The sequence below is a fragment of the Iodobacter sp. BJB302 genome (assembly GCF_002735645.1).
Lineage (GTDB): Bacteria > Pseudomonadota > Gammaproteobacteria > Burkholderiales > Chitinibacteraceae > Iodobacter.
This window is the reverse complement of the sequence record NZ_PDZG01000041.1, coordinates 1-42365: the sequence shown is the minus strand read 5'-3', so window position 1 is coordinate 42365 and position 42365 is coordinate 1. Positions and strand designations below refer to the sequence as shown.

General features: G+C 47.6%; 33 protein-coding genes. 19 read left to right on the top strand and 14 right to left on the bottom strand.

What is annotated here, in order from left to right:
• Positions 1-92 (top strand): IS3 family transposase (locus CSQ88_RS13845; protein WP_143449393.1); only part of this gene is annotated, 92 nt, incomplete at its 5' end.
• An 80-nt stretch (positions 93-172) separates the two neighbouring features.
• Here CSQ88_RS13845 and CSQ88_RS13840 read toward each other — a convergent pair.
• From CSQ88_RS13840 to CSQ88_RS13830, 3 genes are all read right to left on the bottom strand, one after another.
• Positions 173-1768, bottom strand: a complete 1596-nt coding sequence (locus CSQ88_RS13840) for a methyl-accepting chemotaxis protein (protein ID WP_099398682.1) — start codon at positions 1766-1768, stop codon at positions 173-175.
• A gap of 156 nt (positions 1769-1924) precedes the next feature.
• Positions 1925-3712 (bottom strand): glutamine--fructose-6-phosphate transaminase (isomerizing), encoded by a 1788-nt coding sequence (gene glmS, locus CSQ88_RS13835; RefSeq protein ID WP_099398681.1) that lies wholly within the window; start codon positions 3710-3712, stop codon positions 1925-1927.
• 87 nt (positions 3713-3799) lie between these two features.
• Positions 3800-4654, bottom strand: coding sequence for a beta-1,6-N-acetylglucosaminyltransferase (locus CSQ88_RS13830; RefSeq protein WP_180273661.1), 855 nt, complete (start codon positions 4652-4654; stop codon positions 3800-3802).
• A gap of 362 nt (positions 4655-5016) precedes the next feature.
• Here CSQ88_RS13830 and CSQ88_RS13825 point away from each other — a divergent pair, with 362 nt between their 5' ends.
• The 5 genes from CSQ88_RS13825 to CSQ88_RS13805 all read left to right on the top strand — a co-directional run bounded on the left by CSQ88_RS13825 (position 5017) and on the right by CSQ88_RS13805 (position 10935).
• Complete coding sequence (locus CSQ88_RS13825) at positions 5017-5247, top strand: exodeoxyribonuclease VII small subunit (RefSeq protein ID WP_099398679.1); 231 nt, start codon at positions 5017-5019, stop codon at positions 5245-5247.
• Positions 5248-6141: a polyprenyl synthetase family protein gene (locus tag CSQ88_RS13820; RefSeq protein ID WP_099398678.1), complete on the top strand. Its 894-nt coding sequence runs from the start codon at positions 5248-5250 to the stop codon at positions 6139-6141. It abuts the gene before it with no gap.
• Positions 6141-8003: a 1-deoxy-D-xylulose-5-phosphate synthase gene (gene dxs / locus CSQ88_RS13815; protein WP_257212602.1), complete on the top strand. Its 1863-nt coding sequence runs from the start codon at positions 6141-6143 to the stop codon at positions 8001-8003. The genes CSQ88_RS13820 and dxs overlap by 1 nt, the downstream gene beginning before the upstream one ends.
• Positions 8004-8236: 233 nt before the next feature.
• A complete protein-coding gene (locus CSQ88_RS13810) occupies positions 8237-9532 on the top strand; it encodes an HD-GYP domain-containing protein (RefSeq protein WP_099398676.1) in 1296 nt (431 codons plus the stop codon).
• Between the two features lie 113 nt (positions 9533-9645).
• The gene (locus CSQ88_RS13805) at positions 9646-10935 is read left to right on the top strand and encodes an HD-GYP domain-containing protein (protein ID WP_099398675.1); all 1290 of its coding nucleotides are present in this window, start codon (positions 9646-9648) and stop codon (positions 10933-10935) included.
• On the opposite strand, the gene CSQ88_RS13800 is transcribed toward CSQ88_RS13805, so the two are convergent.
• Complete coding sequence (locus tag CSQ88_RS13800) at positions 10932-12374, bottom strand: PLP-dependent aminotransferase family protein (protein ID WP_099398685.1); 1443 nt, start codon at positions 12372-12374, stop codon at positions 10932-10934. The genes CSQ88_RS13805 and CSQ88_RS13800 overlap by 4 nt on opposite strands.
• A gap of 194 nt (positions 12375-12568) precedes the next feature.
• On the opposite strand from CSQ88_RS13800, the gene CSQ88_RS13795 reads away from it, so the two are divergent.
• From CSQ88_RS13795 to yegQ, 3 genes are all read left to right on the top strand, one after another.
• Complete coding sequence (locus tag CSQ88_RS13795) at positions 12569-12853, top strand: hypothetical protein (RefSeq protein WP_099398674.1); 285 nt, start codon at positions 12569-12571, stop codon at positions 12851-12853.
• Positions 12854-13076: 223 nt separating this feature from the next.
• A complete protein-coding gene (locus tag CSQ88_RS13790) occupies positions 13077-13343 on the top strand; it encodes a DUF2798 domain-containing protein (RefSeq protein WP_099398673.1) in 267 nt (88 codons plus the stop codon).
• 405 nt (positions 13344-13748) lie between these two features.
• On the top strand, positions 13749-15119 hold the full coding sequence (gene yegQ / locus CSQ88_RS13785; protein WP_099398672.1) for a tRNA 5-hydroxyuridine modification protein YegQ: 1371 nt from the start codon (positions 13749-13751) through the stop codon (positions 15117-15119).
• Positions 15120-15152: 33 nt separating this feature from the next.
• Here yegQ and CSQ88_RS13780 read toward each other — a convergent pair whose 3' ends face one another.
• The 5 genes from CSQ88_RS13780 to CSQ88_RS13760 all read right to left on the bottom strand — a co-directional run bounded on the left by CSQ88_RS13780 (position 15153) and on the right by CSQ88_RS13760 (position 22095).
• Positions 15153-15542: a response regulator gene (locus CSQ88_RS13780; RefSeq protein WP_099398671.1), complete on the bottom strand. Its 390-nt coding sequence runs from the start codon at positions 15540-15542 to the stop codon at positions 15153-15155.
• The gene (locus tag CSQ88_RS13775) at positions 15536-18280 is read right to left on the bottom strand and encodes a response regulator (protein WP_143449481.1); all 2745 of its coding nucleotides are present in this window, start codon (positions 18278-18280) and stop codon (positions 15536-15538) included. Before CSQ88_RS13775 ends, CSQ88_RS13780 begins: the two co-directional genes overlap by 7 nt.
• A 398-nt stretch (positions 18281-18678) precedes the next feature.
• The gene (locus CSQ88_RS13770) at positions 18679-19251 is read right to left on the bottom strand and encodes a DNA-3-methyladenine glycosylase I (protein WP_099398669.1); all 573 of its coding nucleotides are present in this window, start codon (positions 19249-19251) and stop codon (positions 18679-18681) included.
• A 164-nt stretch (positions 19252-19415) separates the two neighbouring features.
• On the bottom strand, positions 19416-20456 hold the full coding sequence (locus CSQ88_RS13765) for a TRAP transporter substrate-binding protein (RefSeq protein WP_180273660.1): 1041 nt from the start codon (positions 20454-20456) through the stop codon (positions 19416-19418).
• A gap of 10 nt (positions 20457-20466) precedes the next feature.
• Positions 20467-22095, bottom strand: a complete 1629-nt coding sequence (locus CSQ88_RS13760) for an NAD(P)/FAD-dependent oxidoreductase (protein ID WP_180273659.1) — start codon at positions 22093-22095, stop codon at positions 20467-20469.
• Positions 22096-22301: 206 nt separating this feature from the next.
• Between CSQ88_RS13760 and CSQ88_RS13755 the strand changes: the two genes are divergently transcribed.
• Complete coding sequence (locus CSQ88_RS13755; protein ID WP_099398666.1) at positions 22302-26087, top strand: response regulator; 3786 nt, start codon at positions 22302-22304, stop codon at positions 26085-26087.
• Between the two features lie 70 nt (positions 26088-26157).
• Positions 26158-27063, top strand: a complete 906-nt coding sequence (locus tag CSQ88_RS13750) for a diguanylate cyclase domain-containing protein (RefSeq protein WP_218963092.1) — start codon at positions 26158-26160, stop codon at positions 27061-27063.
• Positions 27064-27100: 37 nt separating this feature from the next.
• Here the strand turns inward: CSQ88_RS13750 and CSQ88_RS13745 are convergent, their stop codons facing one another.
• Complete coding sequence (locus CSQ88_RS13745; RefSeq protein ID WP_099398665.1) at positions 27101-27907, bottom strand: flagellin; 807 nt, start codon at positions 27905-27907, stop codon at positions 27101-27103.
• A gap of 186 nt (positions 27908-28093) precedes the next feature.
• Here CSQ88_RS13745 and CSQ88_RS13740 point away from each other — a divergent pair, with 186 nt between their 5' ends.
• Positions 28094-29407 (top strand): anaerobic C4-dicarboxylate transporter family protein, encoded by a 1314-nt coding sequence (locus CSQ88_RS13740; protein WP_099398664.1) that lies wholly within the window; start codon positions 28094-28096, stop codon positions 29405-29407.
• Positions 29408-29482: 75 nt separating this feature from the next.
• The gene (locus CSQ88_RS13735; RefSeq protein ID WP_099398663.1) at positions 29483-29893 is read left to right on the top strand and encodes a hypothetical protein; all 411 of its coding nucleotides are present in this window, start codon (positions 29483-29485) and stop codon (positions 29891-29893) included.
• Between the two features lie 25 nt (positions 29894-29918).
• Here CSQ88_RS13735 and CSQ88_RS13730 read toward each other — a convergent pair whose 3' ends face one another.
• The 3 genes from CSQ88_RS13730 to CSQ88_RS13720 all read right to left on the bottom strand — a co-directional run bounded on the left by CSQ88_RS13730 (position 29919) and on the right by CSQ88_RS13720 (position 33905).
• Positions 29919-32243, bottom strand: coding sequence for a Tex family protein (locus CSQ88_RS13730; RefSeq protein ID WP_099398662.1), 2325 nt, complete (start codon positions 32241-32243; stop codon positions 29919-29921).
• A gap of 169 nt (positions 32244-32412) precedes the next feature.
• Positions 32413-33183 carry an ABC transporter substrate-binding protein gene (locus tag CSQ88_RS13725; protein ID WP_099398661.1) on the bottom strand — a complete coding sequence of 257 codons (771 nt, stop codon included), beginning with the start codon at positions 33181-33183 and terminating at the stop codon, positions 32413-32415.
• 47 nt (positions 33184-33230) lie between these two features.
• A complete protein-coding gene (locus CSQ88_RS13720) occupies positions 33231-33905 on the bottom strand; it encodes a glycerophosphodiester phosphodiesterase (RefSeq protein WP_099398660.1) in 675 nt (224 codons plus the stop codon).
• A gap of 54 nt (positions 33906-33959) precedes the next feature.
• Here CSQ88_RS13720 and CSQ88_RS13715 point away from each other — a divergent pair, with 54 nt between their 5' ends.
• The 3 genes from CSQ88_RS13715 to apbC all read left to right on the top strand — a co-directional run bounded on the left by CSQ88_RS13715 (position 33960) and on the right by apbC (position 37758).
• Positions 33960-36164 (top strand): patatin-like phospholipase family protein, encoded by a 2205-nt coding sequence (locus tag CSQ88_RS13715; RefSeq protein WP_180273658.1) that lies wholly within the window; start codon positions 33960-33962, stop codon positions 36162-36164.
• Positions 36165-36194: 30 nt separating this feature from the next.
• Positions 36195-36479, top strand: coding sequence for a PsiF family protein (locus CSQ88_RS13710; RefSeq protein ID WP_099398658.1), 285 nt, complete (start codon positions 36195-36197; stop codon positions 36477-36479).
• Between the two features lie 193 nt (positions 36480-36672).
• On the top strand, positions 36673-37758 hold the full coding sequence (apbC, locus tag CSQ88_RS13705) for an iron-sulfur cluster carrier protein ApbC (RefSeq protein WP_099398657.1): 1086 nt from the start codon (positions 36673-36675) through the stop codon (positions 37756-37758).
• Positions 37759-37816: 58 nt separating this feature from the next.
• Here the strand turns inward: apbC and CSQ88_RS13700 are convergent, their stop codons facing one another.
• Positions 37817-38644: a serine hydrolase gene (locus CSQ88_RS13700; protein WP_267896124.1), complete on the bottom strand. Its 828-nt coding sequence runs from the start codon at positions 38642-38644 to the stop codon at positions 37817-37819.
• Between CSQ88_RS13700 and CSQ88_RS23420 the strand changes: the two genes are divergently transcribed.
• The 3 genes from CSQ88_RS23420 to CSQ88_RS13690 all read left to right on the top strand — a co-directional run bounded on the left by CSQ88_RS23420 (position 38589) and on the right by CSQ88_RS13690 (position 42208).
• Positions 38589-38909: a hypothetical protein gene (locus CSQ88_RS23420; RefSeq protein WP_257212604.1), complete on the top strand. Its 321-nt coding sequence runs from the start codon at positions 38589-38591 to the stop codon at positions 38907-38909. The two genes, CSQ88_RS13700 and CSQ88_RS23420, sit on opposite strands and share 56 nt — an antisense overlap.
• 237 nt (positions 38910-39146) lie before the next feature.
• Complete coding sequence (locus CSQ88_RS13695; RefSeq protein ID WP_099398655.1) at positions 39147-40868, top strand: alpha/beta hydrolase; 1722 nt, start codon at positions 39147-39149, stop codon at positions 40866-40868.
• 158 nt (positions 40869-41026) lie between these two features.
• Positions 41027-42208 (top strand): acetyl-CoA C-acetyltransferase, encoded by a 1182-nt coding sequence (locus CSQ88_RS13690; RefSeq protein WP_099398683.1) that lies wholly within the window; start codon positions 41027-41029, stop codon positions 42206-42208.
• Positions 42209-42365 lie beyond the last annotated feature (157 nt).

Below are 42365 nucleotides of genomic sequence, written 5' to 3'. Positions count from 1 at the left end.
ATTACATCCATTACTATAACCACGACCGAATCAAACTGAAGTTAAAAGGGCTGAGTCCTGTGCAATACAGAACCCAGCCCTTGAGCGCCTAGCTTTTAATACTGTCCAACTAATTGGGGTCAGTTCACTGTCCGGCTTTTTTTGCAGGCAAAACGCAATTAACAAGCCGGGTTTAAGCTGCTGTGCCCAGGCGGTTAAATTTAAAGAAGGCCAGCTGGCTGTCCAAATGGTTTGCAGCAAGCGTGAGCTCATTCATTTCACTAAGCATTTGCTCGCTGCGCTGGCTGCTGGCCTGGGCATTGCCGCCAATATCATGCAATCTTTCATTGATCGCTTCACTGGAAGCACTCTGCGCTTCCACAGAGGCCGTAATCGTCATCATCATCTTATTCACGGTGCTGGCGGCCTGGTTTAATTCTTCCAATACTTGGCTGATGGTATGGCTGTCCTGCTGGCATTCACCCACACGGCTGGCCGCCGATTGCATGGCCTCCAGTGTTTCTTGTGTACACGTTTGCGTGTCATTCAGTATCCGGCGGATATCCTTGGTGGATTCGGCCGTAAGTTGCGATAGTTTACGCACTTCATCAGCAACCACAGCAAAGCCCCGGCCATGCTCACCGGCGCGCGCTGCCTCGATGGCGGCATTCAGCGCCAGCAGATTGGTTTGCCCGGCAATATCTTCAATCATGCTGGCTACGTTTACGATTTGCTGGATGGCATTAGTCAGCGCCTGCATCGTGGTTTCTATCTGATTAAAATCGCCAGAGAGGGCTTCCAGCCTGAGTTTTGAGCCCTGTCCTGCTGAATGGGCCGCCTGTACATTACTGAGTGATTGCTGGCTGATGCTGGCGGTGCGGACGGCTTGCTCGCTGATATGGCTGATCGAGTTTTGCAATTGCACGCTGCTGGAGCCTATTTCTAACAAATGATGACTTTGTAAAGTCGCACCGTCATGGTTAGCCTTAGCAAGGTGAGTGACATGTGTGGCTTCTTCACGCGAGAGCTGTGAGGCTTGTCTGGCCTGCTGGAGCGTGTTTTCCAGTTGGCTGATAAAGCGATTTATGCCACGGCCTAATTCACCTAATTCATCCGGCGTTTCTGCAATACGCGAAGTTAAATCTCCCGACTCAAGTTTCGCCGTTTCAGCCGCCATATCGTGCAAGCGGCTTTTGAGCTTGCGCGCAAAATGCAGCTGGCTGAGCACAATTAATAAAGCACTGAGCAAGAGCGGTAAAAGCACGGTCAGCAAAAGCTGATCGATACGCAAGTTAATTGCTTTATTGGCGAGCTGAGACTGGGCCTGTAAGCCTTTTTCAAGCTGGGTCAGAACGCTGAGCGTGGGCTCTAAATCATTTTTATAGATTTGCTCAGGAATGCTGAGTGCATCCTGAGGGCTGTCGCTGGCGATGGTGATGGCACTCTGAAACTGGGTCAGATAGTTTTTCCAGTGCCCGCTGAGCGCGGCTTCCAGCTGTTGCTGCTCTGCATTTGCCAGATGAGGCCTGATGATGGGAATCGCGCTTTGTACCGTCTGCCCGGCCGCGTCCAGCTGCTGTTTTGCGTTTTCAGCTAAAGGATCCAGCCTGGAAATCATCAGCATGGTGCTGCGGGCATGATTTAAGGAGGCGACTGCCGTCTGGCTGTGGTGATGAAATTGAAAATCACGCGTCAGTGCATTGCTTTCCCAAGTCATCCAGCTTGCGAGGGAAACGAGGGCGGCTACGGTAAATCCACTCACCCATTTTAATTGCGTGGCCATTTTCATCGGATTTCATTAACTCAATATAGAAGAAACCGGCGAAGACTATGACTATATTGTTGCATTTGCATGACAAAAAGGAGGGTTTTAAGCCGCTGGTCTAATTAAACGTTGTACGCTTTCTGTAGGCTGTCGTTAGTATTTTTTAGTTCGTATTAATACTTAATTTTTGGTTACAGACTTACTTAGAAATCTGGGTGTATCCACATCATTTTTTTGCAGAATGGCCGTGTTATAGGCCAGTGTTTGTAAGGCGATGCCGTATAAAATGGGGTTCAGATCATGTAAATTATTGGCCATGCAAATTACATGATAGTGCTCGGAAGACGACAGGCCAGCATCAGACAAAATAAATAATTCCCCATCTCTGGCCCTGATTTCTTGCAAGTTAGCGAGTAGTTTTTCGGTTAAGCGATTCCACGGCAGGCATGCAATAACGGGCAAGTCTTTGTTTACTAAAGTCAGTGGCCCGTGGACTAACTCACCCGCCGGAAATCCAAAGGCGTGGATATAGGCCACTTCCTGCATTTTTAAGGCTGCCTCCTGGGCAAGAGGGTAATAGAGATGGCGGCCAACAAAAAAGAGTTGCTTACTGCTAAAGATCTTCTGTGCCCATTCTTGTAATTGTCCGGTAATGGCTGAAAGCTCGGTAGCGGCTCGCGGCAGGCGGCGTAAATCATCAATGGCGGCCGCTTCCGCAGCGGCAGAAAGATGATCGCGTAATTTGGCAAAGCAGAGCGCCAGCCGGTACAGAGTAAGCAGTTGGGTACTGAATGTCTTGGTTGAGGTGATCCCGATTTCTGGCCCGGCCGCTAAAAACAGCTGAAATCGGGCCAATTGCATCAGGCTGCTGGGGGATGCATTTGATATGGCGAGGGTGTGCTCATGCGCCAGGCTTTGTGCATATTTCAGCGCAGCAATGGTATCGGCGGTCTCGCCGGATTGAGAAACAGCAATGATGAGCGTGTTGTGGTGTTGCACTGCATCCCGGTAGCGGTATTCGCTGGCTAATTCTACTGTGCAGGGTAATCCAGCCAGCGATTCAAACCAATAACGGGCCGTTAAAGCTGCGTGGTAGCTGCTGCCGCTGGCCAGCAGCGTAATCCCTTCGATATCGCATAAAATACACGCGGCATCATTATTGAGTAATTGGGCTAAGTTAGCGTCGCAGCCGGTGTCATCTAGAATGTCAGCAAAAATGCCTGCCTGTTCGCTGATTTCTTTTTGCATATAGTGATGAAAACCATGCAGCTTGATTTGGGTCTGCTGAAAGTTTTCGCTGGCTCTGATGCAAGGCTCCCCCAACGGGTTGAGAAGGGTAAATTCATTACTGCTTAATTTGGCGGTGTCCCCAAGCCCCAGCCGGATCATTTCTGGCGCAATGCCTTGTAAAGCCTGAGGCTGGTCTGAAAAAGCAATGCAGCGCACTCCTTTGGCAATAAAAAGGGGTATGTGGCGCGAGGTGCAGATGATCTCGCCAGTGTGTTCTGCAGACATCACGCTGATGGCGTAAACGCCAATGATTTCACTGGCCGCTAAATGGACTGCTTTTAATAAATCGTGCTGGCTGCGGTAATGCCAGTGAATTAAATCAGCCGCCAGCTGTGCTGTATTGGCTGGCTCACTGATATAACCCAGAATGGATAATTTATCCTGCAAGGCTTCACTGTTTTCAATGAGGCCACGGCAACACACAGTAATTGAGTCACGGCTGCTGGCAATACTGCAGTGATGGGGCTGATCCCAATCGAAGCGGATAAGTACACGATGAGCACTTTGTCCGTGCAGATGCAGGTGTAAGGTAAGGGTTGGGCAGGATAAAATTTGTGCTGATGCCTGATCGCTGATTAATGTTGCGCTGCAATGCCCTTGTTCAATCAGAGGGTGAAGCTGCTGACTGATATTTGGCAGTACATTCTCTTGCGAAATCATTCCAAGCAAAGCGCCCATTTTTCTTGCTCCGGTATTGTGTTGCCCCTTTTAATTATCTGATATAAAAATTTTTTTACTTAAGCAATTGAGCTGGCAGCCATTCTTTTATTGTTTTGGGCATAAATAGGGTTTAAGCAGCCCGCTGACTTCTCCGTCTGCAGCAAATTTTCTGGCAAATAATGAGCTGCTGGCCAGCAAACGGGGCAGATCGTCCGGGGTAAATGTGCGGGGCGACCATGCGCCACTTTCCCATTCCAGATCATGTTGTGAATCATTAATAAGCTCTGCTGCCACAGGCGTATGCATCAGAATGGTTTGCACAAACATTTCGTCCGGCACCAGCGTTTGGCGAAAGTAGGCGATCACATCCGGATGATCCAGGCAAAATTTGATCAGTGCGAGGCAGGCCCGTCTGGACAGACACCACCATTGAGACCCGGAATAAATCGTATGGAGTGAAGCGGGCAGCTTGCGCTGAAGTAGCCCGAACCGCAGGAGCGGGCGTTGTATTTTTTGCAATAGCTTGCCAGCGAAGCTGCCTTTCAGTGCTTCAGGGTGATAGCTCTGGTAGCGATAGCTGATATCAAAGTCAGGATCTGGCTGGCGGCGAAATTCAATAAACCCTGTGTGATTGTTCAGCTGGCGGATAATCTCAGCATGCGGTTTAAGCGGGAAATCCTGGGCAGATAACAACACCATATAGTCACAATCATCTTTGATTGCGGCGTCAATCAGCGCAAGCGTTGCCGCTACCAGCGAAAAACCTCCCCAGCGGCAAGGCTGCCTTGCGATAAATTGTGCATCTTCTGGTGTTGCGGCTTGCATAGCGGCAAAATCACTGGCTGCGGTATTGGCATCAACATGAATATAAAGCCGGGTATTTTCAGCAAAAAGCTGCTGACAAAGCCGGCCTAATTGAGCGGGATGAGCGTGGCTCAGGATTAAATAGCCAATACGCATTCGGATTTCCATTTTATAAATGGTTTTAATTTTAACCCGAATCATTTTTAAATAAATGATCTTATGCACAAAGACAAATATTCGGGCGTGATACTGTGAAAGCTATGAAGTGCTGTGAGTGGCGCTGCACAAGCCTTACGGCACATCCGGCTCTTTGGTTCTTTTGCGGGATGGCAAGAGGGACAGGAGATAATTAAACACAGGAAAAGTTGAATTACAGACAGCATGCAGAGCCGGGCAATTAATAATAAGGGCGAAATCGTGCAGATCACCCTGTTATTGCCGGGGTAAATCTCTGATCAATATTGACTGCATAGCCTCAGAGGGCTAAAGTTTGCGGTTTTATTCGGGATATTTAGCGCATGCCGAAAGCAACTAAAAGCCCCGTTAGCTTTGAGGCAGGACTTCAGGAGTTAGAAGGCCTGATTGCTGAAATGGAAGCGGGTAATTTACCGCTGGAAACAGCCCTCACCACTTATAAACGTGGCACCGAACTGTTGCAATTTTGCGAAAGCCGCTTAGCCGATGCAGAGCAACGGATACGTGTGCTTGAAGGTGCGGAGCTCAAGCCTTTCTCTGCGGATAAAGAATAAATGACATCAGACTTTAAAAGCTGGATGCAAGACGTCCAGTCCCGTATGGAGCAGACGCTCGCGGCTGTTTTGCCTCTTCAGGATCATATTCCACCTCAGCTACATACTGCCATGCGCTATTCAGTGCTGGATGGTGGCAAACGTGTCCGCCCTCTGCTGGCTTTTGCCGCAGGTGCCGTTGTGGATGCATCGCCTGAGCGCTTGCAATATGCGGGCGCAGCCGTTGAGTTAATTCATGCTTATTCTCTTGTGCATGACGATATGCCGGCTATGGATAACGATGTGCTGCGCCGTGGCAAGCCGACCTGTCATATCGCATTTGGCGAAGCTTCTGCGCTACTGGCGGGCGATGCACTGCAAACGGCAGCATTTGATGTCCTCAGCTCATATACGCTGGCCGATGCGCCGGCTGATCAGCTTAAAATGATCAATATTCTGGCCCGTGCCTCAGGCAGCATGGGGATGTGCGGTGGCCAGGGAATTGATCTGTACAGCGTAGGCCAGGCCTTAAGCCTTCCCGGGTTGGAACAAATGCACGGCTTAAAAACAGGTGCTTTGATTCGCGCTGCGGTCTTGCTGGGCTCCTATTGCGGCACCGCTATCAGCGATGAAGAGCGTGCCCGTCTGGATGATTACGCACAATGTATTGGTCTTGCATTTCAGGTGGTTGATGACGTGCTGGATGAAGAAGCTGATTCGGCCACTCTTGGCAAAACAGCAGGAAAAGATGCGGCCAATAATAAACCCACCTATGTTTCCCTGCTTGGCTTAGCGGCGGCTAAGCAAAAGGCGGAGGAGCTTAAATCCCAGGCACTGGCGGCGATTGAGCCCTTTGGTGAAAAAGCCCGTGGTTTGGTGTTCTTGGCCGATTTTATTGTGGAACGCGCTAACTAATGAAGAAACTCGAGATGAGTTATCCCCTGCTTGATAAAGTGTCTTGCCCGCTGGAGCTTAAAAAATTGGCCAAAGCCGATTTGCCTCAGCTTGCCAATGAATTGCGCAACTACCTGCTTGATTCTGTCAGCCAGACCGGTGGGCACTTTGCTTCTAATCTGGGCGCGCTGGAGCTGACCGTTGCGCTGCACTATGTATTTGATACCCCGCACGATCGCCTGGTTTGGGATGTGGGCCATCAAAGCTACCCGCATAAAATCTTAACGGGCCGCCGCGCGCAAATGCATACCATGCGCAAACAGCATGGCCTTGCGGGTTTTCCAAAGCGTGAAGAAAGCGAGTACGACACTTTTGGCGTGGGGCATTCCAGCACGTCAATTGGCGCGGCACTGGGTTTTGCCGAAGCCGCTAAGCTCAAGGGTGAAGACCGCCATGCTATTGCTGTGATTGGCGATGGCGCAATGACGGCTGGCCAGGCTTTTGAAGCACTGAATAATGCGGGCCACCGGGATGTGAATTTGCTGGTAGTGCTGAACGACAATGAAATGTCGATTTCCCCCAATGTGGGCGCACTGACCAATTATCTGTCTAAATTATTATCAAGTAAGTTTTATAACGGCATCCGCAGCAAATCTGCCCGGGTGCTGGAAGCCGTGCCGCCACTTAAAGAGCTGGCAAAAAAAGGCGAAGAGCATGTAAAAAGCATGCTGACACCCGGCACCATGTTTGAGCAGTTCGGCTTTAATTATATCGGCCCGATCGATGGCCATGATTTGGATACCCTAGTTACCACGCTGGCAAATATCAAGCAGCTTAAAGGCCCGCAGTTTTTGCATGTGGTGACGCGTAAAGGTGAAGGCTATAAAAAAGCCGTTGCCGATCCGGTGAAATACCATGCAGTGACGCCGTTTGAAAAAGAAGACGGCATGCAAGGCGCGAAGGCCGCTAAAGTCAGCTATACCAAGGTGTTTGGCGACTGGCTGTGCGATATGGCCAAAAAAGATAAACGCTTATTAGGCATTACCCCAGCGATGCGTGAAGGCTCCGGGCTGGTGCGTTTTGAGCAGGAACACCCTGATCGCTATTTTGATGTGGGCATTGCCGAGCAACATGCGGTGACCTTTGCGGGTGGTCTTGCCTGTGAAGGTTTAAAACCCGTGGTGGCGATTTATTCCACCTTTTTGCAACGCGCTTATGATCAGCTGATTCATGATGTGGCCCTGCAAAATTTACCCGTTGTGTTTGCGATTGATCGTGCCGGGCAAGTGGGGGCAGATGGCCCGACCCATGCCGGATCATTCGATCTGTCCTATCTGCGCTGTATTCCCAATATGGTGGTGCTGACGCCATCTGACGAAAACGAATGTCGTCAGATGCTCTACACCGCTTTTCTGTACGAAGGCCCAAGTGCAGTGCGCTACCCCCGCGGTACGGGGCCTGGTGTTGAAGTACAAAGCGAGATGACCGCCATCCCTATGGGCTGTGCTGAAATACGCCGCCGGGGCAGCAAGATCGCCATCCTGGCATTTGGCCCGGTGCTGGCCGCTGCTTTAGAGGCGGGCGATGCTTTAAATGCAACTGTCGTAAATATGCGCTTTGTTAAGCCGCTTGATGTCAGCCTGATTGCTGAATTAGCTGCCAGCCATGATTATCTGGTGACGGTTGAAGAAGGCGCCATTATGGGCGGAGCAGGCTCTGCCGTGATTGAAAGTCTGCTGGCTCAGGATCTGTGCAAACCTGTCTTGCAGCTGGGTTTTCCTGATCGTTATATCGAGCATGCCGATCAGAATGTGCAACTGGCTGAATGCGGGCTGGATGCAGCAGGTATTGAGGCGGGTATCCGGCAGCGCTGGGCGCTTTAAGCGGGCTGCACTGAAATAAAAAAACGAGGCGATGCCTCGTTTTTTTATTGGCGCTCAAAAGCAGTGATACGTGCTTACCTGAAATTGCTTATTGTGCTTAGAAATTTTTTTTCAGATAAGCCGGATGATTTTTGTAATAAATGCTGAAATTGTTGTTTTACTGGCCGACGCTGCTTAATTTGTGATTTAAATATCCTAAGCTAATAAGGTCTCATTAGCGAATTCTGAAAAAAATGCAAAATTCTTTAGCTCATTCGTCAGAGCTGCCAGAAGAAACACCTCATTACTTACGTGCAGTGACTCAGATGGGCGACTCCAGAGACGTGATCGCCAATCAGGATGTCTTTACCCTAGCAGGCATTCTCTTGCTGGCTAAAGGTTCGCGTATTAACAGCGATCAGTTTGATCTGCTTTCCCGGCATAAATTATCCATTTCTATTGATCAGAGCCTGTTGGTTCAGAATGCTGTGAATGGGGATCAGCTGTCTGCGTATGCGGCAAAAATTCTGGCAGCAGATGTATTTTTGGCCCGCATGCTGGCCAAAGTGGGGGGCGTGTTAGTGGTCAGGCAGGCGTTAGCACAGTTGCCACTGCCCTTACCGGTTCAATTCAGGCTGACGGTCATGAAAGAGCAGCGGCTTAATCTGTTTGAGCATGTGATACGAGTGAGTATTTGGTGTCACGCCCTGGCACAGCAAACTAAATTGCCCGAGATTTACCGTGATCAATTACTGCTTGCTGCCATTTGCCATGATATGGGCGAGATGCATACTGATCCGGAGCTGCTCACTTCGGGCCATCGCGTCACCCTGATTGAGCGCTGTTATTTGCATGTGCATCCCATTACCAGCTACCTGGTGGTGACTAAAGTCGATGATTTTTCCGGAATGGCCGCACAGGCCATTTTGCATCACCATGAAAGGCTGGATGGCAGTGGTTATCCCTATGGTTTGCAAAAAGAAAGAATCCACCCGCTTTCACAATATATCGCAGTGGCAGATACGGCGGATGCCATTTTGCGGCGCTTTGATTTACTTCGTTTACAGATCTCATTTGCGCTGAATAAAACACGTTTTGATGCCCGGTTGATTAAAGCGCTCAGAGAATTAGTGCACGATCTGCCTTTTGATTCGCTGCTGGCGTGTAAGAGCGGTGAAACTAGCCTGCAACTGCATCATATTGCCGATTTATTAGAGGGCTGGCTGGCATTGCACGCGATGTTGTGTGTACAGATGAAAGCTGGTGCGGCTCAAAATTCACCCATAGGTTTTTTATTTGAACGTATGGATGGGGTGCATTCTCTGGTATTGCAAATGGGATTTAATCCGGACGATCTTCATGGTATGCAAACGGTGGCCCAGGAGGACCCTAATTTACAGCAGCAGTTGCAAACCATGCTCAATGAAATGGAATGGATACTGAATGAGATGGCCAATGAAATAGAGCGGCGCTCGCCATTATCTGATGGCATACCGCCTAATATGTTTGAAGAATTAGTGCAGCAATTGCGTGAAATACGCGCACCTTAATACTATTTTATTAATAAGTTTTTATGGTTATTTTATATTTAATTATATTTATTAAGGTCTGATGGATATGGTTATACTTATTTTTTTAAGCCTTCCGGCTTTAAGGCACATCAATGTTGCCTGATCCGCTCTCTCAACGCGCTGAGCTTCCCGAAGAAAACCCTCACTATATTCGCGCAGCGACCCAAATGGGCGATAAGCGTGAGGTGATCGCAGATCAGGATATCTTTGCGGAAAACGGCATGAAGTTACTGGCAAAGGGGGCGAAGATCAGCAGCCATCAGTTTGATTTGCTGACCAGGCATAAATTATCTACTCCGCTTGATCAGGCGCTGGCAACCGATAAGCCGGTTGATGGTCAGCAGCTGGCTTTTGAAGTGGGGAAAATTATCGAGAAAGATGCGCTGATTGCAAAAATAGTAAGCAGATCGGGTGATGTGCTGGCGGTTAAGCATCAGCTTGCTATGCTTGTTTTACCCCTGCCGATTCGATTCCGGCTGACTGTGATGCATGATCAGCGCCCAAGTTTGTTTGCACATGCACTGAGAAATTGCATCGTTTCATACTCGCTGGCACAACAGCTGAAATTATCTGATGCGGATAAAACGGCATTAACGCTGGCCGCTTTATGCCATGATTTGGGTGAGATGCATACAGACCCGGAGCTGCTGACCGCCGGGCATGTCATTACGCCGCAAGAGCGCCGCTATATTCATGTACATCCGATTACCAGCTATATGTTGGTGCATTCTTTTCCTGCGTTTTCTGCCGCGGCCTGCCATGCCATTTTGCAGCATCATGAGCGGCTGGATGGCAGTGGCTATCCCTATGGTTTGCGTAAGGAGGCGATCAGCCGTTTAGCGCAGATTATTGCCATTGCTGACGTCAGCGATGCGGTATTGCACCGTTTTGATTTAAAAAGACTGGATGCTCTGTTTACCTTGCTGCGTTCCCGTTTTGATCCTCCTGCGGTTAAGGCTTTAAGAGACTTATTGGGCTCGATGAGCAGTGAAGAGCATCAGGCGGTGGTGGTCAGGGATACCTCCGTGCAATTAGCGCATATTGCGGATTTTCTTCAATCATGGCTGGCTTTACATGCCATGCTTGAAGGGCAAATCAATGAAGGGGCAAACCTTGATTCACCGCTTGGTTTTTTATTTGAGCGTATGGAAAGTATTCGTGCGCTGATTGTTCAGGCAGGCTTAAATCCGGACGATGTACAGGCGGTGCAGGCCTATGGGCTGGAAGACCCGGAAATGCTGGCTGAATTACAAGCCATGCTGAGTGAAATGGAATGGATGCTCTTTGATCTTGCCAATGAAATAGAGCGCCGTTCACCCGCTCTGGATGGTGTTTCGCAAGAAGCATTAAAGGATCTGATCTTTCATTTACGGGAAATTTAAGCCGGATGAGGTGTGTTCAGGCGGCTTATTTCATGAATGAGATGGCCTAAGCTTTGTAAAGCACGATCAATGTCCGGGTTGAAAGGCCAGCCGCAGTTGATGCGAATAAAGTGCTCAAAGCGATTTGAATTAGAAAACATCAGCCCGGGCGCAATTAAAATACCTTTCTTAAGCGCCGCATCAAAAACGTGCTTTGATGACAGCTGATCAGGTAATTCCACCCATAAAGCCAGCCCGCCTTGGGGCACATTCAGCCGCGTGCCGGCTGGAAAATAGCGGGCAATGGCCTCAGCAGTGCGTTCGCGCTGGGTTTTAAGCGTGCTGCGTAGCTTGCGCAAATGCCTGTCATAAGCGCTGGAACCCATATATTCGGCGGCAGCGATTTGCGACCATGCCTCGTTATCACGGGTTTGCGCATACTTCAGCATTTCAATCCGCGCCTGCCAGCGCCCGCCGCTCATCCAGCCCAAGCGCATGCCTGGCGCTAAAATCTTATGCAGCGATGCGCAATAAATCACGTTGCCGGTTTGATCCCGTGCTTTTAAGGCGCGCAGCGGAATATCGTCGTTGATCAGCTCGCTATAGGTATCGTCTTCGATTAATGGAATCGCCTGCGCTTCGCAGAGCGCCACCAGCCTGTCTTTATGTGCCTCGGGCATGATGCTGCCCAGCGGGTTTTGTAAATGCGGTACCACCACCACAGCTTTAATATTGTTGTAGGTCTGGCAGGCCAGCTCTAGGGCTTCAATGGATATACCAGTCTGCGGGCTGGTGGGAATTTCAATTGCGCGCAGGCCCAAGCTTTCCAAAACTTGCAGCAGGCCGTAAAAAGTGGGCGATTCAACTGCAATGGTGTCGCCTGGCTGGGCAACTGCCCGCAGTGCCAGATTAAGCGCCTCGATACAGCCGTGGGTGATCAACACCTCCTCGGGAGACATCAGCACGCCCATCCGCATTGCGCGCTTGGCCAGCACAGCCCGAAACGCCGGATGGCCTTTATTTGGGACGGCGCTGACAAATAAACCGGGATTTTGCTTAATGGCCCGAATCGCTGCATTTTTAAGTGCTTCGCCGGGGTAAAGATCAGGCGAGCAGCGGGCTACAGAGAAATTATGCTGAATCGCCTGCTGCCTGCCACGGGCGATAAAATCAGAAACACGGGCATGAATCCCTACATATTGGGCCTGATCGATCTCCAGTCTTGGCTCAGTCACTGGCGTGATACGCATTCTCTGGCGGACAAAATAACCAGAGCGGGGCTTTGCCTCCAGATAGCCATCGGTTTCCAGCTGGCGGCACAATTGCAAGGCGGTAGAGAGGCTGATGCCATGCAGGCGCATGAGCTCCCGCAAAGAAGGCATGCGCTCGCCCACTTTCAGCGTGCCAGAGACAATGGCACTGAGATAATGCGCTGCCCAGCGCTGATAAAGGTAATCCATAAACGCCTCCGCCTGTTGTGGGGGAATCATGCGGTAACAGCGTGCTTTTACATAGATATAGATCGCAATAAACCACACCATAACAGATTAAAAAAAACACCTCTGCTGCGTAGCAGATGACCGTTTCTTGTCGCTGTTTTTACAGCTTGCTGCTCATTAAGATGGTTTGCATCAAAAAGTGGTGGAGCAAAGCGATGGAAAAGCAAGTATTACGAAAAGGGCAGGTGTTGCGTGGCTATTTAAGAGCAGGTACTCAGATTCTGGTGCTGCGGGGCAAGCTGCATCTTCAATACGCGCCGCATTATATGGGGGAGTGTTTACTGCCACAGACCAGGGTATTGCTTGAAGGCGAGTGTGAGTTGATTGAGGAGGCGGGCTGGGTGAGCCTAGCAGGCGATGAGGCAGAAATACATATTATTGATACATCGCCAGTGCGCCGCTGGGTTTGGAAAATCCAGGGATTATTGGCTGGATTTTAAGCTTGAACTTTTTTGCAGCTTTATATATGATGGTTGCGTAAGTCATCTATTGATTTACCGTAAGCGTTTACGTCAATCAACGCGCTAAAGCCGCCGGATATTTCCGGTGCTTGTTTTTTGCTGCTGACCATAAGAATTTTTTTATGAGCGTTTTTCCCCTAGGTAAGGGCTTAAGACGCATTGCTGCAAAAAGGCGCTTGTTTGTCCGGCTTATGGAGTTGCTATGAAATCATCAAATCCTTTCGCTCGTCGCCGATCGGGCTTTATTCCCGCCAGGCACGCCAATTTAGTCATGCCATTTTTACTCTCTGTATTAATGACTTGCGTTGTTTCATTGATCAGCACTTTACGTGGTGTGGGTTTTACATCTAGGCTGTTTGATCTTTGGCCCAGCGCTTGGGGCTTATCCTGGCTGGTGGCTTTTCCTACCCTGCTCTTGGTTTTGCCCTTAGTAAAAAAGTTGACTGCTTTGCTGATTGATCAGGGCTAAGCTTGGCCAAGTGGCTTTGAGTTAAAGCCATTTAATCCGCTTATTTTGATGTGCTCACAGGCCCCGCTTTTGCACAACTGGGCCTATATCATAAAATTTCAGCTTATCCCCGTCATGCGCGAACAAGCCTGTGCACGTCCTGTGGACAAGTCAGGCAAGTCATTGCTCCGGCAGGTTTTTTCTGTACTGCGTATTTTTTAATCAGTATTTGCCGTTTATCCAAGAATTGATCCAGCAAGTCCGTGGATGGCTTGTGGATAAGCCAATTAAGCTGCTGTTTTCAGTGTGTTTTTTATGCTTGATTAAAAAATAGGCAAAAAGACCGTGCTATAATCGCGTTTTTTTACAATCTGCATGGCAGCCATTTGCTTGGTTTACTGCAGGCGCTTATAAGATCGGATCATCATGAAAGCCCCAGAACTTCTTCTTCCCGCTGGCACTTTGGACAAAATGCGCGCCGCTTATGATTTCGGTGCAGACGCGGTCTATGCCGGCCAGCCACGCTATTCACTGCGTGCCCGTAATAATGAATTTAAGCTCGAGCAAATTGGCCAGGGGATTATCGAGGCGCACCAGCGTGGCAAGAAGTTCTTTGTAGCCAGCAATATTCTGCCGCATAACGCCAAGGTTAAAACTTATCTTGCCGATATGGAGCCGGTGATTGCCATGAAGCCCGATGCGCTGATTATGGCCGACCCCGGCCTGATTATGATGGTGCGGGAAAAATGGCCTGAGCAGGTGATTCACCTGTCGGTGCAAGCTAATACCGTGAATTACGCCGGAGTGAAATTCTGGAAGTCGCTTGGCCTTGAGCGGGTTATTTTATCCCGCGAGCTGAGCCTTGATGAAGTGGAAGAAATCCGTCAGCTGTGCCCGGATATGGAACTCGAAGTGTTTGTCCATGGCGCGCTCTGTATTGCCTATTCAGGCCGCTGCCTGTTGTCAGGTTACTTTAACCACCGCGATCCTAATCAGGGCACTTGCACCAATGCTTGCCGCTGGGATTACAAAATGAATGACACGGTGGAAGACGATGCCGGGGACGTGAAGCCGCAGGTGATTCAGTTTGATTTTAATAAGGCCATGGAAGACGCTAATCAGAGCTTTGCCGCCTGTGGTGGTGCAGAGCGCCATCCTTCCGCCGATAAAACCTATCTGATTGCAGAACAAAGCCGCCCGGATGAGCTGATGCCGATTATGGAAGACGAGCACGGCACTTATATTATGAATTCCAAAGATCTGCGTGCGGTGCAGCATATTGAGCGTCTGACCAAAATCGGCGTAGATTCGCTCAAAATCGAAGGCCGCACAAAATCACTGTATTACGTTGCGCGTACCGCTCAGGTTTACCGCCAGGCGATTGACGATGCAGTGGCAGGGCGGCCGTTTAATCCGGCACTCTTGGCTGATCTGGATGGCCTAGCCAACCGTGGTTACACCGATGGCTTTTACCAGCGTCATTACACCCATGAAGCGCAGAATTACCTGGATGGCCATTCCAAATCCAAGCAAAGCCAGTTTGTGGGCGAGGTGCTGAGTGTGCAAGATGGCTGGGCGAAGATCGAGGTGAAAAACCGTTTTGCCGTGGGCGATCAGCTGGAAATTATTCACCCAAGTGGCAACCGCATTATCACTCTGGCCGAAATGCGTGATAAGAGCGGCAACCCTTGCGAAGTGGCCGCAGGCAATGGCGTAAAAATATCGATTCCTATGGAAGCCGGTTTTGAAAAAGCGCTGATTTCACGCTTGTTTACGGCTGAAGAAATGGCCGCTTAATATTGACTGAAATGCAGTAAATAAAACAGGGTGCTAAGCACCCTGTTTTTTTAGAAGTTGCTGCTGAATACTTAATAAGAGCTTGTCTGGATCAATGGGCTTCACAATATAGTCCGCTGCGCCGATTTGCCAGCATTTTTCTTTATCCTTTATTTCGTTTTTTCCTGATAAGAAAATAATTGGGATATGAGTGGTGCCGGGATCTTTTTTAAGCTGAATACAAACTTCAAAACCATCCATAACAGGCATCATGATATCGAGCAAAATCAAATCGGGTGGTGATGCTTTGGCTAACCTTAAGCCTTTCTCTCCATTAATGGCTACTTTCACTTTATATTGATTCTGAAGCAGGCTGCTGAGCATGGTGAGATTTGTGGCTGAATCATCAATAATAAGTAATGTAGAAGGGGGATTATCTAGCATTCTGAAGTACTCATTGCTATTTTTAAGGTTTGCAGCGCGATATCAAAATCAAATGTCTGTATTTTTTCATTGATGATGCGAAAGTGCTTTGGGAACGCGGTATGTAAAAGGCTGGCATTGGCTTTAAACAAATTAATCGATTCGGAATCACCGTCTTCCAGTAAATAAACAAGTTGGTGGCAGACTTCTTTTAGTTTCTGAGGGTCAATTATTATATTGGACTGATCTTGCTGTTTTGGCAGTTTCTGCTCCAGCTCTGTAATAAGATGGCCCAGTGGGTGAGCAATTTTGTCGATCAGGGGCCTGATTTGCTGATGAGTATGGCCCTGGCGCAGTGCTGTTTCTATTTGCTCTGCTTGTTTCTGGATGAGCTCAGCACCAATCAGCCCGGCAACACTTTTTAGCGTATGGGCGATACGCTCGGCAGTTGGCCAGTCTCTGTTTGTCATGGCATGAAAAAGATTAGGAATACAGTCTTTTTGTTCTGTTATAAATTGGTTTAAAACACAGAGATAAAGTTTTCTTTTTCCAAATACACGTTTAAGACCCAAATTACTATCGAGTCCTTCAATCTCTGAGGGAATAGCTATTTCTTCATTTTCTAAGGTGAGTTCTGAAATAATTTGGCGTGTTGCCGGAACCATGTATTCTGGTTTAATCCACTTAAGCAGCGCTTTCCAAAGTTCTTCCGGGTGAATGGGTTTGGTAACATGGTCGTTCATGCCCGCGGCAAGATAGCGATCCCGATCACCTTGCATGGCATTTGCCGTCATTGCCACAACAGCTAATGAATTGAAATCTTTTAATTTACGAATTTCCTGTGTTGCCATTAAGCCATCCATAACGGGCATTTGCATATCCATTAATACTATATCATAGTGGCTTTTTTGCAGCCGCTCTAAAGCCTGCAGGCCATTTTCTGCTATATCGACAATAAAGGCTTCAGAGTTTAATAAATCGCAGGCCACTTCCTGATTGATATGATTGTCTTCAACCAGAAGAATCCTGGCTCCCCGAATTGAATTCAATTGCAAAGAAAAATTATTTTGAGTATTGGAGATGTATGGCGTTTCAATGTTTCCACCTAAAGCACTGACTACGCTGTCAAATAGCTGGGAGGCATTGATTGGTTTAATTAATGTGTGGGTGATGACTGCGCCTTCTGTCGCCTTGATGGCATCTTCATGTCCATAAGCGGAGACCAAAATTAATGCCGGCATCAATTTAAGCCCAAGAGCATTAATTTGCCTGGCTGTCTCTGCGCCGTTCATTTCTGGCATTTCCCAATCGATAAATACAATTTCATAAGGTATTTTTTTTGTATCTGCCTGCTTAATAGCTTCGATTGCAGCATGGCCGGAGGAAACATGATCTGATTTTAATTGCATATTTTTGAGCTGCTTACTTAATACCAGCCGGGCCTGTTTATTATCATCCACAACTAAGACGCGTTTATGCTGCAAATCGCCGGATAGTAATAATTTCTTGTTTTGAGCGCTGCATTTTTTTAGCCTGACTGTAAACCAGAAACGGCTGCCCTTACCTGGCGCGCTTTCTACTCCCGTTTCTCCATCCATCAGCTCAATGAGTTTTTTAGAAATAGCAAGGCCAAGGCCAGTACCGCCAAATTGACGAGTAATCGATGTATCTGCCTGTGAAAAGCTTTGAAATAAACGACTAATCTGCTCTTCAGTCAGCCCTATGCCGGTGTCACGTACTGCACAATAAAGTAATACGCTTTGTGCAGATTCTGCTTTTTTTTGAATAATGATTTCAACTTCACCCTGATTTGTAAATTTCACTGCATTCGAGCCATAATTAATCAGAATCTGCCCCAGCCGAAGCGGGTCTCCAAATAAGCTGAGCGGAACATTCTGATCAATATTAAAAATAAACTCTAAACCTTTATTAACTGCTTTTTCACTGATTTGACTGGCCACATTATCCAGTACTTTTTCTAATTCAAATTCAATACCTTCAATAGTTAATTTACCTGCTTCAATTTTTGAAAAATCGAGGATGTCGTTGATGATGCCCAGCAGGTGCTGCCCGGACCCCTGTATTTTTTTGATGTAATTACTTTGCCGTGCATTTAATTCTGTTTTTAATACAAGATAAGACATGCCAATAATGGCATTCATGGGGGTGCGAATCTCATGACTCATATTGGCTAAAAAATGGCTTTTACTCTGGCTGGCGGCTTCTGCGGTTTGTTTTGCAATAATAAGCTGTTGATTATTAAGAAGCAGTTTTGCATTAAAAGCGGCCAGTTTTTCCTGCTGCTGGATGATTTTGAAATCCGCTTCTATGCTTTTTTTTATTTCCCAAAGTAAATTAAAATACTTTTTCTGAAAATTCCGAGTTTTACTGTCAAGCACACAAATAGTACCAAAAACCTCATCTCCCTCCCATATAAGTGGTACGCCAAGATAGGAAATCATATTTAAAGCTACATCCGGGTTATTTTTCCAATGCTCATCTTCCAGCGCATTAGGCACATGTAATAAATCCTGGGTTGCCATGACCGTTTCGCAGTAAAGGCCCGTATGTAAATTGGCTTTTTCTGAGTGCTCGTAAGGATTGCCCTTGGTTTCACTTGAAAGTAAGACTTCAATTTGCCCGGGCAATACACGCATCATTAAACCAGCAGGCACATTAAAGAGGCTGGCCATCACATTGATCGTATTTTGCCATTTGCTGAGAAAATGATCAGGAATGGCCTTAAGGGAATCGTGCACGCAATTGTCCTTGCTGCTGCGCAAGACCACAGGATATGGTTTGCCCGGCTCCTTTGTGTCCGTGCACAAGGCTCCTTATTCTTTTCATAGGAGATTATTAACTGGCTAACAAGGTCTTTATCGTCTTTGTTTGATTTATTTTCAGAGCCTTACTAAATAAGGTGTTTGGGATAAAAATGAATGACTGCAATGTATTGAATATGCTCAGGCAGTGCAAAGAATGCCGGTGTATTGTTTAATGCAGCGGGCACCTTGCAATAATATGAAGGTGCATTTTGTGATGGTCTGTGTTTTACCGCAGCCCTGGCGGGCTGGCTGAGCCGGCCAGGGCTGCTTGTTTAATCAGCAGTAAAAATGCTGCACAGGGTTTTACAGAAGAGGGAATCATTGCGCCCATCTTAAACAGATTGGCTTCGTTTCCAGCAGCCCGGACTATGGTCATCCACCATGCCGCAGGCCTGCATAAAGGCGTAGCAAATGGTGGGGCCAACAAATTTAAAGCCACGTTTTTTTAAGGCTTTACTCATGGCAACCGATTCTGCTGTAGCAACGGGTGTATCAGCGATGTTTACCCATTGATTAACAATTGTTTTGCCATTTACAAAAGACCATAGAAAATCGCTGAAGCGCCCCTCTTGTTTTAATTGCAGATAGGCTGCTGCATTGCCGATAAAGGCAGCTACTTTGGCCCGGTTGCGGATAATGCCGGCATCACTGAGTAAACTGGCTATTTTATCCGCATCGTAAGCGGCTATTTTATTCGCATCAAAGTGATCAAATACGACCCTGTAGTGCTCACGTTTTTTCAGTACCGTGATCCACGACAGGCCTGCCTGAGCGCCTTCAAGACATAAAAGTTCAAACAGCGCCTGATCATCAAAGAGTGGCTGGCCCCATTCATGGTCATGATAATTCTGGTAGAGCGGATCACTGCTGCACCATGCGCAGCGGCTTAAATCACTTGTGGACATTATGGCTTTTATCCCCTAAAAGGTAGTGCCGGTCTGTGGATAAGCTGTTAGCTTAAATGCTAACTCATTGTATTTTTTGATTAAAAATGGCTTGCCTATTTTTTGTGCACTGCGGCCCGGCGGTTGTTTTTTTGTAAAATGCAAGTTGCAGACACACATTTTCTCTATGGCTGCAGCGTGATATTCAGTATTTTTCCTATGCTGTTATTCCATTCTGCTACGCAATCTTTGCCACAACGCTCTGCCCAGCGCCGGAGCACAACTTGGCGCACTGTTTTAGCCAGGCGAGCCTCGTCACCACTTGTGGGATTAATCAGCGTCATTGAGCCTTGCACGGCCAGAGAACATGTTTTCCCTGTGTTACAAGCCAGCCCGAGCGCGGTTTGTTTATCGGCAACCTGCCATAAATCTTCGGCCAGCCGGTTAATGCCTGCTTCGATGATTTTCTGGTCCTGGATATCAATCTGAGCCCATGAGGCTTGATTCACGCCCAGCATGACCACACTCCAGCCCAGTGGCAAATTATAAATATGCGTTGCTACCTGGTAAAAACGTGCCGTGTGTGCCGCCAATGCCGAGGTAATCAGGCAATCGAGCTGTTTGTCTTTCATTTTCTGATAAACCTGATCAAAAGGAACACTGAGCGTAACGGCACCATAGGCTTCAATCAGGTCGCTGGTGGTGCGCATGCTGACTCTTACTTTTTTTCCTTTTAGCCCTTCCAGATTTTTAATGGGCTCATTACACATCAGCAGCTGTGCAGAATAAGGCCACATGGCAAGCATCTTTATGCCGTGTTTTTGTTCAAAATATTGTTTGAGCACCGGGCTGTAGCTGTTTACAACACGATGCTCCATTTCTGCGCTTGTGGTCAGCCCTGCCAGATCTACGGCCTCTGCCCGCGGATCCTGCTCGGAGATATACGACAAAATAGTTGTGCCAAAATCAGTCATGCCCAGCTTCATCAGGCGCAGCACTTCACTGCCTTTTAAACCTATTTCATTAAAGGCGTTGAGTCTGACCTTGATTCTGCCCTCGCTGAGTTTTGGCAATTGCTCTGTCCAGAACGGTTTTTCATAATCTTTAAACTGGCTGAGCATGCTCCACGAGCCAATGGCTTTTAATGGCTCGGGAGCAAACTCGTCTTCAGCCCGGAGCTGATTGCTGAGCAGAACAGTAAATAGGAAAAACAGTTTGCTCAGCATGGCTCTGTCCTTAGCGTTGGAAGATGGGGGCAGTGGCACACTGGCTGTAATCGTGAAGATGGGGAGTGAGCTCCGTTTGGGATGGGTGCAGCGGCTCAAGTGTTTCATCGCCCAGAAGTTGCTGGCAGGCATAAAGGGCAGAATCCAGCGCGCCCACAATCCAAGTGTGGTGAACGCTTAAATGCTCACCGGCAAAATAAATATTTTGCTCAGGCTGGCGGGCAGTATTAAAAAGCTGCCTGAATTGCCCCGGATAAAACATTGCATCCCCTGTGGCCCATTCCGAAGGCCAGGCCACATCAAAGGATTCGATAAATTGCTCGTTAATATCAACGGTATTCTGATACAGCGTTTGCAAGTCTCTGAGGGCTAATCGCAGGCGTTCTTCCGGGCTCTGTGGCAACCAGTTATAGGCGTCCGTCATCCACGAATACAGCAGCAAAACGCCTGCTCCTGCATCGCCTAAACCGTAAGAGGGATAGACACACCAGCGCATAGGCAAATCGCTGCTGGATTGCCCGCCCATAGCGGCTTGCGGTAATTGCTCCCAGAAGCGGGTTTTAAAGCGCAGGCCAATTTTATACAGCGGCTCAAAATGCATGCTGCGAATCGCTTGTGATTTAGTGGGTGACCATTGTGGGGTAGCAATCATGCGCAGTGCGGCAGGGGGAAGGGCAAGAATCACCCGGTCAAAGGTATCAAATTCACCCCTGTCGCCATAATGAACAACAACACGGCCATCCTGCAGGTTTTCTATTTGCCGCACCGGCGCATTCATGGTGATCGATTCTACCCCGATCAGAGAGGCGCAGGCATTGGGCAGCCTGTCCATGCCATTGGCGATGGTGTTCCATTTCGCACCGGAGAAATCCATGCTTTCAATGACCATTTCAGTAAAGCTGCTTTGAAACTGATTACTGGCAGAATTCATGACTTCTACATAATTGACTTTCTCCATACTCCAGCCGGCTATTTCAGTCAGATAGGTATAGAGCGAGTAATTATCGTATTGCACAATTTTGGCAAAGCCGAGATCAAAATTAACGGCAAGCAAATCAAAAAACGGCTGCAGTACTTCATCTAACAGCTGAGAGGCCGTTTTATTGCGATCTTCCGGAGCAAGGTTAAATCCCAGTGCTTCCGGGTGCTCATTGGCATAATTTAGCGTCATGGTCGCGCCGCCAAATGCGCGTTTACCATTCACATAAACCAGATTGCCAGTGGGATCGTAAAGCTGGTAAGGAATTAAATCGATTTTAGATTCAGGGGGGATTTGTTCATTTAAATAATGAATCAGGTCAAATACAGGCTGTTGCTCTGGCGTTTGTGGCAGGCGCATGGCACCCGCTTCAAAATACTGATTGGCTTCCTGATTAAAGCGGTGGGTATACACACGGCCGCCAAGGCGATCCGGGTGGGCTTCAAAAATACGGCAATCGATGCCACGGCTTTTAAGCAGTAAAGCAGAATAAAGCCCGGCCATGCCCGCACCGACAATGCCAACGCGAATATTGGATGAAGGGGGGGATTTTTGCTCGGGTTGCTGCGGTGAACGGGCTTTTAGCCATGCTTCATAAGCTGCGCGTAATGATCCTGAATTAGAAGGCACTTTTGCAAACATGTAAGAAGAGCTAGACATGACAGACTCCAGAAATGGATTGCACATAAGCTACCTTCATAGCGTATTTTTTAATGATTTTAAAACCATAAAAAAATTTTTGTTTGTAAGAATTTGGAAATTTAAGTGAATGTTTATGAGGTGTATATTAATATCAACTGCAAGATTGCAGACAATTAAAAGCCTGCTGCTTTATTGAGGATGACTGGCCGCCGGAGCGAGGGGGAATGCAAGCACAAGAAGGCCCATTTCGAAAGTCGATTGCGCTGCGTTTACGCCTGGCTTTTGGTGCTGTGGCTGCGACCACGCTGCTGGCATCTGGTGCAGCATTGTGGGTTTTTCATTCTGTAGACAGTACTTATTCAATTGTGGCGAAGCAGAGCTTTCCGGCTTCCTTTGCTTCGGCCAGGCTGGAGGCCAGCAGTTTAGAGTTCTCTTCAGCGCTGGCAAGCCTTGCTAATGCGCAGAATATCCCCGCGCGAGACAGCGCTTTATCCAGAGCAAAGCTGGCTCTGGCTGATTTACCCAGACAAATTAATGCCCTGATGACCAGCCGCCCGAGTGAGGCAGAGAAGCTGTCGGCTTTGGTGCTGGAATTATCAAAAAATGTGCCATTAACGGCATATTTGGTCAGCCAGCAATTGGATTTGGACGAGCGCAAAAATAATATTCTGCAGCAGGCTGGTGATGTGCAGCAGCGCTTTCTGGATGCAATCGATCCTATTCTGATGGCAAAAAATGCAGAGTTATTGTCTGCAACACGCAAGGTATCGGTTGCTGCTGGCGCGTCTGTGCATTCACTGATAGATAATGAATTTTCAGAATTAAATGCACTGCAGCAGGCAAGGGCAGAAGCATTCCGCCTGGCGGCAATCGCTGGTGAGCAGGGAGACATTTCCTTACGTAAGCGAAGCACCAGCCTGCTTGCGGGCATCCAGGTTCATCTGCAAAAGGCCGAACCCCTGGCCCAGGAGGCAGGAAAAAATTTAGCAGCCAGCTTACAAGCCCCCATGGCAGATTCGCGCAAAGATGTGGTGCGCGCAGTGGCCTTATTTGATGAAGTGCTGCTGCCATTAACGAATCAAATTACTTTAAAAATGATTTCCCGCAGTGATCAGATCACCCTGGATTCGACCAATGCTGTGGTTGTTTTGGTGGCAGAGCAGGTGTCTTCGCTGAGCGCGGTACAACATTTTCGGGGCGATGTTTTGCTGTTAGCCAGTCTGATTACCCAGGCTGCCAATGCGCCAAGCGTGATTCGTCTTGAAGAAATACAAAGTACTTTTATTCAAACCACAGAAAATGCAAAAACTATTCTGGTTAAAATTAATCAGGGCGAGGGGGCGGGGATATTAAAGCGTGAACTGAATAACCTGCTTGCCCTGACAGAAAAAAATGAAGGTATTTTTTCTGTCAGCTTAAAAAGATTAAGATTAAATAATGAATTGCAGCAACTTATTGTAAAAAACAGAAGTGCGACACAGCTTTTGCTTAATCATGCCGAGCAGGCAGGGCAAACGATTAAGCATGAATTAAATGATGAAATGTTTATGCTTTCAGTTCGCCTCGAAAAAAGTACATGGCTGTTAGCGGGCCTTGCCTTGTTTAGTATGATAATTTCTTTTGGAATTGGTTATGTTTATATCAGAAGACGAATCAGCTCAAGATTGGTTGTTTTATCTGAAAATATGCAAAGTATTGCAAAAGGTCAGCTTGATGTGGATATTGATGTGGCAGGGCAGGATGAGATATCTGCTATGGCAAAGAGCCTGCTGGTATTCAGAGATGCAAGCATTTTACTGAGAACCCAGTCTGAAGAGCTCATTATTTCCCGGGATCAGGCAGAAGCGGCCTTACAGATTAAAGGTGATTTTTTGGCTAATATGAGCCATGAAATCAGAACGCCTTTAACTGCTATTTTAGGCTATACCCATTTAATGCTGGATACCCCGCTTGCCAACCGGCAAAAAGATTATTTATCAAAAGTTCAATCATCAGCTAATCTGCTTCTGGGCGTTATTAATGATATTCTGGATATTTCTAAAATTGAAGCCGGAAAATTAGAATTAGAAGAATCAGAATTTAATCTGTATTTATTGCTGGAAAATCTCGCGGGTGTCGCGGCTATTCAGGCTGAAAATAAAAAGTTAGCGCTGATTTATAGCGTTGATGTCAATGTGCCACAATGTTTAATTGGTGATTCGCTAAGATTAGGGCAGGTTTTACTTAATTTAATTAATAATGCCATAAAGTTTACAGATCAGGGCGAAGTTGAGCTTGCCGTTTTATATCATGAAAAAGGAGATGATCTTTGTGAATTGAAATTCAGTATTTATGATACAGGGATAGGGATCAGCCCGGAGGTATTGGCCCGTTTGTTCAGCCCTTTTACTCAGGCAGATTCATCGACTACCCGTCGTTTTGGCGGGTCTGGCCTGGGCCTGGCAATCAGTAAACAACTGGCTCATATTATGGGGGGAGATATCAGCGTTGAGAGCACTCAGGGCAAGGGATCTGTCTTTCATTTTACCCTCTGCCTGAAAAAAATAAGCTTGCATGATTATGCGATTCCTCAGTTTCCCGATCGCCGTGTGTTGATTGCTGATCAGCATCCCGCAAGCCGGATTCAATTATGTCTGTATCTGGAAAAAATGGGTATGCATGTCAGTGATGCATGCTCGGAATTTGATGTGATATCACAGATGCAAAGCAATGCTTCTCCATTTGATTTGCTGATTGTGGATGCCAGTTTATTTAATAAAGCTAAACCAGAGGTGATGCAAAAATTGTGGGGCAGCCGCGAGGATATGGCCATTATCCTGCTGACCACGATTTTAAGTCATGAAGAAGTGATGGGGCATTGGGGGGCCAGGCCCTTTGTTTACTCATTAAGCAAGCCAATTATCGCTATATCATTGTATGAAATCATCAGCCGCAGCCTGGATTTGAACCGCCTTTCTGGGAGTAAAGCCGCGGGCTATCCGGAAATAAAAGCAGAGCCGCTGCATGGCGTTAAAATTCTATTGGCTGAAGATACACCGCTTTTAAGTGAAATGAGCGTTTCTTTACTGAGTTCATTAGGTGCTTCTGTTGAGGCTGTTGGAAACGGCAGAGAAGTACTGGATTTGATTTTAAATCAGCAGAAAACATATGATGTTGTCTTGATGGATGTACAAATGCCTGAAATGGATGGCATGGAAGCCACACGTATTATCCGTACTCAATTATCCGCCATTGAATTACCTGTTATTGCTTTAACCGCTCATGCGATGGAGGCAGAGCGCCGTCGTTGCCTGGAAGTTGGCATGAATGATCACTTAGCTAAGCCGATTAATCCGCAACATTTATTAAAAGTATTACTGCACTGGACCAATAAGTTGAATCAGCCCCAGCTTTTATTAAAAACCGATGAAATGATTGCCAGCTTGCCAGATTTGCCCGGTTTAGGTTTGGAAAAAGCCCTTGATCGCCTGGGCAGCCTTGCTTTGCTTAAAAGAATGTTGCCAAGGCTGAGAGAGCAATATCTTGATACACCCGCCCGCCTGCGGCAGTTGATTGACGCTAATCAGCTTTATGATGCAGAGCGCCTTGCTCATTCTTTAAAAGGGGTTGCGGGCACTTTAGAAGCTGGGAAGGTTTATCAAATTTCGCAACAAATAGAGGATCAGCTTCATAGTGCAAATACCTCAATTGAAGATTTAATTGGCGAGTTAGACAGGGATTTAAAAGAGGTGGTGAGCAGTATTAGTGGCTGGCTGGCAGAGGGAAATCCACCGGCTTTACAGGGTGTTGCGGGTGATATCCAGCTTTCTATTGATAATTTGCAGGAATTAGATGAATTACTCAGGCTAAGAAGCCTGAGTGCACGAAAGTGTTTTATGAAGTTTCAAGCAGGCCTAATTCGTTTGGATAAAGATAAAGCAATGCTAATGAGTATGGCTTTGGATCAGCTGGATTACCAGAGTGCCAGAGAAACATTGCAATCTATTGATATTAAAAGAGACTTAGTCTGATTGAAATAGTATTCATGTATCATACGCCAGCAGCGAATTTTTAATTTTGTTCAATGTACCGGAGCTAGTCTTGATTCACCAGCCTATTCTTCTCGTTGTCGATGATGAACCAAGTAATATTGAATTGCTGGCTGTGATGCTGGATGATCAGTACGAATTGCGATTCGCTGTGAGCGGCCAGGATGCATTAGCCGCAATGAAAGAGCTGCCTAAACCTGATCTGGTTTTATTGGATGTGATGCTGCCCGATATGAATGGCTATGCCATTTGCCAAAGAATGAAAGAAGACCCTGCAACGGCAGATATTCCGGTGATCTTTGTGACTTCTCTTGGGGACCCTGAGCAGGAAGAAAGAGGCTTTTCCGTGGGTGGGGCTGATTATATTGTGAAGCCTTGCAGGGCACTGAGTATTAAGGCCCGCATTCGTAATCAGCTGGAAATGAAGCGTACAAGAGAGCTTCTACATCGTCTGGCTATTACGGATGGTTTAACCAGCCTTGCCAACCGCCGGCATTTTGATGAAGCATTGAAGCAGGAAACACAGCGTTTACAAAGGCAGGGCGGGCAACTTTCACTGGTGCTCATTGATGTCGATTTTTTTAAGCGCTTTAATGATTATTATGGCCATCCTGCAGGTGATGAATGTTTAAAGCGGATTGCTGTGGTGATTGCAGCAGAATTGCGACGCCCGGCTGATTTAACCGCCAGAATTGGTGGGGAAGAGTTTGCTTGTTTATTGCCGGAAACCAGCCTTGAGGGGGCATATATTGTGGCAGAGCGAATCAGAAAAACTGTGCTGTCGCTTAAAATGCCGCATCAGACCTCAACCATCTCTGAATATGTAACGGTCAGTATGGGAATCGCTGCATCGCACGGCTCAGATGCCAGCCCTTTGTATCAGCGGGCAGATATTCAGCTCTATCTGGCTAAAACGTCCGGGCGTAATTGTGTGGTACAGGATGTTGCTTTAGTCTGAAAAAAAACGCGGTACTTTAAAGTGCCGCGTTTTTTATTTATGAGCGAAGAAGTGAGAGCACTTGCTGCGGGGCCGCATTGGCCTGAGCCTGAGCCGCGATATTAGCCTGTGCACGCACCTGCTGCTGTACAAGGTTTGCGGTTGCGGCGGCGTAATCGGTATCGGCCACTCTGCTTTTTGCTGCCGAAAGGTTTTCAGAGCGGTTTTGCAAATTTGCAGCGCTGGCTGTCAGGCGGTTGCTGACCGCACCAAAATCAGAGCGGGCGCTGGAAACTGACGATAAATCACTGTCTAGCTTGGATAAAGCCTTCCCTGCTGCCGCTGCACTGGATAAATCAATTTGGCCGTTGCTGCTGTTTAGTTTAGTCAGGTCTGGTCTCGACAGAGCAAGCTGATCCCCGGCGTTGGCACCTGCCTGAAAATTTAAATTTCCCTGCCCCTGTAACAGAGCCGTGCCATTAAAATTGGTGTTTTGCACAATATCGCTATTGGCTAAAGACAGCTGATTGGATTCTTCTTGGATGGCTGCCCTGTCTTGGGTGCTGAGGGTGTCGTTGCCCGCAGCAATGGTCAGCTCACGAATACGCTGGGTATTATCCTGAATGGTGCTTAAGGCGCCGTCAGCAACCTGGGTCAGCGAAATACCGTCGTTTAAATTGGATCTGGCCTGGTTGCTGCCCGCAATTTGCGCGGCAAATTGCTCAATAAGCACGGTACTGGCCGGGTCGGCCTGGCTGCTGCGCCTAGCAGAAGACAGCTCACTCAGTGATTTGCTCAGCGCTGTGCTGTTTAAACTATTCTGTGCATTGAGCGATGGCAAATTAGCAGAAATTCCTAAAGCCATGATATTTACTCCCAAGACAATCCTCTCTTAAACCATACTCTGCTTAAGCTCTGCCATCAATGCTGAAGCGCCCTGGCACAGACCTGCGGTTGGGCTCAGCTTATATTGGCCGGGTTTGCGCTGCCTCAGCTTGTGCTATTGCAGGCCATGGCAATATAGCAAATAGAATTTTTGAGGATATATATTGTGATTGCACTAGAGTTTTTGGTGGTGATTGCCGCAATCTTACTGGGTGCCAGGCTTTCTGGGATCGGCTTAGGGGTAATGGGCGGCTTGGGTTTAGCCATTTTGGTATTTATTTTTGGTTTGCAGCCTACAACTGCACCAATTGATGTAATGCTGATGATTATTGCCGTAATCACGACGGCAGGCTGTTTACAAGCTGCAGGGGGGATGGATTTTTTAGTGCGTATCGCAGAAAAACTGCTGCGCCGCGATCCAAAACGCATCACTTTTTATGCGCCTCTGGTAACGTATTTTTTTACGCTTTTCGCAGGTACCGGCCATGTGGCTTATGCGGTTTTACCGGTCATCGCTGAGGTTGCACATGAATCGGGTGTACGGCCCGAGCGCCCATTATCGATTGCTGTGATTGCATCGCAGGCCGCCATTACGGCCAGCCCCATTTCTGCAGCAACAGTCGCCTTGCTTTCACTGCTTTCACCAGCCGGAATTCATTTAGGCGATATTCTGATGATTGCCATTCCTGCCACCCTGATGGGGACGATGGCCGGGGCATTTGCGGCCAGCCACCAGGGCTGCGAGCTGAAACTTGATCCTGTTTACCGTGGCAGATTAGAGCGGGGTGAAATTCAGGCTTTGCAAACTGAGGAGCGCCTGGCTTTACCAAAGGCAGCCAGCCGTTCGGTATGGCTATTTTTACTGGCGGTGTTTTCTGTGGTGATGCTGGGTACTTTTCCGGCGCTCAGGCCAGAATGGCTGGTAGCAGGCAAAAGCGTGCAGCTGAATATGGCGCAGGCGATTGAAATTGTGATGCTGTCTGCAGCAGCTTTGATTTTGCTCTTTTGCAAAGTGAAGCCAGATGAAGTGGTGAAGGGCTCGGTATTCAGGGCTGGCTCGGCTGCGGTGATCGGGATTTTTGGTGTGGCATGGATGGGCGACACCTTTATTCAGGCCAATATGGCGTTGTTTTCCGGCTCGGTTAAAGATATTGTGACTGCTCAGCCATGGCTGTTTTCAATCGCCCTATTTGGCATGTCGATTTTATTATATTCACAGGCCGCAACGATTCGCGCATTGCTTCCCTTGGGGATTGCCCTTGGGATTCCTGCTCCGGCTTTAATTGCGATGTTTCCTAGTGTAAACGGCTATTTCTTTATTCCTAATTACCCCACTGTGATCGCTGCAATTAACTTTGACCGCACGGGTACAACCGGTATTGGCAAGTATTTACTGAATCACAGCTTTATGCTGCCAGGCCTTGTCTGTTCGGCAGTTTCAGTGGGATCAGGCTTCGCTTTGTCTCATATCCTATTGTAATATAAAGAAAAATTACCCATCGCTTTGGGTAATCCTTCCTGGTCATCAATCGGAAAAATCGTTGATGATGCAGAGATGGATACCCAAATTCAAACTTCACCGGCAAGCGGAAGTGCACGAAATCAACAGGATGACGTGCACAACAGGCAGCAGTTATCCCTGCAAAGGATGGCTGCGCGCACGGAAAAAAGCACTTTCAAAGATGAAATCAGTGAGCTGAGGGCGGAGGAGTCACAGCCGCTGGATTTGCAAGTGCACCGGAGTGTGCTTGAAACAAAGGCGCTTGATACGCAATTGCTGCTGTCGCAAATGCTGATGGCTTCTGCACTCTATTGGCCTCAGCTGGCCATGAATTCTGCAAGGCAGGATATGGCTGCGTCTTCATTACGCCATCCGCAAAGGATAGAAAATGCCCTGGCCAGCTACCGGGCCATATCTTCTGTCACGGGGACGGAATCAGGAGCAGGATTGGCAGCCACCGCCTAGTGGCTGCCTTTTTTTTCGTCTATTTTTAGCGCTTGGTTTTTAAAGCCGCCAGTGCCGCAGCCATCGCACCCTGTGCTTCCGGCTGACGTTCAGCTATTTTTCTATCCTTGGCTGTCATGCTTTGCTTCACCGGCTCACCTCCTGGTGTCGCGCTGTCGCTTAAACGCATGGTCAGCGCAATGCGTTTTCTGGCGACATCAACTTCTATTACTTTAACTTTGACCACATCGCCAGTTTTCACCACTTCCCGCGGATCTTTAATAAAGCGGCTGGATAGCGCCGAGATATGCACTAAGCCATCCTGATGCACACCAATATCAATAAATGCGCCAAAGTTGGTCACATTGGTGACAACGCCTTCCAGCACCATATCCAGTTTTAAATCGGCAATTTTTTCAATGCCTTCAAGAAAGCTGGCGGTTTTAAATTCCGGGCGGGGATCACGGCCGGGTTTTTCCAGCTCGGTCAGAATATCTTTAATGGTGGGCACGCCAAATTGCGCGTCGGCTAATTCGGCTGGATTCAGGCTTTTGAGCAGGCTGCTATCGCCAATAATCTGGCCAATGTTTTTGCCAATTTTAGCGATGATTTTCTCTACCAGCGGATAGGCTTCCGGGTGGACGGCAGAAGCATCCAGCGGGTTTTTTCCCGCCATCACGCGCAAGAATCCGGCTGCCAGCTCAAAGCTTTTATCGCCGATGCGCGGCACTTTCAGCAGCGCTTTACGCTCAGCAAAAGCCCCGTGCTGATCGCGGTAGGCCACAATATTCGCCGCCATGGTGGCGCTCAGGCCCGATACTCGGCTTAAGAGCGGCACCGATGCCGAATTCACATTCACACCTACCGCATTCACGCAGTCTTCGATCACGGTATCGAGCATCCGTGCCAGCTCGTTTTGGTTTACATCGTGCTGATACTGGCCCACGCCAATCGCCTTGGGCTCGATTTTAACTAATTCGGCCAGCGGATCTTGCAGGCGGCGGGCGATGGATACCGCACCGCGCAGGCTGACATCCAGCTCAGGAAATTCTTTGGCGGCAAACTCAGAGGCAGAATAAACCGATGCGCCCGCTTCAGACACCACCAGCTTTTGCATGGCAAGCTCTGGCATCAGCTTAATCAGCTCGACAGCCAGCTTATCGGTTTCACGGCTGGCCGTGCCATTGCCGATAGAGATCAGCTCTGCACCGTGTTTTTTTGCCAGCGCGGCCAGGGTGGCCAGCGATTCATTCCACGCTTTGCGCGGCTCATGCGGATAAATAGTGGCGGTGTCCAGCAGCTTGCCGGTGCGATCAACCACGGCTACTTTTACGCCGGTACGCAGGCCAGGATCAAGGCCGATGGTGACCTTAGGCCCAGCGGGTGCGGCCAGCAGCAGATCTTTCATATTGCTGGCGAAGACTTTAATTGCCTCAATATCAGCCTGCTCTCTCAGCTGACTTAAAAGCTCGGATTCCAAGCTTAAAAAGATCTTGGTGCGCCAGCATTGTCTTACGGTATCGATCAGCCATTTATCTGCAGGCCTGTCCTGGTTTTTGATGCCAAAACGCTCTGCGATACGCATTTCACATACATTTGGCGTGCTGCCGCGCGCCTTTTCGTTTGCAAGGCTGGCGGCTAATTCTTCGGGTAGTAGAATTGATAAATTCAGAACGCCTTCATTTCTGCCCCGCAAAATAGCCAGAATACGGTGCGAAGGCATGGCAGAAATTTTTTCGTGGTAATCAAAATAATCCGCAAATTTTGCGCCTTCAGCTTCTTTTCCTGCGATCACCGATGTTTTGCTGCTGGCATTGCTTTGCAAAAAGCTACGCAGCCGGGCAATCAGCTCCGCGTCTTCACTAAAGGTTTCAATCAAAATTGCGCGCGCGCCATCAAGCGCAGCTTTGGCATCTTTGATATCTGCCTTTGCATTGATAAATGCGCTGGCGGCTTGTTCAGGATTGAGTTGCGGATTGGCAAGCAATTGCTCGGCCAGGGGGGCAAGGCCTGCTTCTCTGGCCATTTGCGCCTTGGTGCGGCGTTTTTGTTTAAAGGGCAGGTAAAGGTCTTCGAGGCGCTGTTTATTATCTGCGCTGAGTAATTGTATTTTTAATTCAGGGCTCAGCTTGCCCTGTTCGGTGATGTTATTAATGATGGCAATTCTGCGTTCTTCCAGTTCACGTAAATAGCCAAGGCGCACTTCCAGATTACGTAGCTGGGTGTCATCCAGCCCGCCGGTGACTTCTTTGCGGTAACGGGAAATAAATGGCACGGTGGCGCCATCGTCCAGCAGGCTGACAGCAGCAATCACTTGGGCTTCGCGGCAGGCGATTTCGGTGGCAATACGTTGGTGAATTGAAGGCAGCATGGGGCAGATTCTACAAAAGCGGGAAGAGCTGCATTTTACGGCTTTTATTGTAAGCGTGGCGGGCTAAGCTGCATTTTTACATCCCGGCTATTCAGCGCTTAAGCCCGTCAGACTTTTGCCCAATAATGTAAATGGTATTTTTTTCAGCCTGCTTGCTTCTCAAATGCTGCTATTGATTAATTTTACTGCGTGTTTCATCCACAATTTTTTGAAAATCTCCACTTGCTTTCAGTTTTTTTAAACCACTGTTAAACCTGTCAATTAATTCTTTACCACGCGGATGTTTATTCCAGATAACCACATGCATTGGGGCCAGCCAGAAAGATTGTTTTTGCCAGGTGATTTGAGCACGTTTTTCCGGTGTAAAGTTATGCTGTAATAAATATTGGCCTACTTCAATATCAATAGGAAATAAATCAATATGACCGACAATTAGTTTTCTGAAACCTGTTAAATCATCGGCCGCCCGGTCTGTATTTAAAATTTTTTGTTTTTCTAAAAGTGCAAATTCATCTGAGTAGTAGTTTCCCAGCGTGACGCCAATCCGGTTGTTTTTTAAATCACTTAATTTTTTCCATGGTTTTCTATCATTAATTCTTTCAAAAAACACCATAGTGGCTGAAAGTACCGGATCGGTATAGAGCAAATCTTTTTGTCTTTCGGCCGAAATAGCCCAGCCAAAGCTGCCATCCAGAATGCCTTTTCTGGCCACTTCAAGCGTGCGGTTATTGGGGTAAAATTCGTAGCTGACCTGCACATTTTCACGGGCAAAGGCTTCGAACACCAGCTTGGATAAAATGCCAAATTCAGCTAAATCTTTGCCCATATAAGGGGCCCATTCTTGATTGGAAAGGCGGATTTTAATCGGGTCGCTGGCATAGCTGAGAGGTACCAGTATCAGGCTGAATGCGATTGCCCGAGATAATAAACGGAGTTTCATTTTTTTTTACCTTTTTCAGGTGATTTTTATCATTTTTATGACTAAAACTACTGGCGGGCAATCCCTGGCGTCAGACCAATAAATTCCGGATAATCAGTGATCATGCCTTGCAGGGGAAAGGCCTTGCAAATAAGGTGCTCTTTTTCTGTCTGAGCGCCATAAACAAAATTATTAAAACCCTGTGCATAGCTTTGATTGAGTAATTCCAAATCAAGCACTTCATAATCCCATATGAGGGTGCGCAGGCGTGGGTGTGGCATGGCGGACAATAGAAATTCGTTTAATTGCGCCGGGCGGTGTGCAATTAAAAAAGCACAATCCAGATGAAGCTCTTTTTCAATATGGAGTGCAACTTCGTGGTGAAACGAGCTGATAAGAAGCTGCCTGTGATGGATATAGTTGTTCAAAATAGCCAGGCATTCAGGCAAAACAGAGGGCGTTTTGATTTCGATATTCCAATAGGCATCAGGAAACGCATCGAGTGCTTCAGATAAAGTCGGGACGATATAGCCGGATAAATGGGATAATTCGCTGCGGTTTAATGTGGCTACGGCCGTACCATCGGGCGCATTGCGGTCATGATATAAAACGGCTTCTCCATCTGCAGATAAGCGTACATCTGTTTCTATTCCAGCAAAGCCAGCCGTTAAGCTCAGCGCAAAAGCCGCAAGCGTGTTTTCTGGGGCTGTGCGGTGTAAACCGCGATGTGCAAGTCGCAACATAGAATCGGTTACACTCTTGAAAAAAATGAATATTTCAATTTTAGGATGCGATGCATGCTTCGTGCCAGAAGTTTTCTGAGTAAATCTGCATTTATCATCGTACTGGGTTTCAGCTGCGTTTCCCTGCAGGCGTTTTCAGCCGAACGCCCCCGGATCGGGCTGGTGCTGGGCGGGGGCGGTGCACGGGGTTTAGCCCATATTGGTGTACTGAAAGTCTTGGAAGAAGCCCGTGTGCCTGTTGATTGTGTGGTGGGAACCAGTATCGGCTCTTTGGTTGGTGGGGCCTATGCAGCCGGGCGCACTCCGGAAGAATTAGCCAGCAGGGCGGTTGACGCGAATTGGGATGATTTACTCAGCTCAAGTTTGCCGCGCCAATTGAGTGCCGTCAGAAAAAAACAGGACGATAAGCTTAATCTGGTGGGGATAGAGCTGGGCATGCGGGATAGCGGCGAAGTGGCTTTGCCTTCTGCTGCAATCAGTACTCAGAAAATTGCCTTGTTTTTACGTGAAATGACTTTTGGCGGGACTATTGCCTCGTTTGATTCTCTGAGCATTCCCTATCGGGCGGTCGCTACCGATATTGAAACGGGCGAAATGGTGGTGCTTAAAGATGGCGATATTGTGACCGCAATGCGTGCCAGTATGGCGGTACCAGGCTTGTTTCCGGCTGTAGCGCGGGATTCACGTTTACTAGTTGATGGTGGCCTTGCCAGAAATGTGCCGGTAGATGTGGCACGTTCGATGTGTGCCGATGTGATCATTGCTGTGGATGTGGGCGCGCAGCCTTTAAACCGGGATCAGATCAATAGTATTTTAAGTACGGCTGATCAATATACCCGTTTAATGGTGGCGCAAAATGTGAAGCCACAATTAGAAAGCTTAAAACCAACAGATGTTTTAATTACGCCTAATTTAGGTTCTTTAAGCTCGGCAGATTTCAAAAAGGGCCAGGAATTTATTGCGAAGGGAGAGGAAGCTGCAACGCTGAGCTTATATCAGCTGAGTAAGTATTCCTTATCTGAAGCAGATTATGCAGCATGGAAAAAAAATAAATTAGCACACAAGCTCGAGCCTCAGCCCGTGCAAATGGTAGATGTTGTACCGATGCGCAATGTGAATCCGGATGTGCTGAAAGAAGCGCTCGATGTGCAAATTGGCCAAAAATTAAACAGCGATGATTTTCATAAACGCCTAGCAGAAGTCTATGCACGGGGTGATTTTTCTCAGCTGGACTATGAGCTGACTGATCATGATGGTGCACAGCAATTAACGCTGGTGCCAAGGGAAAAAGACTGGGGACCTAATTACCTTTCATTTGGTATGGGTATGGGGACTGATTTTGAAGGCAATAATCCTTATGCATTAACCGCAATGTATAAGCGAACTTGGATTAATTCTCTGGGGGCAGAGTGGAAGTCTTCTCTTCGGGTGGGCGGCACAATGGCTTTCCAGACAGAGTTTTATCAGCCTCTGCAGCTGGATGGTTATGTCTTTATTGCGCCTTCATTCAGTTATAAATCAAGCCCCATTTCTATTTGGCAGGGTGGGGAAAACCTTGCTCAATATCGCTATGCACAATCCCGTTTTGGGCTTGATCTTGGCTCCAGCCTGACTCGCTTTGGTGAGGTGAGATTAGGTGTTTCTTATCAGCATTTTGATGCGGCTAAGCAAATTGGTGCTGCAATTGCTTCAGATAGCACGGATGGGGATTATGGCGTTAATCTGAAAGTTTATTACGATCAGCTGGATCACCTTTATTTTCCTGGCAAGGGGGATCTGGTCAATATCAATGCTTATTACGCATTAAAAGGGCAGGGTGATTTTAGTAAATATGGCCGGATTGGTATAGAGGCAGAGCACGCGTTTAATTTTAATGGTGTAAAAGGGAATCTGGCCGTACAGGGGCGTTATAGCTACAAAGATGCGCCATTTTTGCCTGATTTTCAGTCTTTAGGCGGGTTTTTAAATCTGTCCAGTTATCGTAAAAATGAGTTATTGGGTGAAAACTCAATTTATGCAAAAGCGCAGCTTTATTCTCCTGTCTCATTATTGGGCTTAAGCGTAGGCGGCAGTTATTTAGGGGCCGCCATCGAAACGGGCCGGATGTTTAATGTGCTGGATGAGGAACAGGAAGGCTGGCATACCTCTGTGACGGGGTTCTGGGCTGCGGATACTTATTTGGGGCCGTTTTATTTAGGCGCGGCTTACGGCGATAATAAAAAATTGCGTTACTATTTGATGCTGGGTAATCAATTTTAATCAGTAAAACACTTTTTTCAGGAGAGGGTTATGTTAAAACAGAGTCTGCTTGGTGGTGTATTGCTACTGGCTTTTGCTGCAACGTCCTACGCCGGGCCTCAGCAGGAGAAAATGGCCTCGTGTAATAAAGATGCCGGTGCTCAGTCTTTAAAAGGCGATGCGCGTAAAGCGTTTATGAGTACTTGCCTGAAAGCCGCTCCTGCTTCAGCCCCTGCAATGACACAGCAGGATAAAATGAAGCAGTGTAATAAAGATGCGACAGGTAAGAAGGGCGATGAACGTAAAGCGTTTATGAGCAACTGCCTGAAGAAGTAAGCCATGATGGCCGCCTGAACCGGTATTCAGGCGGCTTGAAATGCATCTGATCATCCCCATCTTTCTGGTTGAGCAAGGTTTGATGTGCCGCCTGCCTTGTAAGCACCCCCTCTGGTACATTTAAATTTATTGCCCCAAGTTGATTATGACCTTTCTTGACCGCCTATTTCGCAAGACCACTGGAACATCTGCCATGCCCGACCTCTTACTTGCAGCCCTTAGCTCTGTTATTGATCCCAATACCGGCCGTGATTATGTTTCTGCTAAATGTATTAAAAATTTAAAATTTGCTCAGGGTGTGGCCAGCCTTGATGTTGAGCTTGGCTATCCGGCAAAAAGCCAGTTTGCAGCAATTTCGGCACAAATTGAACAGGCATTAAAGGCTGTGGAAGGTGTGAATTCGGTTCAGCTGAAAGTTTCCAGCCATATTGTTGCTCATTCCGCACAGCGCGGCCTGCCGCTGCAAAAAGGTATTAAAAATATTATTGCTGTGGCAAGTGGCAAAGGCGGCGTGGGCAAATCAACAACGGCTGTGAATCTGGCATTGGCTTTAGCGGCAGAAGGCGCAAGTGTGGGTTTGCTGGATGCCGACATCTATGGCCCGTCGCAGCCCACCATGATGGGCGTGGCCGATCAAAAGCCGGAAGCCGTAGAAAATAAATATATTTTGCCCATTGAAAATCACGGCATTAAAACGATGTCGATTGGATTTTTAATTGATACCGAGCAGCCCATGGTTTGGCGCGGCCCTATGGTTACGCAGGCATTAACGCAATTACTCAATGAAACCCTTTGGGGTGATTTAGATTATCTGGTGATTGATTTACCGCCAGGCACCGGTGATATTCAGCTTACCTTAAGCCAGAAAGTGCCGGTGACCGGTGCTGTGATCGTGACTACGCCACAAGATATTGCCCTGCTGGATGCGCGCAAGGGTATTAAAATGTTTGAAAAAGTGGGCGTACCTATCCTGGGCCTGGTAGAGAATATGAGTGTGCATATCTGCAGCAATTGCGGACATGCCGAGCCTATTTTCGGCGAGGGCGGCGGGGCCAGAATGGGGGCAGATTATGGGATCGAATTACTGGGCCAATTGCCGCTTGATTTATCTATCCGCCTGAATGCGGATGCCGGAAAGCCTTCGGTAGTGGCCGATCCTGATGGCAAAATTGCTGAGCTTTATAAAGCCATTGCCCGTAAAACTGCCGTTAAAATTGCGGCTAAATCACAGGATTTCTCCAGCAAGTTTCCCAAGATTGTGATTCAGAAAAACACCTGATTTTGCAATCAGCCACTAAAAAGCCCGAATCAATTCGGGCTTTTTAGTGCCATGAATATCAGCCAGCGCGGGATTTGCTTAGCGATGTGGTTTCAATCCATTTACGAACACGTTGTGCGTCGCCGATGCGGGTGTATTTGCCATTTGAATCGAGCAATACAATCACTACTGGCGTGCCATTAATGGTGGCTTGCATAACTAAGCAGCGGCCTGCTTCATTAATAAAGCCAGTTTTTGATACACCAATATTCCAATCGACTTCTTTAACCAGCGGGTTGGTGTTGTGAAACGCCATATTCCTGCCTGATTGATTAGAGATAAAGCTATATTCGCTGCTGGTTGTGAAATCATGAATTTCTGGATAGCGGTGCGCTGCTTTGACCATTAAAGCCAATTCACGTGGGGTGGAAACATTATTAGGTGTTAAGCCCGTTGAATCATAAAACCGGCTGTTTTTCATTCCTAATGACAGCGCTTTTTCATTCATTTTTCGAATAAAAACAGCCTGGCCTGCAGGAAAGGTGCGGGCTAATGCAGAGGCCGCCCGGTTTTCAGAGGCCATCAGCGCTAACAGCAGTAATTCACCACGGGTGAGTGTTGTACCCACGGTAAGGCGCGAGCTGGTGTTTTTTAAAGTATCCACATCAGCCTGGCTGATGGTGAGTAATTCATTTAATGGCAGTTGCGCATCAAGCGTCACCATTGCCGTCATTAATTTGGTAATAGAAGCAATTGGGGTGAGCGAATCGGCGTTTTTCTCATACATGATTTCGCCATTTTGCTCATTGAGCACCAGCACACCTGCCGATTGCACTCCCGGATTATCCAGGGTGGTTGATAAAGCTAAAGCGCGTGAAATCGAAACATCTTTGCGGGCATTGGCAATCGCGCGGCTTGTAACATGCTTATTGCCTTGTTTTGCAACACTTGCAGATTTATTTGATGTTTTAGTATTCGATTTTTTAGAGGCTTTGCTGGTTTTTGTTGTTTTAGCTTTTGAAGTGTTTTTTGTTGTTTGGGTTGCAGATTTCTTTGCTGACGTTTTTGTGACCGCTTTATGGTCAGTATGTGCCGCCGCAAAGGCTGGCGCCGTCAGGCCCAGCGCTGCAACAAGGGTGCAGCAGGAAAAAATGCGGTACAGCATGAGATAGTGACTCCGAGGCTAGGGATGGCCGGAACATGGCATCGTCATCCTTCATAATTGTGCTCTTATTTTACGCAATGATTTTTAAAATGTCATGTTAAATCAAATAGTACGGTACGATTTGTTAGAAATGGGATTAGAATAATTTTTCACGTTTTTGTTTTACTGACGCTAGTTAGTTGTTGCGGTGCAGCAATAACTTGCTAGAATGGTGTTCCTTTCGAGTTGCTTTCGGAGAAAACCGATGTTTAATAACAAACCGATGGATGAATTCTTCCAGCAGCTTACTGAGACCAACCAGAAACTGTTGCAAAGCTGGGTTAACCTTTCACAGCCAGGTGAGCCAGCCGCTGATCTGGCACCTATGCAGCAGATAATGACCGGTCTGACGCAAAGTAATCCTTTTCTCGCACAACACAGCGATTTTTATAAACAGCAGCTTGATTTATGGCTGGGGCTGATTGGTGCCAAAGAAAAAGCACCCGTAGCCTTTCCGGAAAAAGGGGATCGCCGTTTCAATGCGCCGGAATGGGAACAACCACTGTTTGATTACATCAAACAGAATTATTTGGTGACTTCCCGTTGGCTCTTGCAAATGGTTGAGCAAGCGCATACGGATGATGCCGCCCGCGAAAAAATGAGCTTTTTTACCCGCCAGTATGTCGATGCGATGAGCCCGGCAAATTTTGCTTTTACAAATCCTGAAGTCATGAAGCTGGCTTTGGAGAGTAAAGGGGAAAGCTTGCAGGAAGGCATGAAGAAGTTAATGGCGGATATGCAGAAAGGCACTATCACCATGACGGATGAATCTCAGTTTGAGGTAGGCAAAAATCTGGGGATCAGCCCCGGACAAGTCGTCTTCGAAAATGAGCTCTTCCAATTACTGCAATACACGCCTTCTACCGCCAAAGTTTATTCCCGCCCCCTCCTGATTGTGCCGCCATGTGTGAATAAGTACTACATCATGGATCTGCAGCCTGATAATTCTCTTGTCGCCTATGCCGTAAGCCAAGGTTTTAAAACCTTTTTAGTCTCCTGGAAATCGGTTACACCTGAAATGGGCCACCTGGAGTGGGATGATTACGTTGAAAACGGCGTGATCACCGCGTGTGATGTGGTGCGTAAAATTGGTAAGGCAGAAAAAATCAATGTGCTGTCTTTCTGCATTGGCGGCGAACTGGTTTCTACTGCCATGCCGGTAATGCAGGCGCGTGGTTTGGATTGGATTGAATCGGTTACTTTAATGACCGTGATGATTGATCACACCGAGCCGGGTGATATCAAGCACTTTATTGACTGGAATCTGATCCGCAAGCGTGAGGCCCTGTTAAGTGAAGGGGGCGTGATTGGTGGTAAAGAGTTATCACGTACTTTCTCTGCATTACGCTCAAATGATTTGATCTGGAATTACGTGGTCAATAATTATCTGAAGGGTAAAACACCTGCGCCGTTTGATTTACTCTACTGGAATAACGATTCGGCCAATCTGGCCTTGCCAATGCATACTTTCTTTTTAAGAAATATGTATTTGGAAAACAATCTTACCAAGCCTAATTCATTCAGCCTTTGCGGTGTACCGATTGATTTAACCACCATCACTACGCCTACCTATATTTTTGCGGCGCGTGAAGATCATATTGTGCCATGGCAATCTGCTTATTTAAGCACACGTATTTTTAAAGGCCCGCTGCGCTATGTACTTGGGGCTTCCGGCCATATCGCAGGCGCGATTAATCCGGTAAAAGCAAATAAGCGTAATTACTGGGTGAATGAAGATTTATCGGGTGATGCAGAAAGCTGGCTTGAAGGTGCTGAATCCCGCCCCGGCAGTTGGTGGCAGGATTGGAGCCAATGGCTGATTCCATTTTCAGGTGAGCAAATAGCCGCATCTAAAACGCATGGAAATGCTACTTTCAAGCCGATAGAACCCGCGCCGGGCCGTTATGTAAAAGAGCGCTTAGACTAATTAAAAGAGTCGCTGAGCTGTTTTGGCCTGAAAAGCTGAAACCGCAACAAGCGATTATTACGCTGTAAATGATGGCAGATTAATTCTGCTGATAAATGCATTGCTTAATCAGCTGTTGGGTCCATGCCCAAAACAGCCTTTTAAAAGGGAAATACCGCATGACTGAGATCGTGATTGTTGCTGCTGGTCGTACTGCTCTGGGCAATTTTGGTGGTGGGCTGGCTAAAGTACCGGCTGCAGAATTAGGAGCAACAGTAATTCGTGGCCTGCTGGCAAAGACCGGCGTAGCAGCAGACCAAATCAGCGAAGTGATTTTAGGTAATGTGCTGACTGCGGGCTTGGGCCAAAATCCGGCGCGTCAGGCGCTGCGCCGTGCAGGGCTGCCAGATGCAATCCCCGCCTTAACCATTAATCAGGTATGTGGTTCAGGCTTAAAAGCAGTGGCTTTAGGCGTGCAGGCCATTCTGTCTGGTGAAAGCGAGATTGTGATTGCGGGTGGCCAGGAAAACATGTCTGCTTCGGCACATATTCTGCCAGGCAGCCGTGATGGCTTCCGTATGGGCAATACTGCACTGGTCGATACCATGGTGTATGACGGTTTAACCGATGCCTATAACAACTACCATATGGGCGTGACCGCCGAAAACATCGCCAAAAAATACGGCATTACGCGTGAAGAGCAAGATGCTTTGGCCTTGTCCTCACAAATGAAAGCCGCTGCAGCGCAGGAATCAGGCCGCTTTGCAGAAGAAATTTTCCCTGTTGTGATTCCGCAAAAGAAAGGCGATCCAGTTGTGTTTGATAAGGATGAATTTATCAAACCTGCCACTACGGCAGAATCACTGGCTAAATTGCGCGCCGCGTTTGATAAAGAAGGCACCGTAACCGCAGGCAATGCATCCGGTATTAATGATGGCGCTGCTGCCGTAATGCTGATGAGCGCGGCCAAAGCGAAAGAGCTGGGCTTAACGCCTCTGGCTACTATTCGCGCGGCGGCTTCTGCCGGTGTGGATCCAACCATTATGGGCATGGGCCCGGTGCCTGCAACGCAACGCGTATTAGCGCGTTTGGGCTGGAAAGTTGAAGATCTGGATTTAATTGAAGCTAATGAAGCGTTTGCAGCACAAGCTATTGGTGTTGCGCGCGAAATGAAATGGGATGCCAATAAAGTTAATGTAAATGGCGGAGCAATTGCCTTAGGTCATCCAATTGGTGCGTCTGGCTGCCGTGTTTTGGTTACGCTATTACATGAAATGCAACGTCGCGATGCAAAAAAAGGCTTAGCCACTTTATGCATTGGTGGTGGTATGGGTGTTGCGCTGGCAGTAGAGCGGGCTTAATCTTTTTAATCCCCAAAAAAGCCCCCGAATATTGAACTGCACCCCAAAAGTTGGACACCCGTCCATATTTTTGGGGTGTTTTTATGTCCAAGTACTCAACGCAATTCAAGCTCTCTGTCGTTCAGCAATATTTAACTGGCGAAGCAGGTATCAAAAC

Excerpts from the sequence above, each read along its gene's own strand:
- CSQ88_RS13825 (WP_099398679.1), top strand. The coding sequence starts at position 5,017 with ATGCCGAAAGCAACTAAAAGCCCCGTTAGCTTTGAGGCAGGACTTCAG.
- CSQ88_RS13695 (WP_099398655.1), top strand. The coding sequence starts at position 39,147 with ATGTTTAATAACAAACCGATGGATGAATTCTTCCAGCAGCTTACTGAG.
- yegQ (WP_099398672.1), top strand. The coding sequence starts at position 13,749 with ATGAAAGCCCCAGAACTTCTTCTTCCCGCTGGCACTTTGGACAAAATG.
- CSQ88_RS13760 (WP_180273659.1), bottom strand. The coding sequence starts at position 22,095 with ATGTCTAGCTCTTCTTACATGTTTGCAAAAGTGCCTTCTAATTCAGGA.
- CSQ88_RS13735 (WP_099398663.1), top strand. The coding sequence starts at position 29,483 with ATGGATACCCAAATTCAAACTTCACCGGCAAGCGGAAGTGCACGAAAT.
- CSQ88_RS13730 (WP_099398662.1), bottom strand. The coding sequence starts at position 32,243 with ATGCTGCCTTCAATTCACCAACGTATTGCCACCGAAATCGCCTGCCGC.
- CSQ88_RS13810 (WP_099398676.1), top strand. The coding sequence starts at position 8,237 with ATGCAAAATTCTTTAGCTCATTCGTCAGAGCTGCCAGAAGAAACACCT.
- CSQ88_RS13800 (WP_099398685.1), bottom strand. The coding sequence starts at position 12,374 with ATGGATTACCTTTATCAGCGCTGGGCAGCGCATTATCTCAGTGCCATT.
- CSQ88_RS13755 (WP_099398666.1), top strand. The coding sequence starts at position 22,302 with ATGCAAGCACAAGAAGGCCCATTTCGAAAGTCGATTGCGCTGCGTTTA.
- dxs (WP_257212602.1), top strand. The coding sequence starts at position 6,141 with ATGAAGAAACTCGAGATGAGTTATCCCCTGCTTGATAAAGTGTCTTGC.
- CSQ88_RS13830 (WP_180273661.1), bottom strand. The coding sequence starts at position 4,654 with ATGCGTATTGGCTATTTAATCCTGAGCCACGCTCATCCCGCTCAATTA.
- CSQ88_RS13770 (WP_099398669.1), bottom strand. The coding sequence starts at position 19,251 with ATGTCCACAAGTGATTTAAGCCGCTGCGCATGGTGCAGCAGTGATCCG.
- CSQ88_RS13790 (WP_099398673.1), top strand. The coding sequence starts at position 13,077 with ATGAAATCATCAAATCCTTTCGCTCGTCGCCGATCGGGCTTTATTCCC.
- CSQ88_RS13805 (WP_099398675.1), top strand. The coding sequence starts at position 9,646 with ATGTTGCCTGATCCGCTCTCTCAACGCGCTGAGCTTCCCGAAGAAAAC.
- CSQ88_RS13745 (WP_099398665.1), bottom strand. The coding sequence starts at position 27,907 with ATGGCTTTAGGAATTTCTGCTAATTTGCCATCGCTCAATGCACAGAAT.
- CSQ88_RS13840 (WP_099398682.1), bottom strand. The coding sequence starts at position 1,768 with ATGAAAATGGCCACGCAATTAAAATGGGTGAGTGGATTTACCGTAGCC.
- CSQ88_RS13715 (WP_180273658.1), top strand. The coding sequence starts at position 33,960 with ATGCTTCGTGCCAGAAGTTTTCTGAGTAAATCTGCATTTATCATCGTA.
- CSQ88_RS13765 (WP_180273660.1), bottom strand. The coding sequence starts at position 20,456 with ATGCTGAGCAAACTGTTTTTCCTATTTACTGTTCTGCTCAGCAATCAG.
- CSQ88_RS13720 (WP_099398660.1), bottom strand. The coding sequence starts at position 33,905 with ATGTTGCGACTTGCACATCGCGGTTTACACCGCACAGCCCCAGAAAAC.
- apbC (WP_099398657.1), top strand. The coding sequence starts at position 36,673 with ATGCCCGACCTCTTACTTGCAGCCCTTAGCTCTGTTATTGATCCCAAT.
- CSQ88_RS13710 (WP_099398658.1), top strand. The coding sequence starts at position 36,195 with ATGTTAAAACAGAGTCTGCTTGGTGGTGTATTGCTACTGGCTTTTGCT.
- glmS (WP_099398681.1), bottom strand. The coding sequence starts at position 3,712 with ATGGGCGCTTTGCTTGGAATGATTTCGCAAGAGAATGTACTGCCAAAT.
- CSQ88_RS13690 (WP_099398683.1), top strand. The coding sequence starts at position 41,027 with ATGACTGAGATCGTGATTGTTGCTGCTGGTCGTACTGCTCTGGGCAAT.
- CSQ88_RS13725 (WP_099398661.1), bottom strand. The coding sequence starts at position 33,183 with ATGAAACTCCGTTTATTATCTCGGGCAATCGCATTCAGCCTGATACTG.
- CSQ88_RS13780 (WP_099398671.1), bottom strand. The coding sequence starts at position 15,542 with ATGCTAGATAATCCCCCTTCTACATTACTTATTATTGATGATTCAGCC.
- CSQ88_RS13820 (WP_099398678.1), top strand. The coding sequence starts at position 5,248 with ATGACATCAGACTTTAAAAGCTGGATGCAAGACGTCCAGTCCCGTATG.
- CSQ88_RS13795 (WP_099398674.1), top strand. The coding sequence starts at position 12,569 with ATGGAAAAGCAAGTATTACGAAAAGGGCAGGTGTTGCGTGGCTATTTA.